The sequence below is a fragment of the Mycolicibacterium sp. XJ870 genome, from assembly GCF_053483975.1.
Genome location: NZ_JBEFTI010000013.1, coordinates 1 through 56599, shown reverse-complemented (window position 1 = coordinate 56599; position 56599 = coordinate 1). Strand labels below are relative to the sequence as shown.

At 65.3% G+C, this 56599-nt stretch carries 55 protein-coding genes and 1 tRNA gene (1 of these 56 cut by a window edge); 30 read left to right on the top strand and 26 right to left on the bottom strand.

The window, feature by feature from the left end; genetic code table 11:
- The 11 genes from ABQF30_RS29435 to ABQF30_RS29385 form a co-directional block, all read left to right on the top strand.
- Positions 1-612, top strand: the 3' portion of a protein-coding gene (locus tag ABQF30_RS29435; protein ID WP_448470581.1) for a ParA family protein. The gene continues 273 nt to the left of window position 1, outside the view; only the last 612 of its 885 coding nucleotides appear in the window; the start codon falls outside the window, past its left edge; its stop codon occupies positions 610-612.
- Positions 609-1451: a segregation/condensation protein A gene (locus ABQF30_RS29430; protein WP_448470579.1), complete on the top strand. Its 843-nt coding sequence runs from the start codon at positions 609-611 to the stop codon at positions 1449-1451. The genes ABQF30_RS29435 and ABQF30_RS29430 overlap by 4 nt, the downstream gene beginning before the upstream one ends.
- Positions 1452-1459: 8 nt before the next feature.
- The gene (gene scpB / locus ABQF30_RS29425) at positions 1460-2176 is read left to right on the top strand and encodes an SMC-Scp complex subunit ScpB (protein WP_448470576.1); all 717 of its coding nucleotides are present in this window, start codon (positions 1460-1462) and stop codon (positions 2174-2176) included.
- Position 2177: 1 nt separating this feature from the next.
- Positions 2178-2927, top strand: coding sequence for a pseudouridine synthase (locus ABQF30_RS29420; RefSeq protein WP_448470574.1), 750 nt, complete (start codon positions 2178-2180; stop codon positions 2925-2927).
- Positions 2924-3610, top strand: a complete 687-nt coding sequence (cmk, locus tag ABQF30_RS29415) for a (d)CMP kinase (RefSeq protein WP_448470572.1) — start codon at positions 2924-2926, stop codon at positions 3608-3610. Before ABQF30_RS29420 ends, cmk begins: the two co-directional genes overlap by 4 nt.
- Positions 3607-5025: a ribosome biogenesis GTPase Der gene (der, locus tag ABQF30_RS29410; RefSeq protein WP_448470570.1), complete on the top strand. Its 1419-nt coding sequence runs from the start codon at positions 3607-3609 to the stop codon at positions 5023-5025. The genes cmk and der overlap by 4 nt, the downstream gene beginning before the upstream one ends.
- A gap of 87 nt (positions 5026-5112) precedes the next feature.
- Complete coding sequence (locus ABQF30_RS29405; RefSeq protein WP_448470614.1) at positions 5113-5880, top strand: sulfite exporter TauE/SafE family protein; 768 nt, start codon at positions 5113-5115, stop codon at positions 5878-5880.
- Between the two features lie 245 nt (positions 5881-6125).
- Entirely contained in the window at positions 6126-7067 is a 942-nt protein-coding gene (locus tag ABQF30_RS29400; protein ID WP_448470568.1) for a sulfite exporter TauE/SafE family protein, read from the top strand.
- A gap of 80 nt (positions 7068-7147) precedes the next feature.
- Positions 7148-7221 (top strand) — tRNA-Pro (locus ABQF30_RS29395).
- Positions 7222-7660: 439 nt separating this feature from the next.
- On the top strand, positions 7661-9238 hold the full coding sequence (locus ABQF30_RS29390) for an arylsulfatase (RefSeq protein WP_448470566.1): 1578 nt from the start codon (positions 7661-7663) through the stop codon (positions 9236-9238).
- Between the two features lie 95 nt (positions 9239-9333).
- Positions 9334-9768, top strand: a complete 435-nt coding sequence (locus ABQF30_RS29385) for a hypothetical protein (protein WP_448470564.1) — start codon at positions 9334-9336, stop codon at positions 9766-9768.
- A gap of 13 nt (positions 9769-9781) precedes the next feature.
- On the opposite strand, the gene ABQF30_RS29380 is transcribed toward ABQF30_RS29385, so the two are convergent.
- The 3 genes from ABQF30_RS29380 to ABQF30_RS29370 form a co-directional block, all read right to left on the bottom strand.
- Entirely contained in the window at positions 9782-10426 is a 645-nt protein-coding gene (locus tag ABQF30_RS29380) for a VldE C-terminal domain-containing protein (protein WP_448470562.1), read from the bottom strand.
- A 322-nt stretch (positions 10427-10748) separates the two neighbouring features.
- Positions 10749-11420 carry a VldE C-terminal domain-containing protein gene (locus ABQF30_RS29375; RefSeq protein WP_448470560.1) on the bottom strand — a complete coding sequence of 224 codons (672 nt, stop codon included), beginning with the start codon at positions 11418-11420 and terminating at the stop codon, positions 10749-10751.
- A 148-nt stretch (positions 11421-11568) separates the two neighbouring features.
- A complete protein-coding gene (locus ABQF30_RS29370) occupies positions 11569-12135 on the bottom strand; it encodes a dihydrofolate reductase family protein (RefSeq protein WP_448470558.1) in 567 nt (188 codons plus the stop codon).
- 106 nt (positions 12136-12241) lie between these two features.
- On the opposite strand from ABQF30_RS29370, the gene ABQF30_RS29365 reads away from it, so the two are divergent.
- Positions 12242-13576 carry an acyltransferase family protein gene (locus ABQF30_RS29365; protein WP_448470556.1) on the top strand — a complete coding sequence of 445 codons (1335 nt, stop codon included), beginning with the start codon at positions 12242-12244 and terminating at the stop codon, positions 13574-13576.
- A gap of 199 nt (positions 13577-13775) precedes the next feature.
- Here ABQF30_RS29365 and aceA read toward each other — a convergent pair whose 3' ends face one another.
- Entirely contained in the window at positions 13776-16067 is a 2292-nt protein-coding gene (gene aceA / locus ABQF30_RS29360; protein ID WP_448470554.1) for an isocitrate lyase ICL2, read from the bottom strand.
- Between the two features lie 216 nt (positions 16068-16283).
- Between aceA and ABQF30_RS29355 the strand changes: the two genes are divergently transcribed.
- Positions 16284-16445 carry a hypothetical protein gene (locus ABQF30_RS29355; RefSeq protein WP_448470552.1) on the top strand — a complete coding sequence of 54 codons (162 nt, stop codon included), beginning with the start codon at positions 16284-16286 and terminating at the stop codon, positions 16443-16445.
- A 13-nt stretch (positions 16446-16458) separates the two neighbouring features.
- A complete protein-coding gene (locus ABQF30_RS29350; protein ID WP_448470550.1) occupies positions 16459-16848 on the top strand; it encodes a DUF4267 domain-containing protein in 390 nt (129 codons plus the stop codon).
- A gap of 77 nt (positions 16849-16925) precedes the next feature.
- On the opposite strand, the gene ABQF30_RS29345 is transcribed toward ABQF30_RS29350, so the two are convergent.
- The 3 genes from ABQF30_RS29345 to ABQF30_RS29335 form a co-directional block, all read right to left on the bottom strand.
- Complete coding sequence (locus ABQF30_RS29345; protein ID WP_448470548.1) at positions 16926-18215, bottom strand: spinster family MFS transporter; 1290 nt, start codon at positions 18213-18215, stop codon at positions 16926-16928.
- Positions 18216-18286: 71 nt separating this feature from the next.
- Complete coding sequence (locus ABQF30_RS29340; protein WP_448470546.1) at positions 18287-18739, bottom strand: hypothetical protein; 453 nt, start codon at positions 18737-18739, stop codon at positions 18287-18289.
- A 40-nt stretch (positions 18740-18779) separates the two neighbouring features.
- Positions 18780-19586, bottom strand: coding sequence for an SDR family NAD(P)-dependent oxidoreductase (locus ABQF30_RS29335; RefSeq protein WP_448470612.1), 807 nt, complete (start codon positions 19584-19586; stop codon positions 18780-18782).
- A 223-nt stretch (positions 19587-19809) separates the two neighbouring features.
- On the opposite strand from ABQF30_RS29335, the gene ABQF30_RS29330 reads away from it, so the two are divergent.
- Genes ABQF30_RS29330 through ABQF30_RS29295 form a run of 8 tightly spaced genes read left to right on the top strand, consistent with a single transcriptional unit; the run spans position 19810 to position 28961 of the window.
- Positions 19810-20622: an MlaE family ABC transporter permease gene (locus tag ABQF30_RS29330; RefSeq protein WP_448470544.1), complete on the top strand. Its 813-nt coding sequence runs from the start codon at positions 19810-19812 to the stop codon at positions 20620-20622.
- A 13-nt stretch (positions 20623-20635) separates the two neighbouring features.
- The gene (locus tag ABQF30_RS29325; protein WP_448470542.1) at positions 20636-21481 is read left to right on the top strand and encodes an MlaE family ABC transporter permease; all 846 of its coding nucleotides are present in this window, start codon (positions 20636-20638) and stop codon (positions 21479-21481) included.
- Positions 21482-21502: 21 nt separating this feature from the next.
- On the top strand, positions 21503-22690 hold the full coding sequence (locus tag ABQF30_RS29320; protein WP_448470610.1) for an MCE family protein: 1188 nt from the start codon (positions 21503-21505) through the stop codon (positions 22688-22690).
- Complete coding sequence (locus ABQF30_RS29315; RefSeq protein WP_448470540.1) at positions 22687-23718, top strand: MCE family protein; 1032 nt, start codon at positions 22687-22689, stop codon at positions 23716-23718. Before ABQF30_RS29320 ends, ABQF30_RS29315 begins: the two co-directional genes overlap by 4 nt.
- On the top strand, positions 23718-24800 hold the full coding sequence (locus ABQF30_RS29310; RefSeq protein ID WP_448470538.1) for an MCE family protein: 1083 nt from the start codon (positions 23718-23720) through the stop codon (positions 24798-24800). The genes ABQF30_RS29315 and ABQF30_RS29310 overlap by 1 nt, the downstream gene beginning before the upstream one ends.
- Positions 24797-26251: an MCE family protein gene (locus ABQF30_RS29305; protein WP_448470536.1), complete on the top strand. Its 1455-nt coding sequence runs from the start codon at positions 24797-24799 to the stop codon at positions 26249-26251. The genes ABQF30_RS29310 and ABQF30_RS29305 overlap by 4 nt, the downstream gene beginning before the upstream one ends.
- Complete coding sequence (locus tag ABQF30_RS29300) at positions 26248-27426, top strand: MCE family protein (protein WP_448470534.1); 1179 nt, start codon at positions 26248-26250, stop codon at positions 27424-27426. Before ABQF30_RS29305 ends, ABQF30_RS29300 begins: the two co-directional genes overlap by 4 nt.
- Positions 27426-28961, top strand: coding sequence for an MCE family protein (locus tag ABQF30_RS29295; RefSeq protein ID WP_448470532.1), 1536 nt, complete (start codon positions 27426-27428; stop codon positions 28959-28961). Before ABQF30_RS29300 ends, ABQF30_RS29295 begins: the two co-directional genes overlap by 1 nt.
- 216 nt (positions 28962-29177) lie before the next feature.
- Here ABQF30_RS29295 and ABQF30_RS29290 read toward each other — a convergent pair whose 3' ends face one another.
- Positions 29178-29684, bottom strand: a complete 507-nt coding sequence (locus tag ABQF30_RS29290; protein ID WP_448470530.1) for an Rv2253/PknI dimerization domain-containing protein — start codon at positions 29682-29684, stop codon at positions 29178-29180.
- A 183-nt stretch (positions 29685-29867) separates the two neighbouring features.
- Between ABQF30_RS29290 and ABQF30_RS29285 the strand changes: the two genes are divergently transcribed.
- Positions 29868-30209, top strand: a complete 342-nt coding sequence (locus tag ABQF30_RS29285; RefSeq protein ID WP_448470608.1) for a hypothetical protein — start codon at positions 29868-29870, stop codon at positions 30207-30209.
- 42 nt (positions 30210-30251) lie between these two features.
- On the opposite strand, the gene ABQF30_RS29280 is transcribed toward ABQF30_RS29285, so the two are convergent.
- The gene (locus ABQF30_RS29280; protein ID WP_448470606.1) at positions 30252-30890 is read right to left on the bottom strand and encodes a PaaI family thioesterase; all 639 of its coding nucleotides are present in this window, start codon (positions 30888-30890) and stop codon (positions 30252-30254) included.
- 171 nt (positions 30891-31061) lie between these two features.
- Here ABQF30_RS29280 and ABQF30_RS29275 point away from each other — a divergent pair, with 171 nt between their 5' ends.
- Positions 31062-31730, top strand: coding sequence for a PadR family transcriptional regulator (locus tag ABQF30_RS29275; RefSeq protein WP_448470528.1), 669 nt, complete (start codon positions 31062-31064; stop codon positions 31728-31730).
- Between the two features lie 13 nt (positions 31731-31743).
- On the opposite strand, the gene ABQF30_RS29270 is transcribed toward ABQF30_RS29275, so the two are convergent.
- Positions 31744-33414, bottom strand: a complete 1671-nt coding sequence (locus tag ABQF30_RS29270; RefSeq protein ID WP_448470526.1) for a 3-ketosteroid-delta-1-dehydrogenase — start codon at positions 33412-33414, stop codon at positions 31744-31746.
- 136 nt (positions 33415-33550) lie between these two features.
- On the opposite strand from ABQF30_RS29270, the gene ABQF30_RS29265 reads away from it, so the two are divergent.
- Both ABQF30_RS29265 and ABQF30_RS29260 read left to right on the top strand, forming a co-directional pair.
- Positions 33551-34711, top strand: coding sequence for a 3-ketosteroid-9-alpha-monooxygenase, oxygenase component (locus tag ABQF30_RS29265; RefSeq protein WP_448470524.1), 1161 nt, complete (start codon positions 33551-33553; stop codon positions 34709-34711).
- Entirely contained in the window at positions 34708-34983 is a 276-nt protein-coding gene (locus ABQF30_RS29260; protein ID WP_448470522.1) for a ferredoxin, read from the top strand. The genes ABQF30_RS29265 and ABQF30_RS29260 overlap by 4 nt, the downstream gene beginning before the upstream one ends.
- An 87-nt stretch (positions 34984-35070) precedes the next feature.
- Here ABQF30_RS29260 and ABQF30_RS29255 read toward each other — a convergent pair whose 3' ends face one another.
- From ABQF30_RS29255 to ABQF30_RS29220, 8 genes are all read right to left on the bottom strand, one after another.
- On the bottom strand, positions 35071-36147 hold the full coding sequence (locus ABQF30_RS29255) for a hypothetical protein (RefSeq protein WP_448470520.1): 1077 nt from the start codon (positions 36145-36147) through the stop codon (positions 35071-35073).
- 135 nt (positions 36148-36282) lie between these two features.
- A complete protein-coding gene (locus ABQF30_RS29250; RefSeq protein ID WP_448470518.1) occupies positions 36283-37245 on the bottom strand; it encodes an alpha/beta hydrolase in 963 nt (320 codons plus the stop codon).
- A gap of 2 nt (positions 37246-37247) precedes the next feature.
- Entirely contained in the window at positions 37248-38132 is an 885-nt protein-coding gene (locus ABQF30_RS29245; RefSeq protein WP_448470516.1) for an SDR family oxidoreductase, read from the bottom strand.
- Positions 38129-38629 (bottom strand): nuclear transport factor 2 family protein, encoded by a 501-nt coding sequence (locus tag ABQF30_RS29240; RefSeq protein WP_448470514.1) that lies wholly within the window; start codon positions 38627-38629, stop codon positions 38129-38131. The genes ABQF30_RS29245 and ABQF30_RS29240 overlap by 4 nt, the downstream gene beginning before the upstream one ends.
- 64 nt (positions 38630-38693) lie before the next feature.
- Positions 38694-39464, bottom strand: coding sequence for a crotonase/enoyl-CoA hydratase family protein (locus ABQF30_RS29235; RefSeq protein WP_448470512.1), 771 nt, complete (start codon positions 39462-39464; stop codon positions 38694-38696).
- Positions 39461-40888, bottom strand: coding sequence for an aldehyde dehydrogenase family protein (locus ABQF30_RS29230; RefSeq protein ID WP_448470510.1), 1428 nt, complete (start codon positions 40886-40888; stop codon positions 39461-39463). Before ABQF30_RS29230 ends, ABQF30_RS29235 begins: the two co-directional genes overlap by 4 nt.
- Positions 40889-40902: 14 nt before the next feature.
- Positions 40903-42009, bottom strand: coding sequence for a zinc-binding dehydrogenase (locus ABQF30_RS29225; RefSeq protein WP_448470508.1), 1107 nt, complete (start codon positions 42007-42009; stop codon positions 40903-40905).
- A gap of 13 nt (positions 42010-42022) precedes the next feature.
- Positions 42023-43603 carry an acyl-CoA synthetase gene (locus ABQF30_RS29220; protein ID WP_448470506.1) on the bottom strand — a complete coding sequence of 527 codons (1581 nt, stop codon included), beginning with the start codon at positions 43601-43603 and terminating at the stop codon, positions 42023-42025.
- Positions 43604-43721: 118 nt separating this feature from the next.
- On the opposite strand from ABQF30_RS29220, the gene ABQF30_RS29215 reads away from it, so the two are divergent.
- On the top strand, positions 43722-45644 hold the full coding sequence (locus tag ABQF30_RS29215; RefSeq protein WP_448470504.1) for a flavin-containing monooxygenase: 1923 nt from the start codon (positions 43722-43724) through the stop codon (positions 45642-45644).
- Entirely contained in the window at positions 45641-46528 is an 888-nt protein-coding gene (locus ABQF30_RS29210; RefSeq protein ID WP_448470502.1) for an SDR family NAD(P)-dependent oxidoreductase, read from the top strand. The genes ABQF30_RS29215 and ABQF30_RS29210 overlap by 4 nt, the downstream gene beginning before the upstream one ends.
- Positions 46529-46596: 68 nt before the next feature.
- On the opposite strand, the gene ABQF30_RS29205 is transcribed toward ABQF30_RS29210, so the two are convergent.
- Both ABQF30_RS29205 and ABQF30_RS29200 read right to left on the bottom strand, forming a co-directional pair.
- Positions 46597-47211: a Dabb family protein gene (locus ABQF30_RS29205; RefSeq protein ID WP_448470500.1), complete on the bottom strand. Its 615-nt coding sequence runs from the start codon at positions 47209-47211 to the stop codon at positions 46597-46599.
- Complete coding sequence (locus ABQF30_RS29200) at positions 47204-47581, bottom strand: hypothetical protein (protein WP_448470498.1); 378 nt, start codon at positions 47579-47581, stop codon at positions 47204-47206. Before ABQF30_RS29200 ends, ABQF30_RS29205 begins: the two co-directional genes overlap by 8 nt.
- Positions 47582-47679: 98 nt before the next feature.
- Between ABQF30_RS29200 and ABQF30_RS29195 the strand changes: the two genes are divergently transcribed.
- Entirely contained in the window at positions 47680-48918 is a 1239-nt protein-coding gene (locus ABQF30_RS29195; RefSeq protein ID WP_448470496.1) for an NADH:flavin oxidoreductase, read from the top strand.
- On the opposite strand, the gene ABQF30_RS29190 is transcribed toward ABQF30_RS29195, so the two are convergent.
- The 6 genes from ABQF30_RS29190 to ABQF30_RS29165 form a co-directional block, all read right to left on the bottom strand.
- The gene (locus ABQF30_RS29190) at positions 48861-49811 is read right to left on the bottom strand and encodes a LipP1 family hormone-sensitive lipase (RefSeq protein ID WP_448470494.1); all 951 of its coding nucleotides are present in this window, start codon (positions 49809-49811) and stop codon (positions 48861-48863) included. The two genes, ABQF30_RS29195 and ABQF30_RS29190, sit on opposite strands and share 58 nt — an antisense overlap.
- On the bottom strand, positions 49808-50695 hold the full coding sequence (locus ABQF30_RS29185; protein ID WP_448470492.1) for an IclR family transcriptional regulator: 888 nt from the start codon (positions 50693-50695) through the stop codon (positions 49808-49810). The genes ABQF30_RS29190 and ABQF30_RS29185 overlap by 4 nt, the downstream gene beginning before the upstream one ends.
- Before the next feature lie 177 nt (positions 50696-50872).
- Entirely contained in the window at positions 50873-52333 is a 1461-nt protein-coding gene (locus tag ABQF30_RS29180; protein ID WP_448470490.1) for an FAD-dependent oxidoreductase, read from the bottom strand.
- Positions 52330-53238 carry a biphenyl-2,3-diol 1,2-dioxygenase gene (bphC, locus tag ABQF30_RS29175; RefSeq protein ID WP_448470488.1) on the bottom strand — a complete coding sequence of 303 codons (909 nt, stop codon included), beginning with the start codon at positions 53236-53238 and terminating at the stop codon, positions 52330-52332. Before bphC ends, ABQF30_RS29180 begins: the two co-directional genes overlap by 4 nt.
- A 7-nt stretch (positions 53239-53245) precedes the next feature.
- Complete coding sequence (locus ABQF30_RS29170; RefSeq protein ID WP_448470486.1) at positions 53246-54427, bottom strand: acyl-CoA dehydrogenase family protein; 1182 nt, start codon at positions 54425-54427, stop codon at positions 53246-53248.
- A 57-nt stretch (positions 54428-54484) separates the two neighbouring features.
- Complete coding sequence (locus ABQF30_RS29165) at positions 54485-55543, bottom strand: 2Fe-2S iron-sulfur cluster-binding protein (protein WP_448470484.1); 1059 nt, start codon at positions 55541-55543, stop codon at positions 54485-54487.
- A 79-nt stretch (positions 55544-55622) separates the two neighbouring features.
- On the opposite strand from ABQF30_RS29165, the gene ABQF30_RS29160 reads away from it, so the two are divergent.
- Positions 55623-56417, top strand: coding sequence for an SDR family NAD(P)-dependent oxidoreductase (locus ABQF30_RS29160; RefSeq protein ID WP_448470482.1), 795 nt, complete (start codon positions 55623-55625; stop codon positions 56415-56417).
- The last annotated feature ends 182 nt before the right edge of the window (positions 56418-56599 follow it).

Below are 56599 nucleotides of genomic sequence, written 5' to 3'. Positions count from 1 at the left end.
TACGAACTCGACCACACCGTGCACAACTTGCTGATCGAGCCGCGGGTGTCGATCGACGACGTGCTGATCAAGACCCGGGTCAGCGGCATGGACCTGGTGCCCAGCAACATCGACCTGTCGGCGGCCGAGATCCAGCTGGTCAACGAGGTGGGGCGCGAGCAGTCCCTGGCGCGCGCGATGTATCCCGTGCTGGACCGCTACGACTACGTGCTGATCGACTGCCAGCCGTCGCTGGGGCTGCTCACGGTCAACGGGCTGGCCTGCGCGGACGGGGTCATCATCCCGACGGAATGCGAGTACTTCTCGCTGCGCGGGCTGGCACTGCTCACCGACACGGTGGACAAGGTGCACGACCGTCTCAACCCGCGCCTGGGAATCAGCGGCATCCTGATCACGCGGTACGACCCTCGCACGGTGAACTCCCGCGAGGTGATGGCGAGAGTGGTCGAGCGGTTCGGCGACCTGGTCTTCGACACCGTCATCACGCGTACTGTCCGGTTCCCGGAGACCAGCGTCGCCGGCGAGCCGATCACCACCTGGGCGCCCAAATCAGGGGGCGCCCTCGCCTACCGATCGCTGGCTCGGGAAGTCATCTACCGGTTCGGCGGGTGAACGACGTCGCGGATGCCGGGGTTGCGTCGGACGATGCCTCCGGCGGCAGTCAGCAGAACCGTTTCCAAGTCCGGCTCACCAACTTCGAGGGGCCGTTCGACCTGCTCTTGCAGCTGATCTTTGCGCACCGACTCGACGTCACCGAGGTCGCGTTGCACCAGGTGACAGACGATTTCATCGCCTACACCAAGGAGATCGGCCGCCAACTGGAGCTCGACGAGACCACTGCTTTTCTGGTGATCGCGGCGACCCTGCTGGATCTGAAGGCGGCCCGCCTGCTGCCCGCCGGCGACGTGCACGACGAGGAAGACCTGGCCCTGCTGGAGGTGCGGGATCTGCTGTTCGCCCGGTTGCTGCAGTACCGGGCGTTCAAACACGTCGCCGTGATGTTCGCCGAGTTGGAGGCCGCCGCGCTGCGCAGCTACCCGCGGGCGGTGTCGCTCGAGGATCGGTACTCCGAGCTGCTGCCGGAGGTGATGCTCGGGGTGGATGCTGAGAGGTTCGCCACCATTGCGGCGGCCGCATTCACCCCCCGACCGGTGCCCACCGTGGCCACCGAGCACCTGCATATGCCGCGCGTGTCAGTGCCCGAACAGGCCGAGCGGCTCCTTGGCCTGCTGGAACAGCGTGGCGTCGGCCAGTGGGCGACTTTCGGCGAACTGGTGGCCGACTGCACGGACGGAATCGAGATCGTCGGGCGCTTCCTGGCACTGCTCGAGCTGTTCAGGGCCAGGGCGGTAGCATTCGACCAATCAGAACCGCTTGGTGTGCTCCAGGTTTCGTGGACCGGAGATCGGCCGAACAGCGAACACCTGGCAACCGCTGAAGCGGAAGAATAGCGAGAAGAATGACTGACGAGATTCCGGCCGATGCGAATCTGGGCACGGGCTTGGACCCGGATTTGGGCGTCGACGTGACCACCGTTCCCGAGCTGCAGGACGGTGAACTCGGCGCCGTGCTGGAGGCACTGCTGCTGGTGATCGACACACCGGTTACGGTTGACGCCCTCGCGTCGGCCACCGAACAGCCGGCCTACCGGATCGCAGCAAAACTGCGGCTCATGGCCGACGACCTGGCGGCCCGGGACAGTGGTATCGACCTGCGCGAGGCCGCCGGTGGCTGGCGGATGTACACGCGGGCGCGTTACGCCCCATACGTCGAGCGACTGCTGCTCGACGGGGCCCGGTCGAAGCTGACCCGTGCCGCGCTGGAGACTCTGGCGGTCGTCGCTTACCGGCAGCCGGTGACGAGGGCCAGGGTGAGCGCGGTGCGCGGCGTCAATGTCGATGCGGTGATGCGGACACTGTTGGCGCGCGGGTTGATCACCGAGGCCGGAACCGATCCCGACTCGGGCGCGGTGACGTTCGCGACGACCGAGCTGTTCCTTGAACGCCTGGGGCTGTCTTCGCTGGCCGACCTTCCCGATATCGCGCCGCTACTTCCCGACGTCGACGTGATCGACGATCTGAGCGAATCACTCGGTGACGAACCGCGTTTCGCCAAACTCAACGGCGGTTCGCCCAGTACCGATCGGCCGCTCGCCTTCGATGTGGACAAGGACTGACATGGCCGGAGCCGAAGCTGAAGGTGTGCGACTGCAGAAAGTGTTGTCGCAAGCAGGAATTGCATCCCGCCGGGTTGCGGAACGGATGATCCGAGACCGCCGTGTGCAGGTCGACGGTCGCGTGGTGACCGAACTCGGAACCCGTGTCGACCCGGAAACGGCCGAGATCCGCGTTGACGGCGTCCGGGTGCAACTCGACGACACTCTGGTGTATCTGGCGATCAACAAGCCGCGCGGCATGCACTCCACGATGTCCGACGACCGGGGCCGGCCCTGTGTCGGGGATCTGGTCGAACACCGGGTGCGGGGTAACAAGAAGCTGTTTCACGTCGGACGGCTCGACGCCGACACCGAGGGGCTGTTGCTGCTGACCAACGACGGCGAACTGGCGCACCGGTTGATGCACCCCTCCTACGAGGTCACGAAAACGTATGTGGCCACCGTGATCGGGACGATTCCGCGCGGGCTGGGCAAGAAGCTGCGCGCCGGTATCGAATTAGAAGACGGCCCAGCGCATGTGGACGATTTCGCGGTGGTGGACACGGTGCCGGGTAAGACCATGGTGAAGGTCACCCTGCACGAGGGTCGCAACCGCATCGTGCGGCGGTTGCTGGCCGCGGTGGATTTCCCGGTGCAGGAGCTGGTGCGCACCGACATCGGCACGGTGTCGCTGGGGGATCAGCGGCCAGGCAGTATCCGGGTGCTCAGCCGCAAAGAAGTCGGCGAGCTGTATCAGGCGGTGGGGTTGTGAGCGGATCTTTGGTGGTTGCGGTGGACGGTCCGGCCGGAACCGGAAAGTCTTCGGTGTCACGGGGTTTGGCGCGTGCCATGGGTGCGCGCTACCTCGATACCGGTGCGATGTACCGGATCGTCACGCTGGCGGCGCTGCGCGCGGGTGCCGATCTGGCCGACCCGGCGGTAATCGACCGGGCGGCCGCCGATGTCGCAGTCGGTGTCGGTTCGGATCCCGACGAGGACCGCGCATACCTTGGTGGGGAAGACGTTTCGATTGAGATCCGCGGCGGCGAGGTGACCAGGGCGGTGTCCGCGGTTTCGGCCGTTCCCGCTGTGCGGACCCGGCTGGTGGACCTGCAACGCCGGCTCGCGACCGGAGGCGGGCGCGTCGTCGTCGAAGGCCGTGACATCGGAACCGTGGTGCTGCCCGATGCGGATGTGAAGATCTTCCTCACCGCGTCGGCCGAGGAACGGGCGCGGCGGCGCAATGCGCAGAACATCGCCGCGGGCCTGCCCGATGATTACCCGACGGTGCTCGCCGACGTGCAGCGTCGCGACCACCTCGACTCGACGCGCCCGGTGTCGCCACTGCGCGCCGCCGAGGACGCGCTGGTGGTCGACACCAGTGACATGAACGAAACCCAGGTTGTCGCACATCTGCTGGATCTGGTGACCCAACACGCAGGAGCACGACAATGAGTTCAGAGTCCGACGGCACCTGGAGCGACGAAACCGATTGGGAGATCGGCGCGGAGGTCGCCGAAGCCTTGGAAGATGAGGCGGAGATATCCGTCCGTCCCCCGCCGGTCGTCGCCGTCGTCGGGCGGCCGAACGTCGGCAAATCCACTCTGGTGAACCGCATTCTGGGACGCCGTGAAGCGGTGGTGCAGGACATCCCCGGCGTGACCCGCGACCGCGTGTCCTATGACGCGAACTGGCTGGGCCACCGGTTCGTCGTGCAGGACACCGGCGGGTGGGAACCCGATGCCAAGGGCCTGCAGCAGCTCGTCGCCGATCAGGCGGCGGTGGCGATGCGGACCGCCGACGCGATCATCCTGGTGGTCGACGCCGTGGTCGGAGCGACCACCGCTGACGAGGCCGCCGCGCGCCTGCTGCGTAAGTCGGGCAAGCCGGTTTTCTTGGCGGCCAACAAGGTTGACACCGAACGCGGTGAAGCCGACGCCGCAGCGCTGTGGTCGCTGGGGGTGGGGGAGCCGCACACCATCAGCGCCATGCACGGCCGCGGTGTGGCCGACCTGTTGGACCGCCTGATCGAGAAGCTGCCCGAAGTCTCGGAGATGGCCGGCGGTGGGGGTGGCCCGCGCCGGGTCGCCCTTGTCGGAAAACCCAACGTGGGCAAAAGTTCACTTCTGAACCGGCTGGCCGGTGACGAGCGTTCGGTGGTGCACGATGTGGCCGGAACCACCGTGGACCCGGTCGACTCGCTGATCGAATTGGGCGGCAAGACTTGGCGTTTCATCGACACCGCGGGACTGCGCCGCAAGGTCGGTCAGGCCAGTGGGCACGAGTTCTATGCGTCGGTACGCACGCGTGGCGCAATCGACGCCGCCGAAGTGGTGATGGTGCTGATCGACGGGTCTCAGCCGTTGACCGAACAGGACCAGCGGGTGCTCACCATGGTGATCGAGGCCGGGCGTGCGCTGGTGCTGGTGTTCAACAAGTGGGATCTGGTCGACGAGGATCGGCGCTACCTACTGGACCGCGAGATCGAACGCGAACTGGCACAGGTCCAGTGGGCGCCGCGGGTCAACATCTCCGCCATGACCGGACGGGCCGTGCAGAAGCTGGTGCCCGCACTGGAGACTTCCCTGGCGTCCTGGGATGCCCGGATTTCGACGGGCCGACTCAACGCATTCCTCAAAGAGGTGGTGGCCGCGACTCCGCCGCCGGTGCGTGGCGGCAAACAACCGCGGATTCTGTTCGCGACGCAGGCCACCTCACGCCCACCGACATTCGTGCTGTTCACCAGCGGATTCCTGGAGGCCGGTTACCGGCGGTTCCTGGAGCGGCGTCTGCGTGAGACGTTCGGGTTCGAGGGCAGCCCGATTCGGATCAATGTGCGGGTCCGCGAGAAGCGTGGAGCGAAGCGCTAGCGCGATTCGTGGCGTGTGAGCCGCGTTGGGTGCGGCTGAGACTCCACGGCCAGCCCAGATAGGGTTGCCCGAGTGTCCGTCACCCACATGATTCTGATCGCCTTGGCCGGTGTCGGAGCGGGCGCGATCAATGCGGTCGTCGGATCGGGCACGCTGATCACCTTTCCGACGCTGGTGGCGCTCGGCTATCCACCCGTCACAGCGACCATGTCCAACGCGATCGGCCTGGTGGCCGGTGGTGTGTCGGGCACGTGGGGTTATCGGCGTGAGCTGCGTGGCCAGTGGAACCGGCTGCGGTGGCAGATTCCGGCATCGTTGATCGGTGCCGGGTGTGGAGCCTGGCTACTGCTGCATCTGCCGGAGAAGGTGTTCGTCACCGTGGTGCCGGTGTTGCTGATTCTGGCGCTGGCGCTGGTGGTGATCGGGCCGCGGATCCAGGCGTGGGCGCGGCGGCGCGCCGAGGACTCCGGGCAATCTGTCGAACACGTGAGCTCGCGCAAGATGGCCGTGCTCGTGCTCGGAACCTTCGCCGTCGGCATATACGGCGGCTACTTCACCGCCGCCCAGGGCATCCTGCTGATCGCGGTGATGGGGGCGTTGCTGCCCGAATCGATGCAGCGCATGAACGCCGCCAAGAATCTGCTGTCGCTGCTGGTCAACATCGTCGCCGCGGTGGCCTACACCGCTGTGGCCTTCGACCGGATCAGCTGGGCTGCGGCGGGGCTGATCGCGATCGGTTCACTCATCGGCGGGTTCCTCGGTGCGCACTACGGACGCCGGTTGTCGCCGAACGCGTTGCGCGCTGTCATCGTGGTGGTGGGACTAATCGGGTTGTATCGGTTGTTGGCCGTATAGACCCGCGATGCGAACGCGAACAGCCTCTTGTAGGCTTTCGGAATCTGTCTTACGAGGGAGGGGCGACCGGTGGCTGAACGTGCTTACCGCACCGCACCATCTGCCCTTTCTGCTCTCGAGCCCTTCTGGCCGTCGCGCCGGTTGATGGCTTTCGACGAATGGTGTCGCGCGCGCATCTGATCCGCGCCGTCAGTCCATCAGGTCGCTCATGTCTCGGTGACCATTAATCGAAAGCAGCCGAACCCATGCGTTCGCTACTGATCTTCACGCTTGTCGGCCTCGGGGCCCAGCTCGTCGACGGCGCGCTCGGCATGGCGTTCGGTGTTACCGCGTCGACCCTGCTGGTTCTCAGCGGGGTGGCTTCTGCGCAGGCGAGCGCCGCCGTTCACTTGGCCGAGGTCGGCACCACGCTGGCGTCGGGTCTGTCCCACTGGCGGTTCAAGAACATCGACTGGAAAATCGTGCTGAAGCTGGGCGCGCCGGGTGCGGTCGGCGCGTTCCTCGGTGCGACGGTGTTGTCCTCGTTGTCCACCGAGGATGCCGCACCGCTGATGGCGGGGATCCTGCTGGCCATCGGTGTGTATGTGCTGCTGCGGTTCTCGTTGCGGAATCCACCGGCCTTCCGGTCCGGCGGCACCCCGCACACCGCGAAGTTCCTGACCCCGTTGGGACTGTTCGGCGGCTTCATCGATGCGTCCGGTGGTGGCGGTTGGGGGCCGGTGACCACCAGCACCCTGCTGTCGCGGGGTAAAACCGCGCCGCGCACTGTGATCGGTTCGGTGAGTGCGTCCGAGTTCCTGGTGGCGGTCTCGGCGTCGTTGGGCTTCCTGGTCGGATTGCGCGAGGAGTTCCTGAACAACATCCCGATCGTGCTGGGATTGGCGGCCGGCGGCATCCTGGCCGCGCCGTTGGCAGCGTGGCTGGTGTCGAAGATAAGCCCGGCGCTGCTGGGCACCGGCGTCGGCGGTGTCATCGTGCTGACCAACGCCCAGAAACTCCTGAAGTACTTCGGGATTCACGGGGTCGCTTCGACGGCGATCTACGCCACCATCGTGGTCGTTTGGGTCAGCCTCGTGGTGTACGCCTGGCGGACGTCCAGGGCGCCGGAATACCTGCCCGAGGAACTCGATGCCGAGGCCCCGGCCGAAGAAGAGGTGGCCGAAGAACCGGATACCGCGGCACGATGACGCGCGGGGATATCGATTGGGGCGGACGCCGCACCCTACGGTAAGCTTTCGACCTGCTGCCGGTGACAAGCCGGGAGCAACGGGCTGTGGCGCAGCTTGGTAGCGCACTTGACTGGGGGTCAAGTGGTCGCAGGTTCAAATCCTGTCAGCCCGACATTGAAAAGAAACTCGCCGGCGAAGCCGAGCGAGTTTTTTTCATGTCGGGGGGACATGGTGCGGGAGCCGAAGCGCCCGCCGAGGTACGAGGCGGTCGCCTCGGCGGTTCCTGTCAGCCCGACACTGAAACCCGCTCCGACCAGAATCGGAGCGGGTTTTGTGTTTCTTCGGTCCGCGCCCTTCTGGTGTTGTCGGCTCACCTTTTGGGAGATAACAATTTTGGCGCTGCACCACATGAATTCGTCTTGTGGGTCCCGCCGAGGACAAATCGATGGCAGGGTGGCAGTTGTGGACCGGTCAAGGCGTGCCTTCCCGCGGTCGGGGGAGCGATATTCGCGCGGTGGGTCCGCCTGTGAATTCTTCTTGCCCACAGCCTCATCGATCGATGAGGACAATCGGCAGCCAGCGAGCTGACTGCACATCACTGGGAGGAACACATGGCAACAAGCGCAAGTAAGACCAAGCCAAACATTGTTCTCATTGCGTCGGACGACTTCGGTTACGGCGATGCGGGCGTCTACGGAGGTGGCGCAAACCGGGGAATGCCCACACCCAATCTCGACCGGATGGCCGAAGAAGGCATGCAGTTCCTGTCGTTCTACGCGCAACCGAGTTGCACGGCCGGGCGCGCGGCGATGATCACCGGACGCATCCCGAACCGCAGCGGCATGACGACCGTGGCCTTCCAGGGTCAGGGCGGCGGGCTGCCGGCAGCGGAGTGGACTCTGGCATCCGTGCTCAAGACCGCTGATTACAAGACGTTCTTCACCGGCAAGTGGCACCTCGGCGAGTCCGACTATGCGCTACCCAACGCGCACGGTTTCGACGAAATGCGGCACTGCGGGCTCTATCACCTCAACGCATACACCTATGCCGACCCGGAATGGTTCCCGGACATGGACGAGGACCTCCGCGCGATGTTCGAGCGGGTGACTCAGGGTGCGCTGTCGGGCAAAGCCGGCGAGAAGGCGACAGAGGACTTCAAGGTCAACGGCCAATACGTCAACACGCCTGAGAAGGGACTCGTCGGCATTCCGTTCTTCGATGAGTACGTCGAGCAGGACGCACTCGAGTTCCTGGACAACAACGCGAAGTCCGAAATCCCGTTCTTCTTGAATGTCAACTTCATGAAGGTGCATCAACCGAACATGCCGCACCCTGATTACAAGGGAAAATCGCTCTCGAAGTCGAAGTTCGCGGATTCGATCGTGGAGAACGACGCCCGAATCGGCCGCATCATGGACAAGATCCGCTCGCTGGGCCTCGCCGAGAATACGTACGTGTTCTGGACGACGGACAACGGTGCCTGGCAGGACGTCTACCCTGATGCCGGCTATACCCCGTTCCGCGGCACCAAGGGCACCGTCCGCGAGGGCGGCAATCGTGTACCTGCGATCGCGTGGGGCCCCGGTATCAAGGCGGGATCACGCAACTCCGACATCGTCGGCGGCCTCGACTTCATGGCAACCTTCGCCGCGCTGGCCGGGGTGCAATTGCCGAAGGAGGATCGCGAAGGCGAACCGATCATCTTCGACAGCTACGACATGTCACCGGTGTTGTTCGGAACCGGCAAATCCGAGCGCAAGTCCTGGTACTTCTTCAGCGAAAATGAACTGACGCCCGGGGCTGTGCGAGTCGGCCACTACAAGGCCGTCTTCAACTTGCGCGGCGACGACGGTGCGACCACCGGAGGCCTCGCGGTCGATACCAACCTGGGCTGGAAAGGGGCAGAGGCGTATGTCGCCACCGTCCCGCAGATCTTCGACCTCTGGCAGGACCCGCAGGAACGCTATGACATCTTCATGAACAACTACACCGAACACACCTGGACCCTCGTGACCTTCAACGAGGCAGTCAAGGAGTTGATGCAGACCTATCTGAAGTACCCGCCGCGGAAACTCCAGAGCGAAGGCTATTCGGGCCCGATCACCGTCACGCAGTACCAGAGATTCAAGTATGTGAGGGAACAACTTGCGGCAGACGGAGTGAACATCGCGCTGCCCACCGGCAACTGAGTCAAGCGCTCGCAAGGCGGCTCCGGAGAAATCCGGAGCCGCCTTTTCGGTGCACCCTCGACGGGATCGATCGGAGTGGAGAAGCATGGGCTCCCATGACCGATTACAGCGATGAAGAACGCGACACCGTCCGCACCGCCGCCTTTGGCGCGATGATGCTCGTCTCCAAGGCCGACCCTGGCTTCTTCGCGATGTTCAAGGAGTCAATTGCCGGCTCCAAGGTGCTTTCCAAGGCCTCGCCCGAACTTCGCGAGCTACTGACGTCAGGCGGGATGCCGAGCACCCCCAAAGGCAGCCCGGAAGAGGTCGACCAGGCCGTCCTCACGTCCCTGGGGCAAGCGGTGACGATCCTGCAGCAGAAAGGCCCCGACGAGGTCGAAGGCTTCAAGTCGCTGATCGTCGATGCGTGCGACAAGGTCGCCGAGGCATCGAAAGGCGTCGCCCCCGCCGAGACCGAGGCGATCGGCAAGGTGAAGAGCGCACTCGGGGTGGGCGGTCGAGTAGCCGGGCCTGGCGGCCAAGTCCTCTAGGGCGCCGCAGGGCTTACCTCAAGTAGGTTTCTTTCCCGGTCGGGAATCCGCCGCCGTTCGTCGCGATGTGAACGTGGTCGTAGTGGTTGGCGGTTGCCCCACCCCGGTCCGACATCCGCTTGCGCGACCCGTTGTGGGAGTAGGAGACCTGCCTCCAGATCACGTGGTTCACGTCGAATCGATCCGCGTTGTCGATGGCGTACGCGACGATCCGGTCGCCGAGAGCGATTCCCTCAGGGGTGGAGGGGTTCGGGATCATCACATCGATCGCCATCCCGTGCGGGTGCCACTTCAGAGAATCGGACCGGACTCCGCCGATGTCGAGAATCTGGGGGAACGTCGCGCTGACGGCTCTGGCGGTCAAGATGGTGTCGACTTGCAGGCCCTTCTCCGGTGCCACACCGGCAGGCAGCGGCACCTTGACACCCGCACGAACGGCACGCGCGTCTGGAGCCCACATCGCAGTCGTTGCGGAATTCGGGGTGGTCGGCGCGACAGCCGCTACCGTCGCGACCTCAGCGCAGCAATGGACATCGTCACTGATGGTCGGAGCGGCGGTGTCAGCGCCGAGCACGAGAATTGCGGCGGCAGGCACGATGGCCGCGGCTACGAGCGCCGGTCGGCGTCGCCGCCCCTCGGCCAAAGAGTGTTTACCCACGAGCACCGGACCCTACCGGCGGTTTAGCCGATCTCCGGAATCGAGTGTGTTGTCTGTAGCGGTTAGTGGCTACCGAAAGTCTGCCCCGCGTCAACCAGCGTTTGACGCGGCAGAGCATCCATCCGGCCCCCGGAACACTGCCAACCGGCACGGGGGAATTAGCAGGTCACAATCAATCGACAGGGCCTGAGCCGTCATCATTTCGGAAGCGGGGACTGCCCTCGCGCCGACGCCCAGTCGGGCTCATTCTGCAGTGACGTGCCCCCAGGCTGGCAAAATCTATGGCGTTTACCACACTTCGGCGAATGGCCGCCGCAATGGATCAGTTCTCGGGCGCCGGACGCATGGATCCCATGAAGTAGCTTTCGCGCCCGGACGGGTAGCCACCGCCGTTGGTGGCGATGTGAACATGGTCGAAGTGGTTGGCGGTTTCGTTGCCGTAGTCCGCCGTCCAACTCGGCGCACCGACGCCCGGGTAGTAGCCCTGCCGCCAGATCACGTGGATCACGCCCCAGCGTTTGGCGTTCGCCAGGGCGAACCCGGCGATTTGGTTACCGAGCTCGATGCCTTTGTCGGAGTGATAGTTGGGGATCATCACGTCGATCGCCAATCCGTTGGGATGCCACTTCAACGGGTCCTGCCGGAACCCGCCGATGGTGGTGATCTCCGGAAACATCACGCTGATCGCCCGGGCAACCCAGATCGTCTTGACTTGCAACCCCGCCTCCGGCGTGACGCCGGCGGGTAACGCGAACTGGAAGTCTCTGGCAGCGACAGGCGCGCTTGCCGCCACCAACTCCGCCTCCGCCGCAGGAGGTGTGCCGGCCGGCGCGCCGCCTGGTGTCAGCCCTTCGACGGTCGGCGCTGCCGCCGGCGTTTCGCCACAACATGGCGGCTCGGGGCGCTGGGCGTAGAACATGGCGCCGGCGACGGCGACCGAGGCCACCAATGCCAGCCAGCGACCGCGGCCGTTGGCGAACAGATTTCTGCCCACGAGCCAGCAGCTTACTGCCGCGTCGGACGCGGATGGCGATCTTCGTTAACTCGTTACCCCGAACGCGGTGGGCAATCCTTATCTCCGATGAGCCTCGGAGTCGCTATCTCGTACTGCATCCGCAGCTCGCCCGGCTGTGTGTGTCCGATCAGTCGTGTTTCGCCTCGTAGCGCAGCAGCACCGTGCCACATGGGAAGGTGCGGTTCTCCAATAGTCGCAGCGGGATCCATGCCGGCAGTGTCGGGAAGAATGGGGTGCCGCCGCCCACGGCGATGGGCGCGACCACGATCCGGTATTCGTCCACCAGTCCGGCCTGCACGATCGGTGCGGCCAGCGTCGCGCCGGCCACCTCCAGGTTGCCGTCGGTCTCGGCTTTCAGCTTCGTCACCACCTCGACCGGGTTGCCGCGTTCCAGGCGGGAGTTCCAGTCGACGGACTCCAGGGTGTGCGAGAACACGACCTTGGGCATGTCGCACCAGATGCGGGCGTAGTCGACGATCATCGGGGTGGCGTCCGGGGCCTTGTCGGCAGTCGGCCAGTACGCGGACATCAGTTCGTAGAGTCGCCGCCCGTAGAACGCGCACGCGGTCTCCCGCTCGAAGTCGTTCCAGTACTGGTGCAGTTCTTCGCTCGGATCGGACCAGTCGATGTTGCCTTGTGCATCGGCGATGTACCCGTCCACCGACACGTTGAAGCCATAGATGAGTCTGCCCATGGAGATCAGACTGCTCCGGACGGCATGACTCATCGTTGGTCATTGCTCAAATTCGTGGGTAGTACTACGCATCCGCAGGGGCTCTAGGGCACGGCAGACTGAACACATGCCAACCCCTGAGGTCGCATCGTCGCCCGGCGGTGTCGCTCACGACACCAAGCCCGCCCGTGACCGCGCCGTCGATGTTGCCCGACTCGGCGCATTGATCGTGGTCATGTTCGGACACTGTGCGTTGCTGCTCGCCACGATCGACTCCAGCGGTGTCCGGGTCGGCAACATCCTCGGCGCAATGCCCGAACTCGCACCCATCACGTGGATCGTGCAGGTGATGCCCTTGTTCTTTCTTGCCGGGGGCGCTGCCGGCGCCTACAGCTGGAATCCTTCACCGGCGAAGGGTGCCGCCAGCTCCGGAAAGCGTTGGGGCTCCTGGTTGTTCACGAGGTCGCAGCGGCTGTGCCGGCCGGTGTTCTGGTATCTCGCGGTGTGGACCGTCGCCCTTGTTGGTGTGCAGCTGACGATGGGGGCGGAGTCCGCGAAGGCGCTCGGGCGTGAGTCTGTGGCACTGCTGTGGTTTCTCGGCGTGTACTTGGTGGTGCTGGCATTCGTCCCGGCGCTGACACGGCTGCAAACCGGTCGGACGGTTGCGGTGCTGGTGGCACTGCTTGTCGTATCCGCTGCCGGGTTCGACGCGCTACGGTTTGCGGCCGGCTCAGCCGCCGCCGGCTTCCCGAACCTGGTCACCGTATGGCTGATCCCAGTGGTGATCGGCGTGGCCTACGCACGCCACCTGATCCGTCCGGGCATAGCAGTCGCGGTGGCCGTCAGCGCGTTCGGTGCGCAGGTGCTCCTCGCCCTGACCGGGATTTACGACGTCTCGCTGGTGGTCACCGGAGCCGAGCGGGTGTCCAATGTGTCGCCGCCGACACTGCTGCTCGCCCTGCAGTGCACCTGGATGTCATACGCGTTCGTGGCGGCGGCCGGTGCGATCCAGCGGTGGGCGCAGCGGCCGCGCGTGTGGCACGTCATCGCCGTGGGCAACGGGGGAGCGATGACGCTCTACCTCTGGCACATCCCGGTTATCGCCGTCGCCGCCTTCACCTTGCACGCCATCGGCCTCGATGCCTTCGATCCGCATGCGCCCGGTTTCTGGGGTCTGCTCGCGCTGCGCGCGATTGTGTTCGCCATCCTCATGGCTGTGGCGTTCCGGCTGCTGTCGCCGCTGGAACACCGCCCATTGCCGTGGTGGGACGGGCCGGTTCGCGCGACAGGAGCCGGATCGATCGCCGCGGGCATGCTCGTGTGCGTCGCCGGCGCGGCACTGGTGCTGATGGCCAAGAACGGGCTCGACGGTGTGGCGGGCTGGGCGGCGCTCGGAGGCTTCGTGGTCGCGGCGCTGGCCGCCAGGGCGACCGCCTCGTCGAGAAAGAAGAGCTCGGTGTAGGTCCCCGGGCTCATGAGTTTGCGTCTGCGACCCTTGAATTCGAGAAGGCAGATCAACCACATCGGGTTGCGCGACGTGCGGACGATTCGTCGGTGCTCATCGTGGAGGATTCCACGATTGCCCATGAACGTTCCGCGCGCACTGGTCGCGATGATCGCTCCGCCGGGAGTGACCCGGTTCTGTAGGGGCACGCGGTGGTTCAGTCCTCCTTGCGGATCAATCGTCCCAGCGCCTCACGGTCGGACGCCAACAACTCTTCGATGCGGGGCTTGTTCACGTCGGCGACGATGATCTCACCGACTTCCTGGTAGACGTCGCTGAAGATGCCGTGGGCCTTCATCTTGTCGGTCTGATAGATGTTGTCCTCCGTCGGCGTCACGTAGTACACGATTTCGGCCTTGAAACGGTGGATCAACCACAGGTGGATGAGATCCATAAGCCGCTTCTGGCGCAGCTTCTCGGAGAACGTGTTCTGGTCGCGCACCGTGAGGATGCTGCGCCCGTGCCGGTCCTTGATCGGGTCGACGACCACGTTGGCCAGCGGATCTTCTTCACCTTCGGCGTAGATCCCGAGGTCGAGCACATCGGAGCCGGCGCGGCGCGGCCTCAGCTGCACGCTGAGTTTCTCACCTAGCTGATAGTGCTCGCCCCACAGCGCCAGCCATTCCTCCAGCAGCTTCTTGGGGACCTCCGTCTGCACCAGGTGCTGATGCTGCGTGGAGCCCTTACCCATGGACTTGGTGGTAGCGGTACGCCCCGACGACGCAGCCAGCGCAGCATCGCTGCGCGGCCCGCCGACCAGCGTTTGCGGTGTGCGGTAAGGAGATTCGACCAGCCGCATCTTGCGTTGCAACCGGGCGAGCGCGAGCATGCCCTCCTGCTGAAGCGACGTCGCGAACTCCTCGCAGGCGACGCCGTCGACCTGATGGCCGCCGTAGGTGATGAAGTTGAAGACGAAACCCATCTTTCCGAGTTCCTCGGGGAATGCCCGCATCTCGTCGTCGGTCATGCCGGTGGTGTCCCAGTTGAACGACGGAGAGAGGTTGTAGGCCAACATCTTCTCCGGGAACTCGGCGTGAATCGCGTCGGCGAACTGCTTGGCGTCGGCCAGATCGGCTGTCTTGGTTTCCATCCACAGAATGTCGGCGAATGGTGCAGCGGCCAGCGACTTCGCTATCGCGTACGGAATCCCGCCGCGCACTTGGTAGTAGCCCTCCGGTGTCTTGACCCGCTCGCAATCCCATGCGACGTCGGCACCGAGTTCCTTGGCCTTCTCCCGCGCCGAGTACAACGGTGCCCGCGCCGCGAAAGCGCGCCAATCGGCGGGGTTCATCTGCGCCGGTTCACCCTCCCGCTCCCGGAATTCGAGCAGTTCGGCGACGGCTTCGCCGTAGGTGTTCAAGCCCGCATCGTCCTGCCAGGCGTCGACGAACTGCGACTCCACCCTGTCGAACAGCGCGTCGACCGAGTCGTCGGAACCCTTTTTCAATGACCCGACGGCTTCGGAGACCGCGTCCATGACGCCGTGGCGCTGCAGCCACTCCTCGGCGGCGGTGTACTCACCGTCGGGAAGGGCGTACAGGAGATGCCCGTTCAACTCGCTGACACCCGACTCGTAGAAGTGCCGCACCATCGCCAGGAAGCAGGACTTGTACGACGGAATCTTGAGATTGGTGGCGCCCAACAAGAACGGCTGATCGCGTTCGTCGGCGCGGCTGTCGATCAGGTTCGCGGCCTCGGCATCGGTGCGCGCCACGATGATGCCGGGCACGCGCATGATGTCGAGTTGGAACCGCGCCGTGTTGAGCCTCTTGATCTGTTCGTCCGACGGCACCAGAACCTTGCCGCCCTGATGGCCGCACTTCTTGGTGCCGGGGCGCTGATCCTCGATGTGGTACCCGGGCACGCCGGATTCGACGAAGCGGCGAATCAGGTTTCGCACGTGCGGGTCACCGCCGTGGCCGGTGTCGGCGTCGGCGATGATGAACGGCCGGTAGTCGTAAGCGGGCGTTGCACTGCGCTGTTCTTCGGTCATGCGCAGCCGCAGATAATGCTGATTGCGATCCGCTGTGAGCAGGGCGCGCACCAGCCCGGCCGCCTCGTCGGGCACCTGGCTCAGCGGATAGGAGGCCAGGTCGGGCCCCGGGTCCTCGCTGATGGAGCCCTTCGCCGAGGTCGCCCAGCCGCCTAGGTAGATGCCCTCGATGCCCATGCGCTTCATCGCCACGGCTTGGCCCGGTGAATACGGACCGAACGTCGTGATGCTCTTCTTCTTGGCGAACAAGCCGCGCAGATGCGGGTAGAACGCCGTTGCCGCCTCTCGCGCCACCGGATAGTCGGCCGGAATGGTGCCGCGCTGTTCGGCGACCTGGCGCGCCGAATAGAGTCGGATGATGCCCTCGAAGCGCGGGCTGTCGAAATAGGCCTGCGTGGCGGTAACTTCCTGGTCAAACGATGTGCCGGCGGGTGCGTTGGCCTCGACTGTGGGCATGGGTCCGCTCCTTCGAGCTAGGGTCCTTCGATTATCGCGGTGCGAGACGCCGGGCGGACCGGGTTGAGGCAAAATCGCGCCGCCGAGAAGTCGTCAGGTTCGGTGCGTGCCCACGACATCTGGTGGAAGATGCTGAACGTCAATATGTTTCGTTTGCCAGGCGCTCAGTTCTGCAGAACTCGTGTTGTCATCACAAGCACCTCCTAGGATCGATACATGCCGAAGCTGCCGAAGAAGGTGAAGTCCCTGTTCAGTAGGCGTCGGCCGGTCACCCGCGAGGACGCCGCCGAGATCGCCGACTGGCTGAACGAAGGCGGTGCGCTGCACCCCGATGGGCCGCCGCCGATCAAGGAACCGAAGAAGAACAACCACGGCTGACGGGTTACACATCATGTCGATCGACCGGGCGGCGCTCGCCGCGGGCAGTATCCGACTCGCGTCGGGCGTCTCGTTTCTCGCGGATCCGCTGCGGGCCAATCGGGTGTGGGGTTCACCGGACAAACCGGACGCAACCGCACAGCTGCTGCTGCGGTCGATGGGATACCGCGACGCGCTGATCGGTGGCCTGCTCCTGGCGGCCGGACTACGCGGTAAGGACACGCGCGGCTGGTTCCTGGCATCCGGCGGGGCCGACGCCGCCGATCTGCTCGGCGGCGTAGGTGTCCACGGCGAGATGAGGCGGTCTCAGCAGATCATCGGGCTGGGCGGAGCCGTCGTCGGCATCGCCGTCGGGTTGTGGGGTGCCACCCGGCGCCCGCGCCGGACCACACAGACCGAGTAGCGCACCTACCGTCGAAAACGACGCTATGGCTGCTTCATCCGCGGCCGAGCAGCCGCTGCGTCAATCTCGGGGGGGATCTAGCTGGTCACCTCGATGATGTCGCGCCGATACCGCCGGGCGGCGACGAGGTAGCAGCCCATGGCCAGGAACTGCGACACCGGTACCAGGATCAGGAGGGCACGACCGAGCGCCTGCGTGCCGAGGTCGGCGGTCAGCGTGTCGCTGATCAGGCCGGTCAGGAACGGGCCTACCGCTCCGAAGACCGCATTGAAGAACAAGAAGAGGGCCGACGCCGTCGCGCGTTGCTCGGGTAGCACCAGGCGTTGGATCGCTGCGACCGACGGTGCCAGGTACGCCGTGCCGATGCAGTAGCTCAATGCGAGGAACAACACGCACAGCAGCCGGCTTTCCACCACGAACGCCAGCACCGAGGCCGGCAGCAGCACGGCCGTCAACACCACCACGATCCACATCAACCAGCGCGGATCGCGCGCGGCCAGTCGATCGGCCAGCCGCCCGACGATGATCAGGCCCAGGACCCCGGTCAGGCCGGTGGTCAGCCCGTACCCCAGCCCGACCTCACTCAGTGACATGCCGTGTGAGCGCATCAGGAATGCGGGTGCGAAGGTGGTCAGGGAGTAACCGGCCGCCGAGATGAACGCGGTGCCGCCGATGAGGGCCAGGAAGGTGGGCTTGCGCAGCAGGTCCCACCAGTTGACCGGCGCGTCGTCCTCGCGCACGGCGGGCGCGGGCAGTGTCTGGCGAACCCCGACCACCAGTAGCACCAGGGGGACAAGCGCGACACTGATCGCGCCCATGACCACGAATGTCGTTCGCCAGCCGAGACTTTCGGCCAGCAGGCCGCCGCCGAGGATGCTGGCCGCACTCGCGAGTGGGATCGCGAAGGTGATGACAGCCAACGGTGCCGAGCGACGTTCCGGCGCGAAGTTCCGCGCCACGTAGGCATGTGCCGCCGGTGTGCTGCCTGCCTCACCCACTGCGACACCCACTCGGGTGAGGGCGAGCTGGAAGCCGGACTGAACGGCGCCGCCGACCATCGTCATCGCGCCCCACAATGCGAGGCATCCGGAGATCACCGCGCCGTACACGCCACGATCGGCGACGCGCGCGATCACGATGCCGAGCACCGCGTAGACGATCAGGAATCCGAACCCGTTGATGACGCCGATGGCGGTGTCCGACAACGAAAGATCGTGCTTGATCGGTTCGGCCAGCACGCCGGGTAGGAACCGGTCGACATAGTTGAGCGTGCCGACGAGTGCCAGAACCGCCACCGCAGCCCAAGCCCGCCGCGGGCCATGCGCGTCGGCGGGCTCCAACGGCACGGTTGCCTGCGGTGTCGGCATCGGTTCCTCCTGCTCGAACGGTCGCCGTAGCTTACAGAACGGGCACAGGCCGACTTGGCCGTCTTGCGCCGCTATAACCGGATAAGCGAAAACGGATAAGTGAAGGTGCCACCCGGGGCGCCGTCGCACCCCGCCGCGAACGAGGATGCCAACGTGCCCTGGAGTGTGTCCGCATCCCAGGAGTAGACATCGCGGGTCGCGACGACCGGCCCGTAGTAGACATTTCCGCACCGCAGCCCGTCGGGAACATCGACGGTCAACGTGTACCGCCCGTCGGCCAGGTGTGCGTTGCCCCGGTATTCGAATGCCTTCGCGATCGGCATCGGGATGGCGTTGATCTCCACGCAGTCCTCGGCCTCAGGAACACAGTAGGAGACCGCCCACGTCCAGGTATGGAAGTCGTATCGCTCCGGAACCAGCAGTTGGTAGTTCGCGTAGAACGCGTCGGCGTGCGCGGCAGGCGACCCTACCGCGCCGACGGCTACCGCACCGGCCAGGCCGATGACGACCTTCTTTATCTGCATTCGATGTCTCCGTAGGTATTTCGGTAGGCAGGCGGGTCGGCTACATGTGCGAGCCACCGTCGATGCGGACCTCGGTGCCGGTGATGAAGAAGGCGTCGCGGCTGCCCAGCATTGCGACCACACCCGCGACCGCATCGGGGCCGGCGAAGATCGCGCCGCCGTCGAGGGGGAGCATCGGCGCGACCTTGCCGAAGAGGGCGTAATCGGCGTCCTCGGGCAGACCTGGCCCCACGCTCTGCCGTGACGCGCCGGTACCGTCCGTCATGCCGGACGAGATCGACCCGGGCTGAACGGAATTGAACCGTATCCCGGCTTTCGCGAACTCCAATGCCCAGGCATGCGTCATCGCCAGGACGCCGCCCTTCGATGCCGCATAGGCCGCCATATAGGGATGCGCGAAGTGCGCAGAGGTGGAGCTGAAGTTCACCACCGCGGGCCCGTTGCCCTCGTGCAGCGGGCCGATCGCCTCGCGGGTCACCAGGAAGGTTCCGGTCAGATTGATTCGCAGGACCTGCTCGAAATCGGCGAGGGAGGTCTGTGCGAGGTGGCTCGAGCGAAGGATGCCCGCCGCGTTGACCAGGGTGTCGAGTCCACCCAGTGTTGCGACTGCCTCGGCGACCCCGGCGCCTACCGAGTCTTCGTCGCCGACATCCATCACCACGGTCCTCAGTCGCTCACCGGACGGGCCGGCCTTGGCAGTGGTGTCGTCGAGCCCGTCGGCACTGATATCGGCAGCCACGACCTGGCCACCCTCGGCAAGGATCCGCAGCACACAGGCCTGGCCGATCCCGGAGCCTCCGCCGGTGATCAGTACCCGCCGGTTGACGTAGCGGGAGAGGGCCGACATTGGCTCGGACGGCAGTTCGGACACGGTGCAACTCCTGTTCGACGGATGCGGTTGACCCGGCTCATTGTCGTCGATCGGGTCCCGCGCCGACCACGTTGCGGCTCAAGTGCCCATGCTGTCTCACCGGCTCCCGGTGGATGGGACGGGCTGTGTCGAAAGTAGGCCGCCCGCTGCCAAGGTGGGGCGTCCAACAAGGGGAGTGCAATGGAGTGTTCGGCTGCACATGGTGAATAAAGCCGCGGACCGCTGGTCCACCGGTCTGCCTGTGCTGCGCGCCGGCACGTCGGGAACATTGGAAGCCGTCGGAGGTCTGTTCTCGATGTCGGTCGACGCGGTGAAGTTCGCCTTCCGCCGACCGTTTCAGGGCAAAGAGTTCCTGGAGCAATCCTGGTTTGTCGCCCGTGTGTCACTCATGCCCACGCTCCTGGTGGCGATCCCGTTTACCGTCCTGGTGAGCTTCACGCTCAACATCCTGCTGCGCGAACTCGGGGCGGCTGACCTTTCGGGGGCCGGTGCAGCGTTCGGCGCCGTGACGCAGGTCGGTCCGATGGTGACGGTGTTGATCGTGGCGGGTGCGGGCGCGACAGCGATGTGCGCCGATCTGGGATCGCGCACTATCCGCGACGAGATCGATGCGCTGGAAGTGTTGGGTATCAACCCCATCCAACGTCTGGTCGCGCCACGGATGCTGGCCTCCGGGCTGGTCGCTCTGTTGCTCAACAGCCTGGTGGTCATCATCGGCATTCTGGGCGGCTACACGTTCTCGGTATTCATCCAAGGCGTGAACCCCGGTGCCTTCGCAGCCGGAATCACGTTGCTCACCGGCATTCCGGAGGTGATCATCTCCTGTGTCAAGGCAGCGCTTTTCGGCCTTATCGCGGGGCTTGTCGCCTGCTATCGGGGCCTGACGATCAGTGGCGGTGGCGCCAAGGCAGTAGGTAACGCCGTCAACGAAACCGTGGTCTACGCGTTCATGGCGCTGTTTGTCGTCAATGTGGTTGTGACGGCAATCGGTATTCGGATGACGACCGGATAGCGGGGAACGGGCAATGGCAGTACGAGCGCTCCACCCGCGGCTGGCGGGGGAGCTGAGCAGGCCGGTCAAGACCGCTGGTCGACTCGGCGACCACACATTGTTCTACGGCAGGGCGCTGGCAGGCGTGCCCCATGCGGCGGTGCACTACCGGCGGGAGGTCATCCGGCTGATCGCCGAGATCAGCATGGGCGCAGGCGCATTGGCGATGATCGGCGGCACGATGGTGATCGTCGGATTCCTCACGCTGGCTGCGGGCGGCACCCTGGCGGTCCAGGGCTACAGCTCATTGGGCGATATCGGGATCGAGGCGTTGACCGGCTTCCTCGCGGCTTTCATCAACGTGCGGATTTCGGCTCCGGTCGTCGCGGGCATCGGGCTGGCGGCCACCTTCGGTGCGGGGGTCACCGCCCAGCTCGGCGCGATGCGCATCAACGAAGAGATCGACGCTCTTGAATCGATGGGCATCCGGCCGATCGAATATCTGGTCAGTACGCGCATCGTCGCGGGGATGGTCGCGATCGTTCCCCTCTATGCCGTCGCGGTCATGCTGTCCTTCGCGGCCAGCAAGCTCACCACGGTGATGATGTTCGGCCAGTCTGCGGGCCTGTACAACCACTACTTCTCCACGTTCCTCAACCCCGTCGACCTGCTGTGGTCCTTCCTGGAGGCGATCCTCATGGCGTTGGCGGTGCTGTTGGTGCACACCTACTTCGGATACTTCGCATCAGGTGGCCCCGCCGGTGTCGGAGTGGCAGTCGGCAACGCGGTGCGGAGCTCGCTCGTCGTCGTGATCTCGGTGACGCTGCTGGTGTCACTGTCGATCTACGGCTCCAACGGCAACTTCAACCTTTCGGGCTAGCAGGGAGTTCAGCCGATGGCGATGAATGCGAATGTGATTCGGCCCCTCGCTGGTTTTGCGACGGCGGCGGTGATGGTGGCGATCGTGGCGGTCTCGGTGGGGTTGTTCCGGGGAAGCTTCACGAAAACGGTGCCCGTCACCGTCCTCTCAGAGCGGGCGGGTTTGGTGATGAACCCCGATGCCAAGGTGAAATTGCATGGCGCCCAGGTGGGCTCGGTCGAATCGATCGAGTCGCTCCCAGACGGCCGGGCCGCCATCCACCTGGCGATGGACCCGTCCCATCTGGATCTGATCCCTGCCAACGTGGGTGTCGAGATCTCGTCGTCGACGGTCTTCGGTTCCAAGTTCGTCGCACTCGTCCCTCCGGATTCCCCTGCGCCCCAGTCATTGCGGGCCGATCAAGTGCTGTCAGCAGACCACGTCACCGTGGAGATCAACACCGTGTTCGAGCAACTGTCCTCGGTGCTGTCGAAGATCGAGCCAGAGAAACTCAACGAAACCCTCGGCGCCTTGTCCTCGGCACTGGACGGTCGCGGTGGCCAGATCGGACAGATGTTGTCGGATTTCGATGAGTTCCTGGCCAAGACCGACCCCAGCCTGCCGAACATGGAGCACGAACTTGCGGTGGCACCGCAGGTGCTCAATGCCTATGCCGACGCCGCACCGGACCTCCTCGCGACTGTGGACGCCGCGACGACGCTGAGCCGAACGCTTGTCGAGGAGCAGCAGAACCTGGACTCCCTGCTGATCAGCGTCATCGGCTTGTCCGACATCGGGAACGACGTGGTGGGCAGCAATCGTCAGGCGATCACCGATGTCATGCACCTGCTGGCCCCGACCACCGATCTGACCAATCAGTACCACGAGGCGCTCAGGTGCGGTCTGGGCGGTGCGGTTGAGCTGGCCAAGGCGCCGGGCACCCCGGTTCCCGGCGGGCTGCTGCTGCAGACTGTCGTCCTCGGCCAGGAGCGCTACCGCTACCCGGCGAACCTGCCCAAGGTGGCGGCCAAGGGCGGTCCGCAATGTACGGATCTGCCGAAGGTGCCCTTCCAGAAGCACCCCCCGTTCGTGATCACCGACGTCAATGCCAACCCGGCGCAGTACGGAAACCGCGGCATTCTGCTCAACTCCGACGCTCTCAAACAGGCGCTGTACGGCCCACTTGACGGGCCGCCCCGCAATACCGCGCAGATCGGACAGCCGGGATGACCAGCCTGGGTAAGACGGCTGTCAAGTTCGGTGTCTTCGCGGTCATCATGGTGCTGGTGACCGGGATTCTCATCGCGATCTTCGGTCAGTATCGCTCGGGTTCGAGCAACAGCTATTCAGCGGTGTTCGCCGACTCTTCGAGTCTCAAATCCGGGGATTCGGTGCGGGTGGCGGGAATTCGGATCGGCACCGTCACTGACGTGCTGCTGCAGCCCGACAACACCGTGCTGGTGGACTTCGATGCCGACGACACCATCCGGCTCACCGAGGGTACGAAGGTGGCGGTTCGGTATCTGAACCTCGTCGGTGACCGCTACCTGGAACTCGTCGATCAGCCGGGCTCATCCCGAATTGAGCCGCCAGGGTCGCGGATCGGTACCGAGCGCACCGAAGCGGCCTTGGACCTCGACCTACTGCTGGGCGGCCTCAAACCGGTGATCAAGGGGTTGAACCCCCAGGACGTCAACGCGTTGACGGGCTCGCTGATCCAAGTCCTGCAGGGCCAAAGCGGCGACATGGAATCGCTTTTCGCGCGGACCTCGTCGTTCACCAACGCGGTAGCGGACAACGGTCACATCGTCGAGCAACTCATCGACAACCTCAACGACACCTTGGCCACCGTCGCCAAGGACGGCGACAAGTTCTCCGGTGCCGTGGACCGTCTGGAGAACTTGGTTTCGGGCCTGGCCGCCGACCGGGATCCGATCGGGGAGGCGATCACCGCGCTGGACAAGGGAACGACGTCACTTGCCGACCTGCTTGCTCAGGCCCGGCCGCCGATGTCGGGCACAGTCGACCAGTTGAATCGCCTGGCGCCTCTGCTGTCCAACGACAACGATTTGGCCCGACTCGATCTCACCCTGCAGAAGACCCCGGCCAATTACCGCAAGCTGGTGCGGCTCGGCTCGTACGGCAGCTGGCTGAATCTCTACCTCTGCGGCATCTCGGTTCGGGTGACCGACCTGCAGGGGAGGACTGCCCACTTCCCGTGGGTCATGCAGAACACCGGAAGATGCGGGGAGCCCTGATGCTCAAATATCGCGGATCATCGCTCGTGCGCCCCGGATTCATCGGCTTGGTACTGATCGTGCTCATCATCACCGTCGGCCTGCAGCCGCAACAGCTGTGGTCGATGGTGAGCTCGGTCAGGTACCACGCCGAGTTCGCCGAGGCCGGCGGGCTGGCGCCGGGCAACGACGTGAAAGTCTCCGGCGTGCCCGTCGGAAACGTCTCAAGCGTCGAGTTCGAAAACGGCCACGCACTGGTGACCTTCGCCGTGAACGGCAAGATTCGGCTGGGCAGTGACACGACCGCTCACATCCGTACCGGCAACCTGCTCGGCGAGCGGGTGCTGACACTGGAGCCGGGCGGCAACGGCCGAATCCGCGCATCCGGCGTCATTCCACTGACCCGGACCGGTTCGCCGTATTCCCTGACCGACGCGGTCGGCGAGTTCACCTCGAACACCGCCGGCACCGATACCGCGGCGATCAACCATTCGCTGGACACCCTGTCGGAGACCATCGAGCGGATCGCGCCTCAGTTGGCCCCCACATTCGATGGGGTGACGCGTCTTTCGAACTCGCTCAACACCCGCAACGGGTCGCTGGCCGGCCTGCTCAAGAGCGCCGCAGACGTCACCGGTGTACTGTCCGACCGCAGCCAGCAGGTCAACAGATTGATCCTCAACGCCAACGACTTGCTCGGGGTGGTGCAGGACCGCCGATATGTGATCGTCAACCTGCTGGCCAACACATCTGCAGTAGCACAAGAGTTGTCGACTCTTGTGGCGGAGAACGAAGCAGAACTCGCCCCGACGCTGGAAAAGCTCAACAAGGTGTCGGAGATGCTGGAGCGCAACCGTGACAATCTCACGAAATCGCTTGACGGCCTGAAGAAATACCAACTCACCCAGGGTGAAGCCGTGAACAACGGTTTCTATTACAACGGGTTCGCATCCAACCTCATGCCGGGCCCGGCGATCCAGCCATTCCTGGATTATGCGCTCGGGTTCCGGCGGGGCGTCAACGCCGGGCAACCCCCCGACAACGCCGGCCCGCGCTCCGAGTTTCCCTTCCCGTACAACGGTATTCCCGGAGGATCGCGATGATCGCCAATGGCCGGCGCACTCCGCGGCTCGCGAAAGTCTTGGTCACCGTATTGGTGGCATTGACCCTGGCGGCTTCGGGATGGCTGATAAACCAGAAGTTCTACGGCCCGAAGACGGTCATCGCCTACTTCAGTTCGGCGACGGCGATCTATCCGGGCGACGAGGTCCGCGTCGCCGGCGTGACAGTGGGCACCATCAAAGCCATCGACGCGCAGGGCACCCGCGCGAAAATGACGTTGGCGATTGATCGAAAGGTGCCGATACCCGCTGATGCCAAGGCGATCATCGTGGCGCAGAACCTTGTGTCGGCTCGCTACGTCCAGTTGACACCTCCCTACGGGTCGAGCAGCGCGGCCAGTGGTCCGACGATGCCCGACGGCGCCGAGATCGGCCTGGACCGGACCGCGGTGCCGGTCGAGTGGGACGAGGTGAAGGAGCAACTCACCCGGCTGGCAACAGAACTCGGACCCACCAGCGGAGTGTCGAACACCTCTGTGGGGCGGTTCATCGACTCGGCCGCGAATGCCATGGCCGGAAACGGCGACAGGTTGCGGGAAACCATCACGCAACTCTCCGCGGTCGGACGCGTTCTCGGCGAGGGCAGCGGAAGCATAATCGACATCCTGAAGAACCTGCAGGTGTTCGTTACGGCATTGCGGGACAGCAATGTTCAGATCGTTCAGTTCCAGGATCGGCTGGCCGACGTGACCAGCGTGATCGACGGTAGCCGCACCGATCTCAGCGCTGCGATCAATGACCTGTCGTCGGCAGTCGGTGAGGTCCAACGGTTCATCTCCGGCACCCGCGATCGGGCAGCCGAGCAGATTCAACGTTTGGGGAATGTCACCCAGGTGCTGGCCGATAACAGCACGGCCGTCAAGAACGTGCTGCATGCCGCGCCAAACGCACTTGTCAACGGATACAACATCTACAACCCGGACACCGGGGGACCGCGAGGGTCGTTCGCCATGAACAACTTTGCCAATCCGGTGGCACTGATCTGCTCGTCCATCGGAGCTGTTGAAAATGCCACAGCGGAGCAAGCGGCGAAATCCTGCGCCCAGTATCTGGGCCCCGCTCTACGTCTGATGAACTTCAACTACCTGCCGATGCCGTTCAATGCCTATCTCGGACCTGCCCCACAGAATGTCGTCTACTCCGAACCGGGCCTGGCCCCCGGGGGCGGCGGCACCGCACCGGGCCCTGCGGACGTCCCGCCTGCGGTATCGGCATACACCGGGGCGGGTGACGTTGCACCACCGGCGGGTTGGACCGACCCGTCACACCCGCCCGGTGCGTACACGCCCGACGGGTTGCCTGCCGCCCCGCAGCCGGCGCTGTTCCCCGGTGCACCCATTCCGCCGGGTGTGCCGGCGCCGCCCAGCCTGGAGGGCATGCTGCTGCCCGCCGAGGCAGCTCCCGCACCGCAACCCACGGAAGGAACACCATGACCGCGCGGGTATCGATGCGCTGTTGGTCGGCAGCAGCCTGCTGTGTGGTGCTCACCGCGTCGGGTTGCGCATTCGATGGGGTCAACTCGCTGCCGCTGCCGGGTACTGTCGGCACCGGTTCGGATGCGGCGACCTATCACGTCCAGATCGCCAACGTCGGTACGCTGGAGTCGAATTCGCCGGTGATGGTGAGCGACGTCGTCGTCGGAACTGTGCGGACGATGACCGTCAACAGCTGGCATGCCGACGTCGAGGTGTCGGTGAAGCCGGACGTCGTGGTACCCGCCAATGCGGTTGCCCGGGTGGGACAGACGAGCTTGCTGGGCTCCATGCATCTCGCACTGGATCCGCCGGTCGGCGAGCCGCCCACCGGGCGCTTACAACCGGGTGTGACCATTCCGTTGAATAGATCGTCGACATACCCGTCGACCGAGCGCACGTTGTCGTCGCTGTCGACGGTCGTCAACGGGGGAGGTCTCACTCAGATCGGCGACATCGTCGACAACTTCAATGCCGCGCTCGACGGTCGTGCGGTGCAGATACGGGATCTGCTCACCCGGATGAACAAAGTGGTGACACTGCTCGACAACCAACACGACAACATCGTCGCGACCATCACGGAACTGAACCGGATGGCGGGCACCTTCTCCGATCAGCGCGACGTCATCGTCCAGGCGCTGGATCGCATCCCGCCGGCGCTCGACGTGCTGGTCGAACAACGCCCGCGGATCACCACTGCCCTGGAGAAACTCGGCGACTTCAGCGATACGGCCCATCAACTGATCAACGACTCGCAAGAAGATCTGGTGCGCAACTTGAAGAATTTGGAGCCCACCGTGCGCGCCCTTGCCGACGTCGGACCCGATCTCGCCACGGCGCTGTCGTATCTTCCGACATACCCGTACACGCAAGAGTTCATCGACCGCGGCATCCGTGGCGACTACATGAACCAGTTCATCGTTTTCGACTTCACGATCCCGCGCCTCAAGAGCGGGATTCTGCTCGGAACCCGATGGGAGGAGCCGGGGGCGTCACTTGTTCCGGCACCGGGCGACCCCTGGTACTCGTCCTACACGTTGGACCCGCTCAAAGCGCCGGTAACCCCGGTACCAACCGAACTCGCACCCATTCCGCCGCTCGTCGATGGACCGGCCGGCGCGGAGGGCGGTAACTGATGCTCACCCGTCTTGTCCGTGTACAACTGGTCATCTTCACGATTGCTTCGGTGGTCGGTGTCGGGATGATGGCGTTTGTCTACATGCAGGCACCAGTGCTGTTCGGAATCGGCCGCATCACAGTCAAATTGGAGCTCGCATCGACGGGTGGGCTGTACCGCTTCGCCAATGTCACCTACCGTGGAATCGAAGTGGGCAAGGTGACCGATATCGGGCCCACCCGCGAGGGTGCGGTCGCCACCATGTCGCTGCAGACGTCTCCGAGGATTCCGGCGGACCTGCAGGCCGACGTGCGCAGTATCTCCGCGGTCGGTGAGCAATATGTGGATCTGCGACCCCGGACAGACGCCGGACCGTACCTGGAAGACGGTTCGGTCATCACGGCCGACAAGACGTCCACACCGGCGCCCGTCGGGCCGATGCTCGACCAGATGAGTGCTCTGGTGGACAGCATCCCGTCGGGTCAACTCGGTGGCCTACTTGACGAATCCTTCAAGGCGCTCAACGGGACCGGTTACGAGCTGGGTTCATTGTTCGACTCTTCGGCAACACTGGCCGCCGATCTCAACGGGGCAAGTGACAGTGCGCGGACGCTCATCGACGACAGTCGGCCACTGCTGGATGGTCAGGCCGACAGCGTGAATGCGATCCGGACCTGGGCGCGCAGTCTGGCCGGCGTCACCCAGCAGGTGGCGTCCGACGATGCCGCCGTGCGGACGATCTTGCAGACCGGACCGGGAACCGCCGACGAAGCCTCGCGCCTACTGGACCAGGTGAAGCCGACTTTGCCTGTGTTGCTTGCCAATCTGACCACGGTCGGCCAGATCGCGGTGACCTACCACCCGTCGATCGAGCAGCTGCTGGTGTTGCTGCCACCCTATCTGGCGGCCACCCAGTCGTACGGATCCTCGCTCAGCAACCCCACCGGTATGGCGCTCTCGGAGTTCAGTCTCACCCTCAACGACCCACCGGCGTGTACGGTCGGCTTCCTGCCGCCATCGTCATGGCGGTCGCCGGCGGATCTCAGCGATGTCGACACCCCGGACGGTCTGTACTGCAAGTTGCCGCAGGACTCGCCGATCGGGGTGCGGGGGGCCCGCAACTTCCCGTGCATGGGCCAACCGGGCAAGCGTGCGCCCACCGTCGAAATCTGTGAAAGCGACAAGCCATTCGAGCCACTGGCCATGCGCCAACACGTCACGGGGCCTTATCCGTTCGATCCGAGCCTCATCGCCCAGGGTGTTCCGCCCGATGATCGGACCACTCTCGACGAACAGATCTTCGGACCCCTCGAAGGCACGCCGCCTCCGGTTGACGCCCCGCCGCCGCCGGCCGATGTCCCGCCCCCTCCGGCCGATGGAGCGGTGCCGGTTGCGCCGAGTGCTTTTGCTCCCGCAGCGGGCGGCCCCTCGGTCGCGTTTGCCATCTACAACCCGCGGACGGGTCAGTACGCAACCCCTGACGGCGAGGTGTACAGCCAGACGAACCTGGTTACGCCAAAACCGCAGAGCTGGGAAGACATGCTGCCCAAGTGAGTTCGGTGTGACGCCGTCATCTGAGCCGGGTCGCCTGTACACGACCGCATAGTCAACGCGGGTCCGTCGGGTGATGCCCTGAGTCGGCACTGTGGCGAGCGTGTAGGTTTCTGCGGCGTTCAGACGTTCTCATGACAACAGGTTGCACGCTCGCCACAGCACGCCACCGGCAACCTCAACTCGCTGGCCGGGGTGATCGGCGGATCATCAGCCCTGTCAGGCTTTGGCGATCTTGAACGGCATGTTGATGTAGACCGGCTTATTCACGCCGCAGGCGCCGCTTTCGCCGGTCGTGATGTCCTCGCCCACCAACGTGGTCGAGGTCGGGTCCGCGTTCGCTCCGTCGGGAGTCATCGCCTTGAACCGGAACACCTGCAGTCCCGGAGCAGTACTTCCGTCGGGGCATGGAATCCAGTTCTCGACAGTGTGCTTGACGTACCAGACACCGCTCTTCTGGTAAATCGGTGCGGTCCAGCCCAGATCGCTGTTCACAGTGCCGGTGCATTCGCCCGGGTAGCTGCACTGAGTGGTGACGGTCCAGGTGCTGCGCAGGCTCGCCTGTTCGTAGAACACCTCGTTCTTGCGTGCCCACTCACCGTTGGAGGTTGCGACGTAGGTGCCGTTGAGGCCCCATTCCGCGCTGTCCGCGGTGGCGGGCGCGACGGTCGCCAGGCTGAGCGCTCCCGCTGCGGCGATGGTCAGCAGCACAGGTAAACGCAGCATCGTCTACTCCTAGGATTGGCCGTCTGTACGAATTTGGCGGTGCCCGACGCTAACAGCGCCGAACGACCGGTGCGGGCGTGGTTGTCCGCTGAGCGGGCGCATCGACTTCCAAGTGGGCCACGCTGTGTCACAGTGCGCTCTGTGCGATCAACTGTGGCTGCGGCAGTGTTGGCCAGTGTGGCCATGGTGGCGGCGCTGATGATGTCGGCCCAGGCACATGCCGAGCCGGCGGCCTGCGACGAATCCGCCTGTGCTCCAGGGATTGTGCCTGCAGTGGTGGGCGCACCGTGCTCGGACACTGCGCAGTACGTCTTCGGCACGACCTCGTGGGGCAGGCTGGTGTTCTGCGGTTCGCCGCGCCGCTATGAGCCGAGGTACTTCCGGTCGCCGTCGATGGCCGGTATCAAGGAGTTCGGCACACCGTGCGAGGGCTACGAGAATTGGGTGGCCCAAGCGCCCGACGGGTTGTTCCTGAGCTGCCACTCGCGAGATGGCGCTGCGTCGTGGAGGCGTGGCGATGCGTAGGACGACGCTGGCGGCGCCCACTGGATGGGAAACGCCTGCCGCTCAAGAGGTTCTCCGGTCTGCCCCATGGTCCACAGCGGCCTTTGGCCGGATGAACACACCTTCAGCCTGCACCGTGACGACCCCGTCTGCGTCTGTGATACGGCCGACGGCAAAGGTTTTCGACGCCTCTTCGCGATCAACCCAGGCCTCGGCCCGCAACCGCCCCAGCCAGGTGGGGCGAAGGTAACGGATGGTGATCGTGCCGGTGAACGCCGGTTGCTGTTCCCGGTGAGCCGTCGCGCTCAGAACATGGTCGAGCACCAACGCGCACACGCCGCCATGCACTTGTCCCGACGGTCCTTCGTACGGTGCACCCAGATTCAGGTCGACCCAGACCCGGCCATCGGATTCACGGCGGATATCGAGTGGCGGTGCGATCGCATTGCGCAGGCCCATGGCCACATTGCCCCACACGAGGGGGCGGCCGTCGCCATCGTGGCGAAGGCCGAATGATTCCGGGTGCAGTCGCGAGCTGAGCAGGTCGACGGCCTCGTCGATGAGGCTGTGGGCTTGCTTCACTGCGTCGTCATCTGCCTCGCTGCGGATCGCCACGTCGATGAGCCGCCGCAGGGACTCCGTCAGCGGTCCGTAAAGCGCCCGTTGGTGTTCGGCATCGTGAGCGGGAATCGGTTCAGGCATGGCTTGCGCACCACCGTGCGCCGCGCCGGGCGCGATCATGTTGTCGGACATGCTCCTCCTCGAATGGGCAGTCCTCAATGTCCTGCGTGATGCGGTGCTGCCGCAATGCGCTATCCCGGTCAGCGGTAGTGGCGCCACCGGCACCGATCACCACATTGCTAGCCTTGAGCAGTGACGGAAGCCGCCCACGACGCCGCCGAGCGGCCGAATTTGACGCCCACCGCGTGGGCGCTGCTGGGCATGCTGTCGGGCGGTGACGAGCTCTCCGGGTACGACATCAAGAAGTGGATCAATTGGGTCATCCGGTTCTTCTACTCCAGCCCCGCCTACAGCCAGATCTACTCCGAACTGAAGCGGCTCGAGAAGCTGGGCCTGGTCACCTCCCACGTGGAAGGAAGCACCCGCAGCCGGCGGATGTACAAGATCACCGACGAAGGGCTGGCAGCGGTCACTCAATGGACCAATGAAGAGCCCGTCGAGCCGCCGACGCTCAAAAACAATGCGCTGTTGCGGGTAGTCTTCGGCCACCTGACCAATCCCGCCCGGCTGAAGGAGTTGCTCGCCGAGCATGTTGCCCATGCCGATCGGATGCAGCGCGAAGCTGCAGCCGAGGTGCGGGGCACCGCGGAACAGCCTGCCTGGTCATATGCCCGGTTGGCGTTGCAATGGTCCGAGCGGTACTACGGCGCCGAACGTGAACTCACACTGCAATTGATCAAAGATCTCGACGCCGCCGAAGAAGCGTTCGCCGAAGCAGGTCAAGCGGGTATGCAATGGCCGGCACGGGAGTACTGGTACGAGGTGGAACGCCGGATGGCCGCGGAGGAAGACCAGGGCTGACCGGGGCGGCGGACTATCGCGTCGCCGTGTGCCGGGCGGCGATATAGCCGAACACCAGCCCCTGCCCGATGGTGGCGCCGGCACCCGGATAGCGGGTACCGAACGCATTGGCAGCGGTGTTGCCGATGGCGTACAGGCCGTCGATCACCGAGCCGTCCTCACGCAGTACCCGGCCGTGGCCATCGGCTCGAACACCGCCACAGGTACCGAGATCGCTGAGCACCACCTTGACCGCATAGAACGGGCCGCGGTCAAGCGGGCGCATGTTCGGATTCGGCGTCACGGTCGGGTCGCCGTAGTAGCGGTCGTAGGCGCTGGCCCCGCGGCCGAAGTCGCTGTCAACGCCGGAGCGGGCGAGTTCGTTGAACCGCTGCACGGTGGCGGCCAGCGTCGAGGTGTCGAGGCCGAGCGCTCGGGTCAGGCCGGCCAGGTCGTCGCTGCGGTGCGCAATGCCTGCGTCGTACCAGGACTGAGGAATTGCCATCCGCGGAAAGAGTTCTGCGCCAAGCAAATAACTGTTGCGGTACTGCTGATCGAAGATCATCCACATCTCTTCGACGGGATTACCCCGGTGTTCGCGCGCCAAGATCTCCTGGCCGAACGACATGTAGTCGTCGGCTTCGTTGATGAATCGGTTGCCGGTCTGGTCCACCAGCAGACACCCCGGTAGGGACCGCTCGGCGAGCATGACCGTCGGCTCACCCCCAGGCAGGGGAGCGAACGCCGGAAACCACCAGGCCTGGTCCATCAGCCCGATGCCGGCGCCAAGTTCCTGGGCAACGCGGATCGCGTCACCGGTGTTGCTTTCGGCGCCGAGACTCACGTGCTCGCCCAGCGATTCGGACTGGAACTTGTGCCGCCAGTCCATGAGATGGTCGAACCCGCCGGCCGCCAAGACCACGCCCCGGCGTGCGGTGACCGTGACGTCAGTGCCGTTGCGGTTCACCACGGCGCCGCTGACGCGGTCACCGTCAACCGACAGCCGTACCAGCGGGGTATCGGTCCACACCGGGATGCCGGCACGCAGCACGCCGGCGAACATCCCGGCCGCGAGGGCTTGGCCACCGGCCGCATAGCGCCGGCGCAGGGCAAGCCCGCCGATGCCTTGGAAAGCGCGAAACATGATGCGCGGTATTGCTTTCAGCGGAACTCGTGCCATGAGGTTCAGCCACTTGTAGTCGGCGCCGGTGACCGGCATCGGGAACGACGACTTCATCACCCCGGGTCGCAGCCGCGCCAGTTCAGGTCCGAGCATCGCGGTGTTGAACGGCCGGCACTCGCACGTGCGGCCGACTGCGCTGCCGCCGGGAAGTTCTGGATGGTAGTCGGAGTACCCCTTGGCCCATTTGAACTTCATCGGGGTGGTGCGGCGGAGCATCTCCACCGTCGCAGCCCCGTGGTCGAGAAATGCCGTGGCCCGGTCGATGGGCGCGGCGTCGCCGACCACCGCATCCAGATAAGTGCGTCCCGCATCCATCGTGTCCTGCGACCCCGACTCGGCCAAGATCGGATTGGCCGGCATCCAGAAGGCTCCGCCGGAGCGAGCCATGGAACCGCCGACAAGCGGCGCCTTCTCCACGATCAGCGTCGACATGCCCAACTCATGTGCGGCGAGTGCGGCAGCCATCCCGGTCCCGGAGCCGACAACCAGCAGATCGACAGTGATGTTCTGGGGATCAGTCACCGGCCAATTCTGGCTTCTGTTCCCCGACTGCGTGTGTGCTTGGCCCGGTCAGTGGAACACCACCCTGACGTGCCACGACGCCGGTGTTAGAACAGATTTGTCCACTGCAATCAATCACATGACGAGGATGGCCGGTATGACATCGTTGCAGCCCGACGGCGGCGCCGGCGAGGTTCGCCAGATCGAAGCGCAGGCCGCACCGACGCGATTCGCGCGGGGCTGGCACTGCTTGGGGCTGGTGCGTGACCTTGGCGACGGAAAACCGCATGCGATCAACGCGTTTGGCGGCAAGCTGGTGGTATTCCGTGGCGAGAACGGAAAGATCAACGTACTGGACTCGTACTGTCGGCACATGGGGGGAGACCTGTCCGACGGCGAGGTCAAGGGAGACGAGATCGCCTGCCCGTTCCACGATTGGCGCTGGGGCGGTGACGGCCGGTGCAAGCAGGTTCCGTACGGGCGACGGGTGCCCAAGCTGGCGCGCACCGCGACCTGGCCGACCATGGAGCAGGACGGGATGCTGTTCGTATGGAACGACCCGGAGAAGAAGGCTCCGCCGGCTGACGTGACGATCCCCCGGATCGAAGGTGCGACCAGTGACAGCTGGACGGACTGGCACTGGTACACAACCGTGGTCGAGACCAACTGTCGCGAGATCATCGACAACGTCGTCGACATGGCGCACTTCTTCTACATCCACGGCGGCCTACCCACCGGCTTCAAGAACGTCTTCGAAGGCCACGTGGCCACGCAGTATTACCTGAGCGAGGCCCGGCCAGATCTCGGATCGGGGGAGGGCGCCAAGATTCTGGGCACCACGTCGGTGGCGTCGTATTACGGGCCGTCGTTCATGATCGACGACCTCACCTACCACTACCCGCATGGCGACCAACGCACCGTCCTCCTCAACTGCCACTACCCGATCGACGAGAATTCCTTTGTGCTGCAATACGGAATCACCGTCGAGAAGTCAGAATCGGTTCCCGAAGACGTTGCGATGCAGATGGCGGTCGCATTGGGCGATTTCGTGAAGATGGGGTTCGAGCAGGATGTGGCGATCTGGCGCCGCAAGGCCCGCATCGACAATCCCTTGCTGTGTGAAGAGGACGGTCCTGTCTATCAGCTGCGGCGCTGGTACGAGCAGTTCTACGTCGATGTGGCCGATGTGGAACCGGACATGGTGGACCGGTTCGAGTTTGAGATCGACACCACCCGTCCGCGCGAGGCGTGGATGAAGGAGGTCGAGGAGAACCTGGCGGCCAACCGTCTGCCGAAGTTGGTCGGCCTCACCAAATGAGCGTCCGGCCCGACAACCGGCTCAGCGACGCCCCGATGGCGCCGGTGACCTGTGTGGAATGCGGAGCGAATGTGCTTGCCCGCAAGAGCAGTTGGGAACAGACCAGCGTGCAGTGGGACTCCGTGGCGACTGGGCGGTGCGTGGAGCGGCGGCAGACGCGTGAGCAGGTGCCCGAAATGCGGCCCGGTGTGTTCCTGATGTGTTCGCGGCTGCGCGACTCCATCGAAATGGCAGTGAGGGCAGGCGGTTTACCGCTACTCGACGAGGTCTAGCGACGGCGGCGAACAGACGGCTGGACAACTCAAAAACTTCGGCCCCGTGGTCCTTTCGGATCACGGGGCCAATGTTTGGTGGCCGGATCAGGCCAGCTGGAACGCGCTCAGCGGTGCTTCCGGCGGGTAGATCGCCGGGCCACCCAGGTCGTAGGCTGCGTTGAGGGCGCCGATGAAGACCGGATCGTGCAGCGGCTCGCCCGGAACATCGAGCTTGATGCCCTTCTTGCCGAGATCGTCGACCATCATGTCGATCGCTTTGTCGATCGTCAGATCGTCGGAGCCGTCCATGTTCTTCTTCAACTCGTCGTAGTCCTCGAACACCTCAGCCGACCAGTGAACCAGGAAGCGCAGCTCATCGGTGTGATGCCGGGCGATCACCTCGTCGCCGTTCTTCAGCACCCAGTGGTCACGGTCGGACGGATCGCCGGCGAACACGGTGTCGAACGCGAGCCCGGCCGGAACCTGATGCTCCAGTGGGCCATTGGCCTCGCCGCGGTGCACCATCATCTCGTTCTGCACCAGTACGCCGCGGTTGTATACCGGCGGCAGCACCCGCTTGGGAGCTTTGAGCGGGCCGTCGGGCCAATAGGTGAAACCACTGCCCCCGTCGTGGGAGAACCAGGTGATCACCTGGGCCATCTTGATCAGGTAGTCCTGGAACAAACCGGACTTGCCCATCACGCTGCACAGCCACGTCGGCGCATTCTCGTGGCGCACTCCGCGGAAGCTCGGCGAATCCAGGTGTCCCGGATCGCGATTGGCGCAGGGCCCGTTGATGTTGAACAGCATCAGTTCTGGCTTGGCGTATTCGGCCTTCCAGTAGCTCTTGGCCATCTCCAAGAACGTGGCGTTGTAGAAGCAGTCGTGTAGCTCGGGGTAGAGCACCGCACCGTAGTTGGCGAGATAGCCCCGGAACGTCGGGGTGAGAAACAGGTCGAGGCTGGGGGTGAACCCCTCGGGGAACTGCCCACTCATGGTCGCCATCAGCTCCTCCGCCGAGGCGAAATGCTGGGCGATGATCAGCTTCCACGGAGCGTCCTTGCGAACCACCTCGAGTAGGCGCTCGCGCTGATCGTCGGTGTAGATGTTGTCGACCTCTCGGGGCGGCGCGGCGGGGCGGAGGATGTCGGACAGCTCCATACGCCGCTCTTCGGTGAGCATTTCGCGGACTCCTTACTTCTTGGTCGCGACTTCTTGGTCGCGGCGTCGATGAACGCCATCGGTGCATTTGATTGTGTGTCGAGCGATCGTTGCCAGGGCGGGAGATGTCCGGCCATTGGGACGGTAAGTCCAGCCTCAAAAAGGAAGGGCATGCGCGAATTTCGCCCGCAAGAGGGCGCCCGTCTCGGCCATTGCCAGCCGGCCGCGTGCGGTGGTCTCGTATCGCATGAGAAAGCCGTGGTAGATCCCGGGATAGCGGGTGACGGTCGTCTGTACCCGGGCATCCCGCAGCCGGGTGGCGTAGCGCTCGCCCCAGTCGCGGATCGGGTCGCATTCACCGGTGACCATGATCGCCTGGGGTAGGCCACAAAGGTCAGTCGCGTACGCCGGCACGCGGTATGGGCTGTGGGCTGCGCTCGCCCCCATGTCGGCCAGCTCGTGCAGATACATGATGTCCTCATGGAGCAGCATGGGCGCCTCGGACATCCCGGTGACCGACGGTGCAGCCATGTCGCGGTCGAGACCGGGGTACAGCAGCACCTGGGCAAAGATTTCCGGACCGTTGTGGTCGCGGGCAGCCAGCGCAACGGCAGCAGCGAGCCCACCGCCTGCGCTGTCGCCGGCGACGACGAGCCGAGTGGCGTCGACGCCGAGCTCCTCGGCATGCGCAGCAACCCATTCGGTCGCGGTGAATGCGTCGTCGAACTGTGCAGGCGGGGGATTCTCTGGCGCCAGCCGGTATTCGACGGACACCACGACCGCCCCGGCCGCGGCCGCCATCCCGCGAGCCAACGGTTCGAACGAGTGGTTGGTGCCCATCACCAAACCACCGCCGTGGAAGTACACCACTACCGGCGCGGGCTCGTCGTATGCCTGCGTCGGCCGGTAGATGCGCACCGGGATCTGCCGTGTCGACGCGGGCACCGTCCGATCGGTGATCGTCGCCATGGGCGTCATATCCGTTGGTAGCGGGGCGGATTCGACCGCAGCTCGTACTTTGTCGAGTCCGCGGTGGCGCATCGGGGTGACCGGCCCGAAGGAGGCGAACCGGGCGGCGGCGTCGGGATCGAGAGGGGGGCCTTGCGGTGAAGTGGTCATCGTCAGTGTTTGGTCGGGTCGAACCGTCGCTCGGTACGCAGTTGCGGTGGAACCTGTGTGGTGAGCACCCGTGCGCGCTCCGACATCGCCGAACCGACGTATTCCGGCTGGGTGAGGAGATAGAAGGCGCCCTTGGCGGATTGCTCGAAGACCACCTCGGCGGCCTCGACCGGATCCATCGCGGCGGCCTTGATGTCCAGCATCGCTTCGCGCTGCGACTCGGCTGCGTTGACGTCGGCTCCGGCCTGGTCGGTGTCCACGCCGCCGGCAGCCTCGAAGATGTTGGACTTCACCGCCCCCGGCAACACCGCCTGCACGTGAATGTGGTTGTCGTGGCCGGCCAGTTGTACTTCCAGCCGCAGGCATTCGGTGAGCGCGAGCACGGCGTGCTTGCTGACGATGTACGGCGTCTGCAACGGCACCGCCGCCACCCCGCCGATCGAGGACAGGTTCCACACCCACGCGGGTGAACCGTGAGCAATCATCCGGGGCAGGAATGCGCGCACGCCGTTGAACACGCCGCTGACGTTGATGTCCATCACCCGGTTCCAGTTGGCGACCGGGGTGTCCCACAGGTAGCCGAACTGCTCGATGCCCGCGTTGTTCACCAAAAGCCGCACCGGGCCGAGGTTTTGGTAAGTGCGTTCGGCCAGATCGGCGACCGCGTCCGGATCCCGCACATCACACATTTCGGCCACCGCCGAACCGCCGTCGTCGATCAACTCGTCGCGCAGCGCCTCTGCAGCGACCTTGTCCACGTCGGCCAAGACCAGCGTCATACCCAGTCGATGTGCATACCGGGCGAGGCCGGCACCGATACCGGCGCCGGCCCCCGTGATGACGGCAACGCCGCCGCCGAACGTCTCGCAAGCCGAGCTCACCGTCATGCGTTCGCGGTGGCGCCGTCTGGCGTGCCGGGCAGACCGGCACCCTCCAGCGGCTCGGAGTTGGTGACATCGAGGATGACCTCCAGCTTCGTGAACTGCAGGCCGCTCGGGGTGCTTCCGCCACGGCGCACCCCGACATTGGCGACACCGCTGGACACCGCGAACGGGACGAAGTTGGTGACCTGGTTGACGAAGATGTAGAACCGCGCGAATGTCACGTCACCCTCAGTACCGGTGACGTGCAAATTGGTCGCGTGATGACGCAGGGGATAGGGGCTGGCCTGGCGGTGCTCGGTGAGCCACGGGAGGATGGCGGCCCCGGTCAAGTCGGCCGTCAGCGCTTCCTCGAACGGGCACGAACCGGAGTCGCTGCGGCTGAGGTACACCGCGTCTTCGGCGAACGCCGCGCCCATCTCGCCATAGTGCGCCTCGTCGTAGTGGAACCAGAATTCCCCGATGAAGTTCTGCAATTCGGCCAGCGTGATGTCGTTGCTCATGGGAGAAAGTCAATCGCCGCGACACCGTCGGCGACACAGCACTGCCCGGTCAGTGGAACGCCGATCAGGATTTCCACTTGTCGATGCGGCGCACATGCTCGGCGTCACGGTGTGCCAGCGGCTGCATCGCGGCTGCCATTGCCAGGGTCGATTCCATCGAGCCGGTGCGCGACTCCTGCAGCAGGCGCTTGGCCATCCGCAGCGCGTGTGGCGGATTCTTGGCAATCCGCTCCGCGAGTTCGGTGGCTGCCCCGAGTAATTCGTCATGCGCGACGACGCGGCTGACCAGGCCCCAGTCCAACGCCGTCGCCGCGTCGATGCGGTCACCGGTGAGGGTCATCTCAGCGGCACGTTGGTAGCCGACCGCGCGCTGCAGGAACCAGGTGCCACCGTCCCCGGGCACCAGGCCGATCTGGACGAAACTCTCGGCGAAGGACGCCCGGTCCGAGGCGATCCGGATGTCGCACATGGTCGCAAGGTCGCAACCGGCGCCGATGGCCGGGCCGTTGACCGCGGCGATGATCGGTACCTCCAGCCGGGCCAAAGCTCGTGGAAGTCGCTGAATCCCGTCGACGTAGGCGTACCGCTGATCGATGGCGTCGAGGGCGAACATGCCTTGCCGGTCGGCCATTTCCTTGACGTTGCCGCCGGCGGAGAAGATCTTCCCTTCGCCGGTCAGAATCACGGCGCGCTCGGCGGTATCGGCGTTGACAGCATCGACAGCGGCCTCGAATGCCGCGATGAAGTCCTTGTCGGTGATCGCATTGCCGACGTGTGGCAGGTTGATCGTCCAAATCTGGATGGCGCCGGATCGCTCGATCCTCAGTGGGTTCACGGCTGTCCTGCGGGCAACTGCAGGGACTTCAACTGCAAGTACTCCTCGAAGCCGAACCGCCCGAGTTCACGACCGATGCCAGACTTCTTGTAGCCGCCGAACGGCGCGGCAGGGTTGTACTTGCCGCCGTTGACATCGAGTTGACCGGTCTGCACGGCCCGTGCGAATGCGATGGCGGTGTCGTCGTCGGCGGCCCAGACCGCACCGGACAGGCCGTAGGGTGTCCCGTTGGCGATGCGCAGCGCGTCGTCGGTGTCGTCGAACGGGATCACCGCAAGAACCGGCCCGAACACCTCCTCCTGACCGAGCTCGGAATCCGGGTCGACATCGGCGAACACCGTTGGCGCGACGAAGTATCCGACGTCGCGGAGTTTCTGTGCCCCGCCGAGCAGCAGTCGGGCGCCGTCGCGCTTGGCGCGCTCGATGAACCCGAGCACCGTCTCGTACTGGGCCCGCGAGGCGGACGGTCCGATCCGGGTACCCGGATCCCACGGATCACCCACCGGGTACTTCGACGCGGCCGTCTCGATGAGCTCGAGCGCCTCGGCGTAGCGCGCTCGCGGAACGAGCATCCGCGTCCACGCCATGCAGGTCTGGCCGCCGTTGAGAAATGCATTGCCGACCCCGACTTTGACCGCCGTCGCCAGGTCACCTCCGTCGAGGATGACGTTCGCCGACTTGCCGCCCAACTCCAGAGCGACCTTCTTGATCGTCTTGCCGGCCAGTTCGCCTACCCGGCTGCCGACACCGGTCGAGCCGGTGAACGATACGAAGTCGACGTCGGGGTGCTCGGACATCCGTTCGCCGACCACCCGGCCCGGCCCGGACACGAGGTTCACCACGCCCGGCGGCAGCCCGGCGTCGCGGAGGGTCTCGATGAACTCGAACACCGACAGCGGCGCCTCATTGCTGGGCTTGAGCACCACGGTGCAGCCTGCCGCGATGGCGGGAAGAACCTTGGCGACCACTTGATACAGCGGGTAGTTCCACGGCGTGATGGCTGCGACCATACCGTAGGGCTCACGCACCACAAGAGAGTTGCCGATCCGTTCCTCGAACTCGAATGTCGCCAGCGCGTCGGCGAATCCGCGTGCGACGGCCAGCGGCACCTGCGTTTGCACGGTCTGCGCGATGCGGATGGGTGCACCCATTTCGCGCGTGATGGTCTCGGCGATGTCGGGAAGCCGCTTCTCCATGGACTCGATGACGCGGCTGAGCCGTTCGCGTCGTTCCGCGACGCTGATCAGCGGGTCGAAGGCGCGTCGGGCTGCCGCGACGGCGAGGTCGACATCCTCGACTGACCCGCAGGGCACGTGCCCGATCACCTGCTCGGTCGCGGGGTCGATCACGTCGATGGCCTCGGTGCCCATGGGCGAGACCCATTGCCCGTCGATGTACAGCTCGGCACGGTCGTAGTTGTGCATGTGTGTTCTTTCGGTCAGGGGACGATGCTGGCGCGCACGTCGCGTTTGCCGTCGGCAGCGGCGAACGCGTCATTGATGTCGTCGAGCGAATAGCACGCCGCGGCAAGGCGTTCGAACGGCAGCTTGTCCTGGTAGGTCTCCAGGAACGTCAGCGCGCGTGACAGGACGGCCGGGTCGTAGAGCGAGACACCGACCATCGTCTTGTTGGCGAACACGAATCGGGACGGGTCGAACTCGAACGTCTTACCGATGTTGATATTGCCGATCTCGACGTATCGGCCGAACTGGCCCAGCATCTTTAAGCCTTCGTCGATCGCCGACGGGTGCCCGACCACTTCGACCACCACGTCGGCACCGTGGCCGCCGGTCAGTTTGCGGACGATTTTCACGCGGTCCTTCTCGGTGGCGGCTTCGGTGAGGTCGATGACCGCGTCGGCCCCGAATTCCCTTGCCAATTGGAGGCGTTCGGGCACTCCATCGATGGCGATCACCGTGGTGGCGCCCCGAGCCTTGGCCACGGCCACCGCATACAGGCCCAACGCGCCGGCGCCCTGCACCACGACGGATTCGCCGAGCTGCAGATCGACCCGCTCGAGGCCGTACATCACCTGCGACAGTGCACAGTTGGCGCCCGCGGCGACCTCATCGGAAACCCCGTCGGGAACCGTATAGACCACCGCCCCGGCAGGCACAAGGAAGTAGTCGCCGTAGCCGCCGACGAAATATGGTGGCTCGTCGGCGCGGCCCAGCATGGCCATCTTGAGGTTCAGGCAGGCATTGCGCCGGCCGGCCAGACAGTTGCGGCAGGTGTGACAGCAGAAGAAGTAGGGGAACACCACCCTGGTGCCGGGGGTGAGCGGCTGACCGTTGGAGTCGCTGTCGACACCGCCGCCAAGTGCCTCGACGGCACCGACCATTTCATGACCCAGCACCGTGGGAAGTTGTCCGCCCAAACCGCGGGTGGCGAACGTGCCGTGCCAGGCATGCACGTCCGAGCCGCAGATGTTGACCCGGGTGACCCTGATCAGAATCTCACCCGGCCCCACCTCCGGCAGGGTGACGGTTTCGATCTCGAAGGGTTTACCCGGCTCGTCGAACCGGGCGATACGTCCCTTGAACATGATTGGCTGGCTTTCAGTGAGTGAGTGATTGGGAGCTGAACCGGTCGCGCAGCACCCGCTTGAGCAGCTTGCCGCTGGGGTTCTTGGGTAACGAATCGACAAAGAACACCTGTTTGGGAGTCTTGAAGCCGGCCAGATGTGCGCGGCAGTGCGCCTGGATGTCCTCTTCGGTGAGTACGGCGCCATCACGGACCACGACCGCAGCCACCACCGCCTCCACCCACACCGGGTGTGGAAGCCCGAACACCGCAACCTCTTTTACCCCGTTGTGCCGGTAGAGAACTTCCTCGACCTCTCGGCTGGCGACGTTCTCTCCGCCGGTCTTGATCATGTCTTTCTTGCGGTCGACGACATGGAGAAGACCGTGTTCGTCGTAGTAGCCCAGGTCGCCGGAGTGGAACCAGCCACCGCGGAAAGCCTCGGCGGTCTTGGCCTCGTCGTCCAGATAGCCGAGCATCAGATGTGGGCTGCGGTGGGCGATCTCGCCGACGACACCGGTTTCCACCGCAACATTGTCGTCGTCGAGTATGGCGGTCTCGACATTGATCACCGGCCGCCCGGCAGACCCGGCGTGGGTGTCCTGCTCGTCGGGGCCCAGGGCCGATGCTAGCGGTGCCATCTCGGTCTGGCCGTAGAAGTTCCACAGCCGCAGGTTGGGTAACCGCTCACGCATTTCGCCCAGGATCTCGATGGGCATCGCCGAGGCGCCGTAATAGCCTTTGCGCAAACTGGACAGGTCCACTTGGTCGAACACCGAGGAGCGCAGCAGCGAGATCCATACCGTGGGCGGAGCGAAATAGTTGGTGACGCCATATCTTTCGATCGAACGAAGTACCATCTCCGGCTCGGGCCGCGGCAGGATGATGCTGGTGGCGCCGAGGTAGATATCGGTGATCAGGAAGTTGTCGAGCTGAGCGCAGTGATAGAGCGGCAGGGAGTGGATCTCGACGTCGGTGCTCGCCATGGACCCGGCGATGATTGTGCTGATGTAGTTGCCCATCAGACTGCGGCTGGAGTGCATGGCGCCCTTTGGCTGCGACTCGGTTCCGCTGGTGTACATCAATCGGATCAACTGATCGTCCGCCACGTGCGGCCGCGGTGCCGGCGACGTCGTGGCGAGCCAGCTCCCGAAATCGGCCCAGCCGGCCGGTGCGTGCTGTCCGGGCAGCGTCAAGGCGACCGTGGTGGTGACGGCACCGCCCAGCTGCATGGCGCGCACGGCAGTGTCCACCAGGTCCGCTTCCACGATGAAGCCGCTGACCCCGCTGTGGCCGAGGATGTAGGAGATCTCCTCGGCGGTGAGCATGAAGTTGATCGGTACCAGCACCACGGCGGCGCGCGCGGTGGCGAACGCCAGCACCGCGTATTGCCAGCAGTTGTGCGCCAAGACGGCCACCCGGTCGCCGGGGGCAAAGCCGTTGTCCTGCAAAGCCGCCGCGGCGCGGTCCACCAGGTGTTCGAACTCGGCGAATGTCCACGTGACATCGCCGTCGATGATCGCGACCTTGTCCGGAGATCGACGGGAAGAACGACGCGGAATGTCACCGAGTGCGTGGCTGCGCGCCGATGCGAGCACGGCAGTCAGGTCGTCCATGCCCGGTGACCTTAGGCGCGCCGAACAATCGCGCGAAGCTCCGTCCCGCTCAGTAGACATGACCACCGGCGGGGGCGGCGGTCGGTCCGATACTCGTCGTCACGAGCAAGGAGGTTCGATGACGACGGATGCGACCGCGACGGCGGCCGACACCACGGTGGATTCCGATGAACTGCGCGCGTATCTGCGTCAGGCGGATGCGGGAGTGCTGGTGGCGGTGCTGGCGCAGCTCACCGGTGATCCCTCCGTGGTCGACCGGTTCGGGCCGAGGATCTCACATGTCCCCGACCCTCCGGAGCGGGTCGGCGCTGCGGATGAGGCGACCGTCGAGGAGCTTGCCGACGCGGTGTTCGAGGCGATGGGCTCGGCGCGACCCGCGGATGCGTTGCCTGCCGATGATCCGAATCTGTTCGTCCGGATCGCCCCACTGGCCCTGGGCTCCGAGGTGAGTACCGAGTATGTGGGGCTGCTGTTGGAGCAGGGCGGCTTTCAACCTTCGCAGCCGGTGTTGCCGCGGACCGCGAAGTTGCCCGACGGTTTCAAGGTCGTCATCATCGGGGCCGGCATCGCCGGTATAGCGGCTGCCCTGGAACTGACGGCGGCCGGGATCGATTACGAGGTCATCGACCGCAACGACGAGGTCGGGGGCACCTGGTACACCACGATGTATCCGGGTATCGGCGTCGACACCCCGTCGGCGTACTACTCGTTGTCGCGGGATATCAAGGGGGACTGGTCGAGCTACTACCCCCAGGGCGCCGAGTACCAGAAGTACCTGGTGACGGTCGCCGATAAGAACGGCCTGCGCGAGCACACCAGGTTCGGTACCGAAGTCGAAGCGCTGCGGTGGGACGCCGATCGCAAGCAGTGGCAGATCCATACCCTCGGGCCAGACGGCAATCGCGAGGTGAGCTACGCCAACGTCGTGCTCCCGGCGGCCGGCTACCTGAATCGCCCCCGCTGGCCGGAGCTGAAGGGCAGGGACACCTTCGCCGGGGTGAGTATTCACTCTGCGCAATGGGATCCGAATCTGGACTTGACGGGTAAGAAGGTCGCGATCATCGGCGCGGGCTGCACCGCGGTGCAGATCGTCGACGCCAGTGTCGACCAGGTGGAACATCTGACGGTGTTCCAGCGGCAACCCCACTGGGTCGCTCCGCGCAAGCGCCTGTCCGACGACGTACCCGAACACCGTCGCTGGCTCAACACCCACGTCCCGTTCTATGCCAATTGGACCCGCCTGAAATCGTTCTGGGGCACGGCGGACAACAACTATCCGGTGATCGTGCGCGATCCCGAGTGGGCGGCCGAGCATCTCTCGATCTCGCCCGCCAACGACGTGCTTTTGCAGATGTGCGTGGAATACATCGACCGGACCTTCGGCGCCGGAAGCGAATTGGCCAAGAAGGTCACTCCGGATTTTGCGCCCTACGGTAAGCGGATCATCCGCGATCCCGGCGGATACTATGCCGCGCTGGCGAAATCACACGTCGACGTCGAGGCCGCCGAACCGGCCGAGGTCAATGAGCGCGGCATCGTGACCGCCGACGGCAGGCACATCGACGTGGACGTGATCATCTATGCCACGGGGTATCACCTGGATTTCCTGTCCACCGTCGATATTCAGGGTCGCGACGGCGTCAAGTTGTCCGGAACGTGGGGCGACAGCCCCAGCGCCTACCGGGGCGGGATGGTGCCGGGATTCCCCAACATGTTCATCTCCTCGGCGCCCAATTACAGCCCCGGGCACGGGGCGGGCCACAACTTCGGTGTCGAGGTGATGGTGCATTTCGTCATGGAATGCCTGCAGTTGATGGCACTGCGTGAGGCCGAGACCATCGAGGTGAAGCCCCAGGCGTTCGTCGACTATGTGCGGCACATCGACGAGACGATGGCCACCACCGTGTGGTGCCATACCCCGACCGCGCACACCTACTACCGCTCGGGAGGCGGCCGGATCGTTACGGCCTTCCCGTTCCGCCTGCTCGACGTGTGGCAGAGCCATCGCGCTCCCGAAGAAGAGGATCTCGTCGTCGGATGAGTGGATTGCTCAGCGGTAAAACGGCTTTGGTGACCGGCAGTAGCCGAGGTATCGGACGGGCGATCGCCCAGCGGCTCGCAGCCGAAGGCGCCACGGTGGCTGTGAGCGCGCGCTCCTATGAACCCTCCCTGTCGACGAGGGCAGGGGAGACGACCGCGCTGCCGGGCACGATCGGCGAGACCATCGAGTTCATCGAAGCGGCGGGTGGCAAGGCTTTCGGCATCGCTGCCGACCTCGAAGACGCGCAGCAGCGTGCCGGCCTGGTCGATCAGGTCGTCGAGCGCACAGGCCGGATCGACATCCTCGTCAACAACGCCGGATTCGCCGATTACTCGGTCATCGAAGACATGCCGATGGAGACGTTCGACCGCACCGTCGAGCACTATGTGCGAACCCCGTTCGTGCTGACCCAAGCTGCCATCCCGCACATGCGTACCCAGGGGGCGGGCTGGATTGTCAACGTCGGGTCGGTCACCGGTCTCGCGCCGGTGCGGCCGTATCGGGAGTACAACAAGACGTCCGGCGACGTCATCTACGCGTCGATGAAGGCTGCGCTGCACCGGTTCACCCAAGGGGTGGCCGCCGAGCTGGTTGACGCTAATATCGCTGTCAACGCCGTGGGGCCGTCCAGCGCGGTGCGAACGCCCGGGGCCGCGAGCCTGATTCCCGACTCCTTCCCGACCGAGCCGGTGGAGTATCTCGCCGAGACCGTGCTGGCGATGTGCCACCTGCCTGCCGCCGAGCGCACCGGGCTGGTGGCGTTCAGCCTGCACTACCCGTGGTCGCAGGGTTTGCCGGTGCACACCTTGGACGGCATCTCCGTATTGCCCCCGCTGGAACCACCCGCGAGCGCGAACCCCAACATCCTGCCTGCGGGTCTTTGACGCTGACACTGCGGTGAGGGCGCAAAAGTGCGAGTAGAGAAGGCCATAGCCGCAGCGTCAATGAGCCACTAGCGCAACGCCGAGTCATATAGGCAGAAGCTGTGGCAGATCCGATCGCGGATGATGACGTCGGGGCATTCCGGGTCGAACCAGCGGTCCACCACCGCCCAGTGAATCGGGTGCATGAGGTATGGGCCCATGAGTCCGTCGACGTCGCTGAACTCCTGCTCGAACACATGCGTCCAGGCCGATGTGCCGACGGCGTCGATCACCCGGCTGAGCTGCCAGGCGCGAATCGTCGGCACGTAGCGGGGCATGGACGCGAGCTCGGCTTCGAAACGCGCAACGGTGTCGGGATCGGCTGCGACCCGTAGCAGGAGGGTTCGGTAGACCGTGCCTGGCGTGGCACTGGTGATGGGCGAGCCTCGATAGGTGGCGCCGTTGATGCGGGTGATCGCCGAGTCATCGAGCACTGCGCCGAATTGATCTGCGGCACTGTGCCAGTCGCTTTCATCGGCGAAGCGCAGGTGGGTCAGTACGTCGCCGCCGTTGCGGGAGCCGGGGTCGGTGGGCTCGACGATCCACCGTGTCGCGCCGGTTGCCGCGGCGGCTTCGCGGAGCACCGTGGCCAGACGGTCGCGATGCTCGGGGGCGATGTCGAGTAGGCGGGTGACGCTATACATCGGTCTGGCCTTGCAGTGCGCACAGCGCGTCCACGTCGTCGGCCGACGCAGCGACCGATCGTGACCGCTCCTGCACCAATTCCTCGATGTCCGACCACCATTGCCCCAATGTCGCGTCCGGGCGACCCTTCCACGTCATCTGCCACCACGCCAGCGGACCGGGCAGGGTCCAGGTGACAGTGACGGTGTTGGGTGCGTCGTCGAACCAGATCGGCGGGCTGACCAGCACGTGCTCCAACGTCATGCCGCGCTCACGGGCGCCCGGGGCGTACTCGGCAAGATAGCGGTCGACAAATTCGCGCGCCCGGCCGGGTTTCGTGAGTACACGGTCGATGACGTAGACCACCGTGGGGGGTTCAGCGTCGGCCATGAAGCGAGACTAGGGACTCTGCGGCTCACATGTAGCGCCGCTCCCGGCCATTGGGAGACAGCCGTCGACGCTGCCGGGTGTCGTGACACGGTGATTCGATGACCGATCACAACCCGGATCCGTTTGCCCCGGTTCACCTCGGCCCAGTGCAGTTGCGCAACAGGGTGATCAAGGCCGCCACGTCCGAGGGCCGGTCGCCACACGGGCTGGTGACCGACGATCTCATCGAATTCCATAGCAGCTTCGCCCAGGGCGGTGTGGGAATGACGACCGTCGCCTACTGCTGTGTGTCGCCGCAAGGGGCGAGCGCGCCGGGCCAGATCGTCATGAACACCAAGGCGCTGCCGGGGCTGCGTCGGCTCACCGACGCCGTGCACGGGGCGGGTGCTGCGATCTCGGCTCAGCTCGGGCATGCCGGCGTGGTGGCGCAGAAGAAGCTGACCGGCGTGACGGCCGTCGCGCCGAGCCGGTTCGTCAACCCCACGTCGTTCGCGTACTGCCGGGAGATCAGCCGAAGCGAGATCGCCATGGTGATCGACCAGTTCGGTGACGCCGCGCAAGTCGCCGTCGACGCCGGATTCGACGCGGTCGAGCTGCATTTCGGGCATCTGTATCTGCCCAGCTCGTTCCTGAGCCCGCTGATCAATCGCCGCAAGGACTCCTACGGCGGCGATATCGACAACCGGTCACGGTTCGTCCGGGAGATCGCACAACGGGTCCGCGCGGTGGTCGGCGACCGGATCGCGGTGATCGCCAAGCTGGACATGGACGACGGTCTGCCCGGCAGCATCTGGATCGACGAGGCGCTGCGTACTGCCCAGCTCCTCGATGCCGACGCAACGCTGGATGCGATCGAATTAACCCAGGGGTCATCGGTTTTCAAGCCGATGTACCTGTTCCGCGGTGACGTTCCGGTGCGCGAATTCGCCCAGGTGATGCCGCCGGCGTTGCGACCGGGGGTACGGATCATGGGCAAGCGGGTAATGGGCAGCTATCCATACGAGGACCTCTATATGCTGTCCGCCGCCCGACAGTTCCTGCCGTTGATGAACAACACCAAGTTGATACTGCTCGGCGGGATCACCAACCGTGCGCACCTGGAAACCGGTATGAGGGAAGGGTTTGACTTCATGGCGATGGGTCGGGCGCTGCTGCGCGAACCCGACCTCGTCAACAAGATGAGCGCCGATGCGAGCACCCGCAGCCGTTGCAACCACAACAACAAGTGCATGGTGACGGTGTTCGGTCGCACGCATTGCGTGCTCGATCCCGAACAGCGTTACGGTGTCGCGGCTCCGATGCTGCCCACCAGGTCGGCGACGTCGGCGCAGGCCTGAGCCCGGGCGCGTTGGCAGATGTCGAGCGAGGGCATCGTCATGAAACCGTGAACCCCTCCGTCGAAATACCGTTGGACGGTGGGAACTCCAGCGGTCTGGAGTGCCTCGGCGTAGGCGATGCCTTCGTCGCGCAGCGGATCATGGCCGGCGACGACGGTGACCGCCGGAGGCAGCCCGGCCAGGTCTGCGTGCAACGGCGAGGCGTACGGGTCGGTCCGGTCGGCGGTGTTGGGCACGTACTGGTCCCAGTACCACCGCAGCGCCGGGAGCGGGTTGTAGTAACCCGCGCCGAACCGGCGGTACGAGTCGGTGTCGAAATCGGCGACGATCACCGGATAGAGCAGCAATTGACCGGCCAACGCAGGCCCACTGCGGTCGCGCGCCATCAGAGCGGTCACCGCGGCAAGATTGCCGCCGGCGCTGTCCCCGCCGACCAGTACAGCACCCGGATCGCCACCGACAGCGCAAATCTGCTCGGCCGCCCAACAGGTGGCGGCATACATATCCTCGGCAGCGGCCGGCCACTGTCCTTCCTCGGAAGCCCGTCGGTAGTGCACTGAAACCACCACGGCGGGAATGCGATTCGCCAGGTCGCGGCAGAGTTCGTCATGGGTGTCGAGATCGCAGAACACCCAACCGCCCCCGTGCGCGTACACCAGGGTGGGGACCGCGCCGTCGGCGCCGGCAGGCCGGTAGATCCGCACCGGCACCGGTCCCTCCGGTCCGGGGGCGGTGGCTTCCTCGACCGAGGCCATCGGCTCTGGTTGTGCCGCGGGCTTGAACCGGGCCCGGATGGCTGCCCGCGCCTGTTCGCCGGTCATGGTGTGGACGGCTGGAAAGCCGGAGTCCAATGCCTCGATCATGGCCGCGATCTGCGGATCGAGCCCGCTCATGCGGGCTGGAGGGTGGCCGTTGCCGCATGCGTCGTGGAGTAGCCAATGGGCGCACCCCGTAACGGCCGCATTTGTTGCAGTGTCGGCGCGACGCGCACCGGGCCGCCCTCCACGGCGCGCCAGATGCCCAGCGCGGCCATTCGCAGGGGTGCGGCGAGGCGCTGGTCGAATGTCATCCGGCTCATCGGGCCGCATACCGAGATCGCAGCCACCGCCTCGCCGGGGTCGCCGATCGGGGCTGCCACACAACCGAATCCGGGTAGCGACTCCTCGCGGTCGAACGCGATGCCGTGAGCTCGCACCTTCGACAGCTCGTTGCGTAGTTGAGCCTGGGTGGAGATCGTGTACTTGGTGCGGCGCGGCAACGGTCCAGCCGTGAACATGTCGATGTCGCTCTCGTCGGCGAACGCCAGCATCGCCTTGCCCACCGCCGCACAGTGTGCCGGCTGGCGACTGCCGACGCGCGTCGGCAGTGCGGCGGCCATCCGATTGCCCACCTTTTCCATGTACACCACGTCGGGGCCGTCGAGGACCGCCAGGTGCACGACCAGGCCGGTGGCTGCGTGCAATTCGTGCAGCTTGGGGATAGCCGCCTTGTGCAAGCGATCCTGGTGGACCGCAAGCGATCCCAGCTCGACGAGCCGCATCCCCAATTCGTAGTCGCGGCCGTTGCGGCGCAACCAGCGCAGTTGCACGAGCCGTTCGAGCATGCGGTGCGCAGACGAACGGGGTAGGCCCGTCCGGCGGACGATTTGGGCCAGCGTGAGCCGGCCGGGGCCGTCGAATGCTTCGAGGACGAGTGAGATGCGGTCGATGACGGCACTGGGGGTCTCGGTGGCCGCTTTCTTATCCGAGGTCGCGGGCGGGTCGATCATCGCGGTCATGGATCCTCCGGGTACTACTAGTCGGAATATGACTAATAGGAATATGACTATCACAAGTATGTGGTCGCTGTCACGTGAACCGGCGAATAGGATGCATGACACGTCGTTAGGCGCTGGCGAATGTGAACAAGATCGCGAGAAATCTCCAGAATCTCGCGATCTTGTTCACCTTCGGCGTTAGGACACTGCCGCTGCGGCGCTTCGTCCGGCGCGCCGGCCGTAGAAGCTGCCGTCGCCCAAAGAGATCCCACTGGCGTAACCCCACGCGGCCAGGCCGGCCGCGGACCGTCCCGCCGCGAACAGGCCGGGGATCGGCTCGCCGCTGACGTGGAGCACTTCGGCGTCGAGGGTGGTGGCAAGCCCGCCGAGGGTGAAGCCTCCGGTGCTTTCACGGAGATCGATGGCGCCCACCGGGGACTTGATCGGCTTGAGCCACTGCGGTTTCTTGTGCAGCAGTGGATCTTCGCCGCGGGCCGCGCCATCGTTGTAGGCCGCGACGGTGGCTTGCAGGGAGCCGGTCGGCAGGCCGATCTCGGCTTCCAAGTCGGCGACCGTGTCGGCCACCCAGGTCGGCGGCCGCAGCATCAGCTGGGGCGTGAGCGAGGCCATCGCCTCCTCCTGCGCATCGCCGTCGATGATCAGGTAGGCGGTGTTGTTCTGGTGGTAGAGCGTGAGCTGCGCGGCCCGGCCGGGATAGGTGTCCTCGGCGACGTACCGCTGGCCGCGTTCGTTCACCAGAATCCCGCGCACCAACTGCTGCGGATCGATGAACAACGCCACCTCGGTCGCGTCCATGTGCGCCAGGTCGGCCCCGAGTGCCTGGGCCATCCGGATGGCCTGCCCGTCGTGCTGCTCGATGGACGCCGCCGGGCGGCCGGCGATGCGAGGCGCATACTGAGCGACCATCGCGTCGTTGTAGGCGAAGCTGCCTGTCGCGAGCACCACGCCTCGCCGTGCCCTCACGGCGATCTCGGATCCGTACTGGCGCGCCACGATTCCGACGACTCGGCCGTCGGATTCGACGACGAGTCGTTGGACTCGGACGTCGTAGAGCGCCCGTGCCCCCGCGGCGGTCGCGGTGTCGACGAGCGGTTTCATCAACATGAACCCGGCGCTGGCCTCGCCCTGCTTCTTGTTGGACATCTGCGGCACGTGACCGCGCGGCGCCGGGGTGGCAATCGTGTTGAACGGGTAGGAGTTCTCCCCGCCGGAATACATCAGGCCCTGGTCGCCCATGGGCTCCCACCCGGGTTCGCCGAAAAACTCCGCCTTGAACGGGACACCGCAGCCCACGAGCCAGTCGAAATGCGCGACGCTGCCCGCGCAGTAGTCCGCGATGCGTGCCTCGTCGGCCCCGGGGCCCATCGCCACGTTGAGGAACGCGGCCATGTTTTCGGCGGAATCCTCGAAGCCGCAGGCCTTTTGCAGTGCGGTGCCGCCGCCGAGGTAGATGAACCCGCCGGCCATCGACGCCGCCCCGCCCCAGGACCCCGTGCGTTCGAGCACCAGGACGTCGGCCCCCGCGCGTGCGGCCTCCACCGCCGCGGCGGCACCGGCGACCCCGTACCCGGCGATGACCACGTCGGCTTCGTGGTCCCAGGTCACGTCCGGCGCGGCAACCGGGGTGGGTCCGGTCACGGTTGCATGGCCTTCGGTAGGTCGCTGACCCACTGATGACCCCAGTAGCTGTCGGCGGTGATTTCCTCGGCGGTGTAATAGGTTTCGTCCACCCGCATGCCCTCGGTGCCGAATTCGATATCCCAGTCGCCGGGCGCACGAACGTAGAAGGACACCATTTTGTCGTTGGTGTGCCGGCCGAGTGTCGACGACAGCTGGAAACCATCCTTGTTGACGCGGTCGAGCGCCTGGCCGACCGCGTCAAGCGTGTCCACCTCCACCATGAGGTGAATCAGGCCGGGATCACGTAGCGTCGCCGCTGGGCACAGCGCGAGACTGTGGTGACGTTCGTTGACCCCGAGAAACCGCACCCGCACCGGCCCGAACTCCGGGGGTACCGGAACCCGGAAGGCGCCGCGGGACTTGAATCCCAGTACGTCGGTGTAGAATTCGAACAACCCGTTGACGTCGAGCGCGGGCAGCACAACGTGACCGAGGCCCTGCGCCCCGGTGACGAACCTCGCGCCGAACGGCGTGACGACGGGGCTGTGGTCGAGCACCGGACCATGGAAGACCTCCAGCGAGGTGCCGGCCGGGTCCTCGAAGGCGATGACCTCTTCGACGCGACGGGTGTCGGCGTCCGCAAGGGACAACTCGTTGTAGGCCACACCGGCGCCGTCGAGTGTGCGCTTGACCTCTTGGAGCGCGGCGTGGTCACGTACCTCCCAACCGATCGTGACGATCTTGTCGACGTCGCCGGGGGTGACGATGATGCGTGCGGCGCGTTCGTCCATCCGCAGGTAGAGCGCGTCCGCGTCTGGGCCGCCGCCTTGCGCGAAACCCAGGACGCCGAAAGCGAAGTGGCGCCACCGCTCGATGTCGGTGGCTTGGACGGTGACGTAACCGAGGCTCTTGATCGTGGTCATGGTGTCCTTAGATCATCGCCCGCAGCGGACCCTGCGGGTCGATGCCCAGCGAACTGAGCGCCGAGGCGTGGTAGACGGTGCTGGGGACGTGAATGGCATGGGCCTGGCCGACGTGGACGTCGCGCCAGTAGCGCTGCAGGGGTTTGTCCATCCGGGCGGCGTTCCCGCCGCACCGGGCGAAGATCTCGTCGACCGCCGAGACAGCCCGCCACACGGCGCGGACCTGGGTGCGTCGGCCCGCCGCACGGTCGGCGAAGCTGACCTCTTGACCGGCCGCCACCATGTCGTAGATGCGGTCGGCGTTGGCCAGCAGTTCCTGGCGGGCGGCGTTGATGTCAGCAGCGGCCTCGCCGATCGCATACATCACATACGGGTCGTCCTTGATCGCGACGCCGCTGGAATTCACCCGTTCCCGTTGGTAATCCAGTGCCGCCGCCAAGGCGCCCTCGGCGATGCCGATCGTGGCCGAGCTGATGCCCAGCGGGAACATGGTCGACCACGGCATCAGATACAGCGGATCGGTCATGCCGGCATCGCGTTGCGCGGTGCCGTCCATCACCTTCATCGCGTCCATGGTGCGGTACGACGGCACGAAGGCGTCCTTGACGATGACGTCCTTGGAGCCGGTTCCGCGCAACCCGACCACGTCCCACGAGTCTTCGACGATCTCATAGTCCTTGCGGGGCAGGATCATGTGCAGCATCTGCGGCGGCATCAGCGGTTTGCCGTCGGCATCGCCCAGCATGGCGCCGAGAAAGATCCAGTCGCAGTGATCGGTGCCCGAGCTGAACTGCCAGCGGCCGTTGAAGAGGTAGCCGCCGTCAACCGGCTTGGCAACCCCCTGCGGGGCGTAGGGCGAGGCGACCCACGTGTCGATGTCGTCGGCCCAGATCTCGTCGCCGACACGGGGGTCGGCGTATGCGAGCTGATACGGATGGACACCCACGACACCGTTGATCCAGCCGGCCGACGGATCCAACGCGGCCGTGGCCATCACCGTCTCGGCGAACTCACGGGGGTGAACCTCAAGCCCGCCATGCCGTTTGGGCTGCAGCAGCCGGATGGAACCGATGTGCTTCATGGTCTTGACCGTGTCGTCGGTCAGCTTGCCGATCTTCTCTGCCTCGGCGGCCTGCTCGCGCAGCTGGTCTGCAAGCTCGGCGATGCTGTCGATCACCCGTTTCGTCATGCATTGATGGTGGCCTCGACGGGTGCCTGCCCGCTAGACCTGTCCCAGTCAGCGGACTCAGAACTCGATCCTCAAGTTGTCCGACCGCGGACTCGCCTGGCAGGCCAAGATCAGGCCATCCGCGATGTCCTGCTCGTCAAGAATGCCGGAGTTGCCCAGCTCGACGTCGCCTTCGAGCACGATTGCCGCACATGAGCCGCAGTTGCCTTCGCGGCACGAGTAGGGGACGTCGAGGCCGGCGGCAAGCATGGTGTCCACCAGGTTGTGCCCGCGTGGCCAGCGCAGCGTGTGCAGGTGGCCGTCGAGTTCAATGTCGACCTCGGCGGCGTCACCATCGTCCACGGCGACCGTGTCTACCAGCGTCTCCGCGAACGGGTCCCCGGTCAGCGACTGGAAGACCTCCAGATGAATGCGGTCCCGCGGAACGCCCGCTTCGGAGAGGGCATCTTTGACGACTGCCATGTAGGGGGCCGGGCCGCAGATGAAGGATTCATAGGTGCTGAAGATGCCGGCGAATCCGCTGAGCTGGGCCCGGCTCGGTAGCCCCTGCACCGACTCCAGCCAGTGCAGCACCGTGATTCGGCCCGCGTAGCGAGCCGCCAGTTCGCGCAATTCGGCAGCGAAGATGACCGACTGTTCGTCGCGGTTGGCGTAGCACAGGATGACCCGGCCAGTACCGGCCACCAGCACCGATTTCAGGATCGACATCACAGGCGTGATGCCGCTGCCTGCCGCCCACAGCAGGAAGTCCCCGTCGAGGCCGGCCGGTGTGAAGGCTCCAGACGGCGGTAGCGCCTCGATGGTGTCGCCGGCAGAGATGTTGTCGCACAGCCAGTTCGATCCGTACCCTCCTGCGGTGCGTTTGACCGTCACCTTGGGGGCCTCGTCGGTGTGCGGGGAACTCGCCAGCGAATAGCAGCGCGCCACCGCACCGGTCAGTTCGCTCGGCACCCGCAGGGTCAGGAACTGACCCGGCCGATAGGCGAACCGGCGATCGTCGGGCACGCTGAACACCAGTGAGCGGGTGTCGTGACTTTCATCGACGACCTCCCTTACGGTGAGTCGTACTGTGCGCGAACCGGTTGTCGCCGTGGGGGCGAATTCCACGTCGGTCATGACGTGACATTCTGACGATGGACAGGCCATCGGTGTGGACCGCAGTCCGATGGCCGGGACGTAATCGAGAGGAATCACTGTGACCGAACTGAGCAAGTACGGGCCGTGGGCGGTCATCGCCGGCGGCTCCGAAGGAGTGGGCGCCGAGTTCGCCCGACTGCTCGCCGAAGACGGTTTCAACCTCGTGCTGATCGCGCGCAAACCCGGACCGCTCGAGGAAACCGCCCAGAGATGCCGCGGCCTGGGCGTCGAGGTCCGGGCTGTTTCGGTCGATCTGTTGGCAGCAGACTCGGTACCGCATATCGCCGACGCGACCGCTGACGTCGAGGTCGGTCTGTTGATCTACAACGCCGGAGCGAGCACCTGTAACGAACCCTTCCTGGAAGCTCCGCTCGCGGAATTCCAGAAGGTGATCGACTTGAATGTCACCCGGATGCTCGAGCTCGTCCAGCATTACGGGCAGCAGATGGCACCACGCCAACGCGGCGGCATTCTGATGGTCGGCTCGCTGGCCGGATACATGGGTGCATCGCGGCACACCGTGTACTCCGGTGCCAAGGCATTCTCCCGGATGTTCGCCGAGAGCCTGTGGCTGGAACTGCGTGACCACAACATCGACGTACTCGAGCTGGTGCTCGGGGTCACCCGCACCCCGGCGATGGAGCGTGTCGGGCTCAACTTCGATGTCCCCGGCATGCTCGTGAACGAGCCGGCAGAGGTGGCGGCAGAAGGGTTGGCCCACCTCGCCGACGGCCCGGTGTACGTGGCCGGCGGCAACGCGTCGACCGCTGCAGCCAATAGTGGCCCGGACCGTGCGGCCGTTGTACTTGGCGCGCACAAGAGAATCCACTCGCTGCTCAACCGCCGGACCTAGCATGCGGATCGGATTGTCGACCCCAATCGTGGTGCAGGTTCCCGGCGTGGGGGGGCGGGGGGGGGGCGGGGCCCCGCCCCCCCCCCCCCCCCCCCCCCCCCCCCCCCCCCCCCCCCCCCGCCCCCCCCCCCCCCCCCCCCCCCCCCCCCCCCCCCCCCCCCCCCCCCCCCCCCCCCCCCCCC

Bases quoted from the DNA above. Each gene is read 5' to 3' on its own strand.
- scpB (WP_448470576.1), top strand. From the start codon at position 1,460: ATGACTGACGAGATTCCGGCCGATGCGAATCTGGGCACGGGCTTGGAC.
- ABQF30_RS29420 (WP_448470574.1), top strand. From the start codon at position 2,178: ATGGCCGGAGCCGAAGCTGAAGGTGTGCGACTGCAGAAAGTGTTGTCG.
- der (WP_448470570.1), top strand. From the start codon at position 3,607: ATGAGTTCAGAGTCCGACGGCACCTGGAGCGACGAAACCGATTGGGAG.
- ABQF30_RS29405 (WP_448470614.1), top strand. From the start codon at position 5,113: ATGATTCTGATCGCCTTGGCCGGTGTCGGAGCGGGCGCGATCAATGCG.
- ABQF30_RS29400 (WP_448470568.1), top strand. From the start codon at position 6,126: ATGCGTTCGCTACTGATCTTCACGCTTGTCGGCCTCGGGGCCCAGCTC.
- ABQF30_RS29390 (WP_448470566.1), top strand. From the start codon at position 7,661: ATGGCAACAAGCGCAAGTAAGACCAAGCCAAACATTGTTCTCATTGCG.
- ABQF30_RS29385 (WP_448470564.1), top strand. From the start codon at position 9,334: ATGACCGATTACAGCGATGAAGAACGCGACACCGTCCGCACCGCCGCC.
- ABQF30_RS29370 (WP_448470558.1), bottom strand. From the start codon at position 12,135: ATGGGCAGACTCATCTATGGCTTCAACGTGTCGGTGGACGGGTACATC.
- ABQF30_RS29365 (WP_448470556.1), top strand. From the start codon at position 12,242: ATGCCAACCCCTGAGGTCGCATCGTCGCCCGGCGGTGTCGCTCACGAC.
- aceA (WP_448470554.1), bottom strand. From the start codon at position 16,067: ATGCCCACAGTCGAGGCCAACGCACCCGCCGGCACATCGTTTGACCAG.
- ABQF30_RS29355 (WP_448470552.1), top strand. From the start codon at position 16,284: ATGCCGAAGCTGCCGAAGAAGGTGAAGTCCCTGTTCAGTAGGCGTCGG.
- ABQF30_RS29350 (WP_448470550.1), top strand. From the start codon at position 16,459: ATGTCGATCGACCGGGCGGCGCTCGCCGCGGGCAGTATCCGACTCGCG.
- ABQF30_RS29345 (WP_448470548.1), bottom strand. From the start codon at position 18,215: ATGCCGACACCGCAGGCAACCGTGCCGTTGGAGCCCGCCGACGCGCAT.
- ABQF30_RS29340 (WP_448470546.1), bottom strand. From the start codon at position 18,739: ATGCAGATAAAGAAGGTCGTCATCGGCCTGGCCGGTGCGGTAGCCGTC.
- ABQF30_RS29335 (WP_448470612.1), bottom strand. From the start codon at position 19,586: ATGTCGGCCCTCTCCCGCTACGTCAACCGGCGGGTACTGATCACCGGC.
- ABQF30_RS29330 (WP_448470544.1), top strand. From the start codon at position 19,810: ATGGTGAATAAAGCCGCGGACCGCTGGTCCACCGGTCTGCCTGTGCTG.
- ABQF30_RS29325 (WP_448470542.1), top strand. From the start codon at position 20,636: ATGGCAGTACGAGCGCTCCACCCGCGGCTGGCGGGGGAGCTGAGCAGG.
- ABQF30_RS29320 (WP_448470610.1), top strand. From the start codon at position 21,503: ATGAATGCGAATGTGATTCGGCCCCTCGCTGGTTTTGCGACGGCGGCG.
- ABQF30_RS29315 (WP_448470540.1), top strand. From the start codon at position 22,687: ATGACCAGCCTGGGTAAGACGGCTGTCAAGTTCGGTGTCTTCGCGGTC.
- ABQF30_RS29310 (WP_448470538.1), top strand. From the start codon at position 23,718: ATGCTCAAATATCGCGGATCATCGCTCGTGCGCCCCGGATTCATCGGC.
- ABQF30_RS29305 (WP_448470536.1), top strand. From the start codon at position 24,797: ATGATCGCCAATGGCCGGCGCACTCCGCGGCTCGCGAAAGTCTTGGTC.
- ABQF30_RS29300 (WP_448470534.1), top strand. From the start codon at position 26,248: ATGACCGCGCGGGTATCGATGCGCTGTTGGTCGGCAGCAGCCTGCTGT.
- ABQF30_RS29295 (WP_448470532.1), top strand. From the start codon at position 27,426: ATGCTCACCCGTCTTGTCCGTGTACAACTGGTCATCTTCACGATTGCT.
- ABQF30_RS29290 (WP_448470530.1), bottom strand. From the start codon at position 29,684: ATGCTGCGTTTACCTGTGCTGCTGACCATCGCCGCAGCGGGAGCGCTC.
- ABQF30_RS29285 (WP_448470608.1), top strand. From the start codon at position 29,868: ATGGTGGCGGCGCTGATGATGTCGGCCCAGGCACATGCCGAGCCGGCG.
- ABQF30_RS29280 (WP_448470606.1), bottom strand. From the start codon at position 30,890: ATGCCTGAACCGATTCCCGCTCACGATGCCGAACACCAACGGGCGCTT.
- ABQF30_RS29265 (WP_448470524.1), top strand. From the start codon at position 33,551: ATGACATCGTTGCAGCCCGACGGCGGCGCCGGCGAGGTTCGCCAGATC.
- ABQF30_RS29260 (WP_448470522.1), top strand. From the start codon at position 34,708: ATGAGCGTCCGGCCCGACAACCGGCTCAGCGACGCCCCGATGGCGCCG.
- ABQF30_RS29255 (WP_448470520.1), bottom strand. From the start codon at position 36,147: ATGCTCACCGAAGAGCGGCGTATGGAGCTGTCCGACATCCTCCGCCCC.
- ABQF30_RS29250 (WP_448470518.1), bottom strand. From the start codon at position 37,245: ATGACCACTTCACCGCAAGGCCCCCCTCTCGATCCCGACGCCGCCGCC.
- ABQF30_RS29245 (WP_448470516.1), bottom strand. From the start codon at position 38,132: ATGACGGTGAGCTCGGCTTGCGAGACGTTCGGCGGCGGCGTTGCCGTC.
- ABQF30_RS29240 (WP_448470514.1), bottom strand. From the start codon at position 38,629: ATGAGCAACGACATCACGCTGGCCGAATTGCAGAACTTCATCGGGGAA.
- ABQF30_RS29230 (WP_448470510.1), bottom strand. From the start codon at position 40,888: ATGCACAACTACGACCGTGCCGAGCTGTACATCGACGGGCAATGGGTC.
- ABQF30_RS29225 (WP_448470508.1), bottom strand. From the start codon at position 42,009: ATGTTCAAGGGACGTATCGCCCGGTTCGACGAGCCGGGTAAACCCTTC.
- ABQF30_RS29220 (WP_448470506.1), bottom strand. From the start codon at position 43,603: ATGGACGACCTGACTGCCGTGCTCGCATCGGCGCGCAGCCACGCACTC.
- ABQF30_RS29215 (WP_448470504.1), top strand. From the start codon at position 43,722: ATGACGACGGATGCGACCGCGACGGCGGCCGACACCACGGTGGATTCC.
- ABQF30_RS29210 (WP_448470502.1), top strand. From the start codon at position 45,641: ATGAGTGGATTGCTCAGCGGTAAAACGGCTTTGGTGACCGGCAGTAGC.
- ABQF30_RS29205 (WP_448470500.1), bottom strand. From the start codon at position 47,211: ATGTATAGCGTCACCCGCCTACTCGACATCGCCCCCGAGCATCGCGAC.
- ABQF30_RS29200 (WP_448470498.1), bottom strand. From the start codon at position 47,581: ATGGCCGACGCTGAACCCCCCACGGTGGTCTACGTCATCGACCGTGTA.
- ABQF30_RS29195 (WP_448470496.1), top strand. From the start codon at position 47,680: ATGACCGATCACAACCCGGATCCGTTTGCCCCGGTTCACCTCGGCCCA.
- ABQF30_RS29190 (WP_448470494.1), bottom strand. From the start codon at position 49,811: ATGAGCGGGCTCGATCCGCAGATCGCGGCCATGATCGAGGCATTGGAC.
- ABQF30_RS29185 (WP_448470492.1), bottom strand. From the start codon at position 50,695: ATGACCGCGATGATCGACCCGCCCGCGACCTCGGATAAGAAAGCGGCC.
- bphC (WP_448470488.1), bottom strand. From the start codon at position 53,238: ATGACCACGATCAAGAGCCTCGGTTACGTCACCGTCCAAGCCACCGAC.
- ABQF30_RS29170 (WP_448470486.1), bottom strand. From the start codon at position 54,427: ATGACGAAACGGGTGATCGACAGCATCGCCGAGCTTGCAGACCAGCTG.
- ABQF30_RS29165 (WP_448470484.1), bottom strand. From the start codon at position 55,543: ATGACCGACGTGGAATTCGCCCCCACGGCGACAACCGGTTCGCGCACA.